The following is a 54634-nucleotide window of genomic DNA, read 5'->3' as shown; positions in this document are numbered from 1 at the left end:
GGTCAAGCCGCAGGTCGGCCTGCGAGTGCGCCTGTCGTCCCTGGCCTCGAGCAAGTGGGCCGACACCGGTGGCGAGAAATCCAAGTTCGGCCTGTCGGCGGCGCAGCTGCTGGCGGTGGTGGAGCGTTTCCGCGATGCCGGCCTGGACCAGGGCATCCGCCTGCTGCACTTCCACATGGGTTCGCAGATCGCCAACCTGGCCGACTACCAGCACGGTTTCAAGGAAGCCATCCGCTACTACGGCGAGCTGCGCAACCTCGGCCTGCCGGTCGACCATATCGACGTCGGCGGCGGCCTGGGCGTGGACTACGACGGTACCCACTCGCGCAACGCCAGTTCGATCAACTACGACATGGACGACTACGCCGGCGTGGTGGTGGGCATGCTCAAGGAATTCTGCGACGCGCAGAGCCTGCCGCATCCGAACATCTTCTCCGAGAGCGGTCGTTCCCTGACCGCGCACCACGCCATGCTGGTGGTGCAGGTTACCGACGTCGAGAAGCACAACGACGATGTGCCGGTCATCGAGAACAAGGAAGAGCTGCCCGAAACCGTGCAGTGGCTGGTGGACTTGCTGGGTCCTACCGACATCGAGATGGTCACCGAGACCTACTGGCGCGCCACCCACTACATGAGCGACGTGGCCGCGCAGTACGCCGACGGCAAGCTGACCCTGGCCGAGAAAGCCCTGGCCGAGCAGTGCTACTTCGCCGTGTGCCGGCGCCTGCACAACTCGCTGAAGGCTCGCCAGCGTTCCCATCGCCAGGTGCTGGACGAGCTCAACGACAAGCTTGCCGACAAGTACATCTGCAACTTCTCGGTGTTCCAGAGCCTGCCGGACACCTGGGCCATCGGCCAGGTGCTGCCGATCCTGCCGCTGCATCGCCTGGACGAGGAACCGCTGCGCCGCGCGGTGCTGCAAGACCTGACCTGCGACTCCGATGGCAAGATCAAGCAGTACGTCGACGAGCAGAGCATCGAGACCAGCCTGCCGGTGCATTCGGTCAACGAGGGCGAGGACTACCTGCTGGGCATCTTCCTGGTGGGCGCCTACCAGGAAATCCTCGGTGACATGCACAACCTGTTCGGCGACACCGACTCGGTGAACATCTACCAGCGGGCCAACGGCAGCGTGTACCACGCCGGCATCGAGACCCACGACACCATCGAGGACATGCTGCGCTACGTGCACCTGTCGCCCGAAGAGCTGATGACCCACTACCGCGACAAGGTGGCCAGCGCCAGGATCAGCGCCGCCGAGCGCACCCAGTTCCTGGACGCCCTGCGCCTGGGCCTGACCCGCTCGTCCTACCTGTCGTCCTGACGCTTCGGGCACCCCTGGCGGTGCCCGCGGGCCAAGGCAAAACGCCGTTTCCCCGGTTGGGGAAACGGCGTTTTTCATTTCCGGCGCAAGCTGTGCTCAATGAGCCCTGGCGAACCAGCCATCGCTGCGCTCCAGGCGCCAGGCGAAGACACCCAGGGTCAGGCTGCGCAACAGCATGAACAGCAGGAAGCTCAGCCACAGGCCGTGATTGCCCAGGCCCTGCAAGGCCCAGGCGCAAGGCAGCAGCAGGAGCACGGTGAGCAGCATGCCGTTGCGCATTTCCCGGGCCCGGGTCGCACCGATGAACAGCCCGTCCAGCAAGTAGCTCCAGACCGCGATCAGCGGCAGTACGGCAAGGTAGGGCAGGTAGGTGAAGGCCGTCTGGCGCACGTCGGCAATGTCGGTCTGCATCTCGATGAACAGATGCCCTGCCAAGAGGAACAGCACCGTGAAGCCCAGGCTCGAAAGCAGCGACCAGCCTCCGGCGACCACCAGCGAGCGGCGCAGGGCCCGGTGGTCGCGGGCGCCGATGGCGTGGCCGCACAGGGCCTCTACCGCATGGGCCAGGCCATCCAGGGCGTGGGCCGTGAGCAAGAGGCCATTGAGCAGCAAGGCGTTGGCCGCCACCGTGGCGTCCCCCAGGCGGGCGCCTTGCACGGTGATCAGGAAAAATACCGATTGCAGGGCCAGGCTGCGGATGAAGATGTCGCGGTTCACCGCCAGCAGTGGGCGCCAGCTCTGCCAGCGGCGCAGGGCCGCCCAGGCGATCTGCCCCGGGTAGGCACGCAGGGCCGGGCGGGTCATGGCCATGCCCACCAGGGCCCCGGTCCACTCGGCGAGCACCGAGGCCCGGGCCGAACCCACCACGCCCCATTCCAGGCCAAGGACGAACCACAAGTTCAGGGCGATGTTCACCAGGTTGGTGCTGAGCAGGATGGCCAGTGGTGCCCGGGCGTTCTGGGTGCCGAGGAACCAGCCCACCAGGGCGAAGCTGGCCAGGGCTGCGGGCAGGCCCAGCAGGCGGGTATGGAAGAAGGCCCGGGTCATCTGGTCCAGGTCCGCCGAGGGCTGCATCAGGTGCAATGCGGCGCCGCTGAGGGGCACGCCGATGATCCCCAGCAGCAGGGCCAGGCCCAGCGCCAGCAACAAGCCCTGGAGCAGGATCTGCCGCAGCGCCGCACCGTCGCTGCGGCCGGCGGCCTGGGCGGCGAAGCCGGTGGAGCCCATGCGCAAGAAACCCATGGCCCAGGCGAGGAAGGTATAGAGGCTGGCGCCCACTGCCACTGCGCCCAGTTGATGGGCGTGGGGCAGGTGGCCCACCACCGTGCTGTCCACCAGGGCTACCAGGGGGACGGAAATGTTCGACAGGATCATCGGCGCGGCCAGGGCCCAGACGCGACGATGGGTGGGGCGGTGACGCCAATCGGTGATCAGGGGGGACATGCGGGCTCCTTGCGTGAGCCGGCATTGTAGCCGCGCAACCTGTTGGCGCCGAGGCCCGGCGCCGTCGGGTTCAGTGGATGATCCAGCTCAGCAGCCAGAGGCCGAGCACCAGCCAGATGATGCCCAGCAGGATCGAGGCGCGCATGAAGGCGCGGATCGCCCAGTAGAGGAACATCAGGCCGATGATCAGGCCGATGATGCTGACGATCGAGGTGTCCATGCCCAGTGCCCGGGCCAGGCCATCGACGAAGTTGCCGCCGGCATGGGTCAAGGTATTGAACAACCCGCCCAGCAGGTCGACGATGAAACGGATGGCCGAGCCGATGGCCTGGCCGAGCCATTCGAAGAAGCTTTCTACCTGCATGTGCATTTCCTGATCATAGAAGGGCGCGTCAGCCGAGCTCATGCTTGGGCCGCCAACGCTGGCGATGAGTTCCCCATCAGCATAGAAGCTGGCCGGTGGTGCGCATTCTGGAGCAGCACGCGGGCGGATGAAAGCGCGCTTGCGTCCGCTGCCCAACCCCCGGAAGCTATAGGCCTTCAGGAGACCCCGATGAACCTAGAGCAACTCACCCAACGCCTGCACGCCATCCGCGACCACAACGACTGGCGGCAATTCCACAGCCCGAAGAACCTGGCCATGGCCGCCAGCGTCGAGATGGCCGAACTGGTGGAGATCTTCCAGTGGCTGACCGAGGACCAGTCCCGCCAGTTGCCGGCGGACAAGCTGGCCCATGCCGGGCAGGAAGTCGGCGACATCGTCCTCTACCTGCTGTTGTTGTGCAGCGAACTGGGGCTGGACATGGACCAGGTGGTGCGCAGCAAGCTGGCGGACAGTGAACGGCGGTTCTGCCCATGAGCGATCGACATTTCGACCAGCTGGCCACACGCTTCGCCGAGAAGATCTATGGCGGCGCCAAGGGCGCGATCCGCCTGGCGGTGCTCCAGGCGGACCTCAAGGAAGCCTTGCCTGAGCGGCCGTTGCGGGTATTGGATATCGGTGCCGGTCTGGGCCACATGTCCCTGTGGCTGGCCCAGCACGGGCACCAGGTGACCCTGGCCGAGCCAGCTGCACCGATGCTCGAAGGGGCCCGACAGCGGTTCGCCGACGCCGGCCAGCAGGGCGCCTTCATCCAGGCGCCCTGGCAGGACCTGCTGGGGCAATTGACCGAGTCCTACGACCTGGTGCTGTGCCATGCGGTGCTGGAGTGGTTGGCCGAACCCCACGCGATCCTGCCGGTATTGCATCAGTTGACCGCCGCCGATGGCTGGCTGTCCCTGGCGTTCTACAACCGCGACGCGCTGGTCTATCGCAACCTGCTCAAGGGACATTTTCGCAAGTTGCGCAAGAATGACATGGCGGGTGAAAAACAGAGCCTGACCCCGCAACAACCGCTTGATCCTCGCGAGCTGGCGGCGCAACTTGATGGCAAGTGGCGAGTCGAAACCCAAAGCGGGGTGCGGGTATTCCACGACTACATGCCCGTGGAGTTCCAGTCCCGTGCCGAGCTGACGGATCTGCTGGAGATGGAGCTGGCTCATCGCCGACACCCAAGTTTCGCCGGGCTTGGGCGTTATCTGCATTGGCTGTGCCGGCCGGTCTGACGGAGTACTCGATGAAACGCCGCCTGGGTCTGCTGTTTTTGTGTTCGACCCTTGCCGCCTGCCAAGGCAGCAATCCCTATGTCGCCAGTTCCAGGCCGCTGCCGCCGGCGCCACCGCAGGCGGCCACGACCTTCGACCGTAGCGCCTATCCGGCTGCGCCCCGGGACTACGGGCGCTACCGTAGCTGGGCCTGGCTCAATGGTCGCTTGCCCGCGGGCACGGCCTGGGCCGATTCGGCGCAGGTCGCCGAGGCGGTCAGTGGCGCCCTGGACCAGCGAGGCCTGCGCCCATTGCATGGCAACCGCCCGGCGGACCTGTGGGTCAGCGCCGACCTGCGCCTGGAAAAACGCCTGCGCCAGGTCCAGGAGGACTACGGCTATGGCGGTTACGGCAGCTACGATCGATACGATCGTTATCACCGCTACGGACCGGGCTACGGCATGTACGGCAGCGTACCGGTGGTGCGTACCTACGAAGTGGAAGTGGTGGTGGTCAGGGTCGACCTGTACGACGCCGGTAATGGCCAGCCGGTATGGAGCGCCAGTGCCGAGACCAGCAGCAAAGGCTCCTTGGGCGAGCGCGCCGATGCACTGCGCGAAGCGGTGCAGAAGGCCATGGCGGCCTATCCTCCCAGCTAGGCCGGTGTCCTGATTTCAAGCGGAGATACGATATGTTCCATCGAATCGCATTACTGGCCTGTGCTGCCTTGCTCAGCGCCTGTGCCGCCAACCAGGTGAACCATGATTTCGACGCCAGCAGGGATTTTGGCGCCTATCGCAGCTGGAGCTGGAAGGAACCCGCGCTGCAGTACCGTCCCGATGATCCGCGGATCAGGAGCGATCTCACCGAGCAGCGCATCCGCCAGGCCGTGGCCGAGCAACTGGACCAGCGCGGCCTGCGTCCGGCTCGAGGTGGCGCCCGGGCTGACCTGGAGGTCCAGGCCTACCTGATCGTCGAGGATCGCCAGCAGCAGGTCACCACCAACTATGGCGGCGGTTGGGGCGGCCCGTGGAATGGCTACTGGGGTGGGCCTGCGTACAACGAGACCCGCAACATCACCTACAAGGTGGCGACCATCCAGGTGGATCTGCTCGATGGCAAGGACGGCAAGCTGGTATGGCGCGGCAGTGACGAGCAGTTGCTCAGCAGCTCGCCCAACCCCGCCGACCGGGCCTCGGCAGTGCGTGCCACGGTGACGCGCATCCTGCAGAACTACCCGCCCCGCTAGACCCATGGCGTCCTGGCGCCGCCCCGGGCGCCGGGGCGCGGCACCGTCAGTCAGCCGGGCTGGCACCTTGCCAGCGCTGGCGGTGGAGCTTGACTACACTGCTTGGCATCGATGGAGGCAGCCCCTGGGCTGAATGTCGGTAAAGGAGTGCCTCGATGTCTCCCCTCAAGCGGTTTTCCGGTCCTGCCCGCCAGCGTGGCGCCATCGGCCTGATGGCGGCGGTCACCTTCGGCCTGGCGTTGGTGTTCATGCTGCTGGTGGTGGACAGCGGCCGGTTGTACCTGGAACAACGCAAGCTGCAACGGGTCGCCGACAATGCCGCCCTGGAGGCGGTCAGTCGCGGTGGCACCTGCCAGGCCGGCCTGACGGCCGCCGCCTATGCCAACCAGAACGCCACTCGCAACGGCTTCACTCCTACTGCCGGCAGCAGCACCCTGGCCGCCAGCTGCGGCACCCTGGTCACCGGCGCCAACGGCCTGCGCAGTTTCACCGTCAATCCCACGCAAGCGGTGGCGGTACGAGTGATCGTCAGCAACACCGTGCCCATCAGCGTGGCCGCTGGAGTCGTCGCGCTGTTTTCTCCGGGCCCGATCAACCTCACCACCCAGCTCAGTGCCACGGCAGTGGCCGCGGCGCCGACGCCGCCGGTGGCGCAGTTGAGCATCCGCAGTACCCTGGGCACGGTCAGCACCGCGCAGTCGAGCATTCTCAATCCACTGGTGGGTGGCTTGCTGGGCGGCAGCCTGAACCTCACGGCCGTGGGCTGGAACGGCCTGCTCAATACCAACATCAACCTTTTGAGCTTCCTCGACCAGCTGGCGATCAATCTCGATGTAGCGGCAGGCAACTACACCCAGTTGCTCAATACCACCACCACCCTGACCAAGCTGATCCAGGCGGCGATCACCGTGGTCCAGGCCAACGGCGCGACGGCCGACATCCTCACCGCCCTGGGCAACCTGCAGATCGCCGCGCTCAATGCCGCACCGCTGAAGCTGGGGGATATCCTCAAGCTGCAGACCGGCCTGCCGAGCACGGCGCTCAATGCCAGTGTGCAGTTGTTCCAGCTGTTGCAGGCCTTTATCCAGCTATCCAACAGCAACAGCGCGGTGGCTGCGACAGTGCCGATCAACGTCCTGGGGCTGGCCAACATCAGCGTGCAGACCAAGGTCATCGAACCACCTCAATTGTCGGCCGTCGGCAATCCGGCCCTGGCCAAGGTCGACCCTACCGGACCCAACCGGATCTACGTGCGTACCGCCCAGATACGGACCCTGGTCCGGGTCAACCTGTCGCTGCCGCTGGTCTCGGGCTTGAATGCCGCGGTGGGTAACCTGGTGGCACCGCTGACGCCGGTACTCAACAGCCTGTTGAGCCTGAACCTGGTGCAGACCCTGGGCTCGGCACTGTGCCTGTTGGGGGCGGGGTGCCAGCAGTTGTATCCAGACCTGGCGCCGTCATCGGAGATCGACTTGAGCCTGGATGCCGGTGGGGCGGTCGCCTACGTCACCGATTACAGCTGTCCGGTCAATGGCAATAGCGGGACCAAGAGCCTGAGCGTGCACACCACCAGCTCCCTGGCCGACCTCAAGGTCGGGCTGATCGATCCCACCAATGCCTTTTCTTCTTCCGCCGAACCCACGGTGACACCACTGCCCCTGGTGGACCTGGGCATCCGCACCTGCTACCAGTTCCTGGTGCTGCCGGGGCATTGCGATCCGGTGGTGCACTACGCTGGCGGTGGGATCGCGATCATGGTCGATTCCAAGGTCGGGCAAAGTAGCCAGGACCTGGTGTACTCCAGTTCGACCTCGCCCTATCCGGTACCGCCCAATGTCAACCAGACCCCGAGCTACCAGACGGCGGCGCCCACCAGCAACGTGATCGGCAGCCTGGCCGGTACCCTGGCCGGCATCAACCTGGTGGTCTACAAACCGGTCAACGGAACCCCCCTGGGTTCCATAGTCACGGGGCTGGCGTCAGCCATCAACGGGGTCACCAACTTGCTGACGCCGGTGATCACCGGTCTGCTGAGCCCGCTGCTGGATCCCTTGCTGAACAACCTGCTGTCGGGCCTGGGGGTCAACCTCATGGATGTCGAGGTCGGCGCCAACCTGACCTGTGGCCAGACCGGCAAGGCCTACCTGGTGATCTGATCCGCCGGGACTATCGGCAGCTCGATGCAGAAGCGCGCGCCGTCCGGGCCGTTGGTCACGCTCAGGCGTCCGCCCATGTTCTCGATGATCCCGTAGCTCACCGACAAGCCCAGCCCGGTGCCCACGCCCACCGGCTTGGTGGTGAAGAAGGGTTCGAAGATCCGCTCCAGCAGGCGCGGGTCGATACCGCCGCCGTTGTCCTCGACCCACAACCGCACCCACTGCTCGTCGCGCTGGCCATGCACCGAGATCCACGGCTTGAAGTCGCCCTCGGCCTGGGGCCTGGATAGCAGGGCGTCCCGGGCGTTGACCAAGAGGTTGATCAGCACCTGCTCGAGCTGGTCGACGAACCCCATGACCTGGACCTCGAAGTCCAGCTCGCTGATCCGCAGGTCCAGGCCCTTGCCACGCATGCCTTCGGCCAGCAGCGACAGCGTGCCCTCGATGGCCTGGGACGGGTTGAAGGGCTGTTGCTCCACCTCCGAGCGCCGGCCGAACACCCGCATGTGATCCACCACCCGCGCCGCGCGCTGGACCTGGGCGTCGATGCGGTTGAGCTTGTCGGTCAGGTAGTCGATTTGCACGTCGCCGTTACCCAGGCGCTTGAGCACGTTGACGATGGCCATGCGCATCACGTTCAGCGGCTGGTTGATCTCGTGGGCGAGGCCGGTGGCCATTTCGCCGAGGGTGGCCATCTTCGCGCTTTGCGTCAGCTGTTGCTGCGAGCGCCGCACCTCGGTGTTGTCACGGCCCACGGCCTGGATCTCCAGCAGTTGGCCCTGGTCGTCGAACACCCCGCGATCGGACCACACCCACCAGGCATGCTCGCGGCCCGGCAGCTGCAAGTTGATCTCGGCGGTACTCACGGGGTATTCCGGGCTCAGCAGCTTGATCCGCCGCTCGAAGCCCTCGCGCTGCTCGGTGGATAGCCACTGGCCCAGGTTGCTGCCCGGCAGGTCCTGGGCGGCGCATTCCAGGTAGGCCGCCAGGGGCCGGTTGCCGAAGGTCAGGGTCAGGTCGGGACGGTAGCGGCAGATCATCGCCGGCGAGTCTTCCACCAGGATCCGGTAGCGCTCCTCGCTTTGGCGGACCTGCTCGGCGGCCAGGGTCGCCTCGGTGACGTCCAGCCACAGGCCCACGGCTTCCACCGGCAGGCCCAGGTCGTCGCGCAGCAGCCGGGCTTCGTCCAGCACCCAGTGGTAGGCGCCATGGCTGTCTTGCAGGCGGTAGCGGGTATGCACGTTGCCTTCACGCAGCAACTGCCGGCAGCGCTGGAAGTACAGGTCGTGGTCTTCGGGATGCACCCGTTCCACCAGCTTGCCGTCGTTGCAGTCCTCCAGGCCCCAGCCCAGCAGCGGTTGCAGGCTGGCACTGAAGAAACTGGGTTGCAGCGCGCCTTCGACATAACGCTGGACATAGATCACCGCTGGCGAGCTGGCGATCAGGTTGTCCAGCCGGGCGTGGGCTGCTGCGGCTTGTTGCTGCTGGTTCTTGATGTCGCTGATATCCAGCATGAAACCCACCAGCCGCTGGCTCTCCCCCCGACCCAGGACCTGGCCCTGGAGGCGATACCAGAGTGGCGCGCCGGCAGGATCGCCATGGTGCAGGCGTACGCTGAGCAGCAATGGCTTGCCCAATTGCAACGCTTGCAGGCGGCTGGCCAACTCGGCGCGATCGGCCGGGTGGAACAGCTCCAGCCAGGCCTCGAGGCCCAGGCGGCCGTGGCCCTCGGCCAAGTGCAGGCTGGCGGCCAGTTGGCTGGCCAGCTGCACCTCGGCGGTAGTCGGGAACAGCTCCCACCAGCCGGCACCCAGCAACCCCTGCAGGGCATCCAGGCGTTCCATCTGCAAATGATGGCGATGTTCGCGCAGGCGCCCGAGCAGTGGTCCGGCCAGGGCCGCGGTGAGCATCAGCCAGTCGCGCTCCAGCAGCTCCGGCGCCTGGCGCTGGACGGCGTAGCCGCCGCACAGCAGCCAGGCGGCTACGCCATGGTCGTCGCGGTAGGGCACCAGCCAGCCTTCGCGGTGGGCGAAGATGCCTTGCAGGCGTGGGTGTTCGTCCAGCCCGTGGATCTGGTTCAGGCGCAGTGGCGTGTTGCCGCTCAGGCTGTCCAGGCCGCTGCCCAGGGGCTGGCCGTCCTGCCACAGACGCGGGGCGTCGTGGGCGTGGTAGCAACTGTGGATCACCCAGCCCTGTTCCTGTTCGTCCAGCAAGGCCAGGCCCAGGCAGGGGATATGCCAGGCATGGGCCAGGTCGGCGAGCAGGTCGTGCAGTACTTCCGGCAGGCGCACCAAGCTGCATTGGCGGATCTGTTCGCTGCTCTGGGCGGCGAAGATCTGGCTGCGCTCGCGGCACAATGCCTGTTGGCGTTGTTGGACCAGGTCGCCGATGTCCAGCAATTGCAGGTGCCAGTTTGCGCCTTGCTGCTGGACCCAACCGCGCAGGTACAGGATCTGGCCGGCGAGTCCGCGCAATTGCAGGTCCAGCACCTGGCCGCTCCAGTCGGCGGGACCGCCTTCGAGGGCCTGGGTGCTGGCGGGTACCACGTAGTCGACCAGTCGGGTCGGCTCGGCCCTGGGCGGCAACTGTGCCAGGGCGTGACGCAAAGGCCCGGCGATGCTCAGCACCCTTGCTGACGCATCGAGGACCAGCAGCAAGCCGCTGTTCTGGATAGGGGGCTCTGGCGCAGGGTCGCTGGCCGCTGGCGGGCGGCCGAGGAAACGCCCGAAGAGCTTGTCGCCGGGACTCAAAATTGCAAGCTCGATTGAACGGATAGGCTGCTGGGCAAGCTGGGCACCGGACCGATCAGCGGCAGCACCACCTGGGGCATCACCTGGTTCAGCTTGCTGATGGGATAGTTCACGCTGACAGTCAGTACGCCGCTGCTGTAGGTCGCGCTGTAGTCGTTGGCGCCGAAGTTGAAGGCCGACGGAATCCACCCGGTCTGGGCCTGCACCACGCCGAGAGCGAGGTTCTGCACCGTGGTGGCGTAGTTGGGCGTATTGGGGTCGACCTTGACGGCCTGGCGCAGTGCCTCGGCGGTGGCCTGGTGGAAGGATTGCATCATCAACAGCGGCACGCTGTAGCTGACCAGGCCGTAGAACACCGCGAAAAAGATCACGAAAACCGCCGCGAACTCGATTGCCGCAGCGCCTTTCTGTTTTCTAGGGAGGCCCGGTTTCATGAGTGCGTCTACCCTGACAACCACTATGTCCATTGAGCATAGGATCAAACCGCCGAAAGGGACTGTTCTGGCCGATGCATTTCTTGGTTTTGTGGAGCTGGTTGGCACTCTGTGCGCTGCAGGACCTGCGCCAACGGCGGATCGCCAACATCCTGACCCTGGGCGCTGCGCTGCTGGCGGCGCTGTACCTGGCGTGGGCCGGCAGCACCTGGCTGGGAGCATCGCCCGCCGAAGGGGGCTGGGCCCTGGCGGTGGCCCTGGCGCTGACCCTGCCCGGCTATGCCATGGGCAAGATGGGGGCGGCGGATGTGAAGCTCATGGCGGCCCTGGGCCTGGCCTCCGATCTCCAGCATGTGCTGGGCGCGTTCATCGGCGCCGGGCTATGCAGTGGGCTCTGGTGGTTGTTTGTCCGGCTTTGCAGCTCGGCCAGACAGGCACTTGGGCCATCTGTCCGGGAGGAGCCTTCGCGGCCGTCAAAAAAATATCCCTTCGCGCCTTTTGTCCTGGCTGGAATGGTCTTAACTGTGATGGTGGCCCATTAGTCGCCGGGCCGTTTAACGCTATGTACATAGTCGGAAAGTAGGTCTAGGTTCTAGTTCAGCGGCCTGGATCATGCGAGGCACACAGGAGTGGCCGGTCGGCGCCGGGCCCGCACGGAGTAACACGTGAACAAGCTCACTTCACAGATGAAAGTGCTGGTGGTGGACGATCAACCCCTGATCGTCGAGGAACTCTGCGAGTTCCTGGAGGGCAGCGGCTATCGCTGCGTGCCTTGCCAATCCAGTCGCGATGCGGTGGACAGCTTCGCCAGGGATCCGGAGATCGCCCTGGTGCTGTTCGACCTGCACATGCCCGACCTGGACGGCATCGAGCTGGTGCAGGAACTGCAACGCATCGCCGGCAAGCACCGGGTGTTCGAGGCCATCATGCTCACTGGTCAATCCGATAAGCAGGATGTGATCAAGGCCTTGCGGGTAGGGGTAGCCGACTACTACCAGAAACCCATCGACCTGGCAGAGCTGCTCGAAGGCTTGCGGCGCCAGGAGGCTGCCTTGCAGGAGCGACAGAAGAACCTGCACCTGGGGCAGCTCAACCAGAAGCTGCAGTTTCTTTCGGAGTCCATCGACGATCTCTACCAGGACCTGGACAAGGTCCGTCGCAGCCCCGCCGACCCTGGAGCCCAGGCTGAGCCAGGGGCCGATGCCGATACCGTCGAGATCCCGACGATCTTCAACCAGCTCTCGCCCCGCCAGCTGGACGTGGCTCGCCTGGTGGGCAAGGGCCAGACCAACTACCAGATCGCCTGCGAGCTGGGTATCACCGAGAACACCGTCAAGCTCTATGTTTCCCAGGTCTTGCGCCTGACCCACATGCACAACCGCACGCAGCTGGCCCTGGCCCTGTCGCCGAGCAATTCGGGCCTGCGCCAGCGCGTCACCGAGCACTGATCCCTGGCGCCTGTGCGGCCCCAGGCGACGCCTTGCCAGTTACTTGGTATCGATCTTCCCGCCGGCATCCGGATCGTAGAAGTCCGGGATCTCGTACTGGTATTTCTTCAGCCAGCGTTGCAGCGCCAGTTCCTGTTCGCGGGCGGTGGCGGTCTGTGGTTGTGGCGAGGCTTGCAGGTTGCGGCTTTGCAGCAGCAGCCAGCCTTCGGTCTCCTGCTGCTGGGGCGAGGCCGGGCCGGGGTCGATGGCCTGGGCCGCCAGGGGCAGGGCCAGTAGCAGGGGGCAGCAGAGCATGGACAGTTTCATCTTCAGCGCTCCTTGGCAGGTATGGCGTCGGGTTGCAGGCTGGCCGCGCCACTGGCCACCTGGGTCACCTTGGCGACGGGTTTTGCGGAGGTCTTGAGTTCTTCGGCGCGGGCCTGGGCCTGGGCGAACTGCTGTGGGTTCAGGCGTGCGCGGCTGACCACTTGCGAGGCCTGCTGCCAGTTGTCCTGGTAGAGCAACAGAGTCACCAGGTTGATGGCCGCCAAGGGATCGGACTGCTGGAGCTCGATGGCGGTCAGGAACTCGAAGCGGGCGTCTTCGAGTCGTAGCTGGTTGAGGTAGACCACACCCAGGTCGTTGCGGATCTTCTCGTTGGTCGGCGCCAGGCTGGCGGCCCGTTGCAGGTGCGCCTGGGCCTGGCCGTTGTCGCCCCGGGCAGCGGCCAGCTGGCCCAGGCCGTGTTCGCCTTCGGCGGCCAGGCATGACCCCAGCAGGCTGCGGTACAGCGGCTCGGCTTCGCTGCGGCCCAGCAAGCGATAGACCCGGGCCTTGCGCACCCGGACCTCGGCCAGGTTGTCCGGCAGGCTCTGCAGGTTGGCCAGGCCGGCGTACAGCTTGCCATCGTTGGTCATGTCGTCGGCCAGGTTCACCGTCAGTTCCTGTTCGGAGCTGAGCTTGGCGCAACTGCTGGAGCTGGTCAGGGCCGCCCAGGGCGCCTGGCCGTTACTGGCGCAACCGCCCAGCAGTGCCAGGCAAGCGATGGCGATCAGTGGTTTCATCAGGTTTCCTCTAGGACGCGAAGGCCCGGGCGATGGCGGTGAAGCCTGGCCCGGCCAGGACGATCAACAGGGCGGGGAAGAGAAACAGCATCATCACCACCGACATTTTGGCCGACATTTTCGAGATGTATTCCTGCAGGCGGGTCAGGCGCCGGTCATCCAGCAACTGCTTGAGTGCTTGCAGCGACTTCATCGCGCCGCCGCCTTGCAGGATCAGTTGCTGGAGGATCACGCAGGTGTCGGTGAACTCATCCACCGCCAGCAGCATTGCGGTCTGGTTCAGTTCGTGGCCCAGCTCCAGGCCCGAGTCGACCCGTGCCAGGACCAGGCGCAGCTCATGGGTCAGCTCCGGCAGCAGTTTCTGCGCCTCGGTACTCAGCACCCGCAGCGCCTGTTCCACGGCCATGCCCGATTCGAACAGGATGCGCAGCAGTGGAATGAAGGTGGAGATCTCCAGGGCGAGGTGTTTCTGCCGGCGCTGGGCGAAGTAGGCCAGGGCGCGCTTGGGCAGCAGGTAGCCGGCACCGGCGGAGAGCATCGGCAGCAGCCACTTGTTGGTGGCGTTAGGGTAGGCCACTTCCTGGATGAACAGGGTCAGGCAAACCACCACCAGCGGCGTGGCCAGTTGCAGGGCGGCGAACAGCGAGCGCTGGTTGGCGCGGCGCCAGCCCAGGCGGTTGAGCAGGGTCTGGGTCTCGCTGTCCATGCTCACCGCGCGTTGGCCGAAGCGGCTTTCGCCAAGCAGGCGCAGCCAGCTGCCCAGGCGACTGTCGCGGGTCATGTGACCCTGCAGCCGTTGGGCGATCTGGCGCTCGCGCCGGCGTTGCTCCAGCACGATGTTGCCAAGCAACAACGCGGCTCCGAGGAACAGCAGCAGCGCCGCTAGCAGCAACACTTCAGATACTCCTCAGCATGCGCCACAGCGCGAGGCAGCCGACGATCTGCAGGCACACGGCGGTGATCAGCATCTTCTGCCCGGAGGGGTCATGCCACATGCCGAGCATGTAGCCGGGATTGGTGAACATGAAGTAACCCACCAACAGCAATGGCAAGGCGCCCAGGACCCAGGCGGTCATGCGGGTTTCCCCGGTCATCGCGCTCAGTTGCCGGGCTCCTTGCTCGCGCTCGCGGATCAACTTGATCAGGTTTTCCAGCAGCTCGCTGGCATTGCCGCCGTAGCGATGGTTGACCTTCAGGCCCAGGGCGAACATGCGCAGTTCGTCCTGATCGTAGAACTCGGCGAAGTCGCTGAGCGCTTCCGGCAGGTTGACCCCCAGCTGCACGTTGCGCTGCACCCGGCCCATGGCTTGCTTGAGCGGGTCGTTGCTCGACTCGATGGCCCCCAGGATCGCATCCGCCAGGGTCCGCCCAGACTTCAGGCTGCGCACGCTGTGGTCCAGCAAGGGCGGCAGCTGTTCGATCATGCGCCTGATCCGCCGCTGGTAGCGCCAGCTGACGTACAGGCGCAGCAGTATGGGTGGCCCCAGGACACCGCCCAGCAGGCCAAGCCAGTCGGCCAGCAGATAGCCCAGCAGCATGCACAGGGCCCAGGCTGCCAGCCACAATCCCAGGCGCTCTCCTGGCTGGCCCAGACCGGCGCGGACGAAGGTGCGTTCCAGGCCGGTCCAGGAGCTGGGGGGTGGTGCCTGGTCGGGCTGTCCTTCGGCCAGGCGGCTGAGCACCCGCTCGCGCTCGGTCTTGCGTACGCCGTGATAGAACATCCAGCCGGACAGTCCCAGCAAGAACAGGCAGATCAGGGTCAGCAGCAGCGCGATCATGGCTCACCCCCGGCGGTTCAGTTGAGGCCCAGCCCGATTTCCCGGCGCAGCTTGTCCCCGGCGGGGTTGAGCGCCTCGCGCAGGAAACCGAAGCCGGTGCGCCGATCCAGGCGGAACAGGGTATTGGTGACATAGATGTCGTCGCGGATGCCCACCACTTCCACCACCTCGCTGACGCAGCGGCGGCCGTCGGGCATGCGACTGAGCTGGATCACCACGTCCAGGGCCGCGCAGATCATCTGCCGCAGGGTGCGCTCGGCGACGTGGCGCCCAGTCAGGCCCACCAGGGTCTCCAGGCGCAGCAGGGCATCCTGGGCATTGTTGGCATGCACGGTGCTCATGGAGCCGTCGTGGCCAGTGTTCATCGCCGTCAGCACATCCAGCACCTCCACGCCGCGGATTTCGCCGAGGATGATGCGGTCCGGGCGCATCCGCAGGGCGTTGCGGATCAGGTCGCTGGCCTTGACCTCGCCATGGCCCTCGGCATTGGGCGGACGAGTTTCCAGGCGCACCACATGGGGGTGTCCCAGTTGCAGCTCGGCCACGTCCTCGATGGTCACCAGGCGTTCATGGGGATTGATCAACTGGCTGAGGATGTTCAGCAAGGTGGTCTTGCCGGTGCCGGTACCGCCGCTGATGAGGATGTTGCAGCGCTTGCCCACCGCGTCCTGGAGAAACTCGAAGATCGCCTGGTCGATGGTCTGCATGGCGATCAGGTCGCTGCTCTTGAGCATGTCCTTGCGAAACTTGCGGATCGACAGGCACGGGCCGTCCAGGGCGATCGGCGGAATGATCGCGTTGACCCGACTGCCGTCTGGCAGGCGTGCATCGACCATCGGCGAAGATTCGTCGAGGCGCCGGCCCAATGGCGCAAGGATCCGTTGCATCACGCGCTCCACGTGGTGCGCATCGATGAAGCGCAGGTCGCTCTGGTGCAGCACTCCGTCGCGTTCGACGAAGACCCGGTGCGGGCCGTTGACCAGGATCTCGGTCACCGCCGGATCGCGCAGCAGCACTTCCAGGGGGCCGAAGCCGGTCAGCTCATCGACGATCTCCTCCGCCAGGCGCTCCATTTCATAGCGGGAAATGGCCAGGTGCATGCGCGCGATGTATTCGGCCACCTTGTCGGTGACGAACTGCGAGAGGTTCTGCCGCGAGCTTTCCAGCAGGTTCTTTCCCGACTCCTCGATGGCATCGATGATGTAGCGATGCAGGACCAGCTTCAGGCCTTCGTGGTCGGCGTTGCCGCTGGCGCGGTTCGACGCGCCAAAGAGTTTTTCTCCGCTCATCGGCCCCCCATGATCCGGTTCAGCCAGCCGGCCTTGGGCTGGGGCAGGCCTTGGGAACGCTTGGCCAGGCGTTCACCCAGGGTCCGCAGGGCTTGTGTCAGTTGTTCGCGCGGGCCCAGTTCGAACAGGGTGACGCCCTGGTTCTTGGCGTTCAGGCGCAGCTCGGGGCTGAACGCCAGTACCGCGATCACTTCCAGGCCGAAGGTCTTGCCCAGGGTGTCGGAGTCCGGGGCGACCGAGCGCAGGTAGCGGTCCACCAACAGGCGCGCGTGCTCCAGCTTCATGCCTTTTTCCCGCCAGTGGTTGAGTACTTCCAGGTTGCGTCGGCAGTCGAGCACGTTCTGGTCGGTACACCACAGCAGCTTGTCGCAGTGGCTGACGAAGGTGCGCAGGGCCTCGCTGTCCGGTTGTCCCACCAGGTTCACCACGATGTGCTGGAAGTGCTGGCGCAGGGCGCTGAGCAGCATGTACAGCTCCGCCGCGCTGGTGTGTTCCAGGGGCTCGTCGTGGCTGGCGTAGGCGAGGATCCGCAACCCGGCCTCGGCGCTGGTGAAGGCGCTGTCGATCAGGGTGGTATCCAGGCGGCGCAGGTGGCGCAGGGCATCGCCGAAGTGGAACGAACTCTCCAGGCCCAGCAAGGCCAGGCTGTCGCCCCGGGGCAGTCCGAGATCCAGCAGCAGGGTCTGCTGGCCGCTCTTCTGCACCACCAATGCCAGATGCCCCGCCAGCAGCGCGCCGTCACCATCGCCCTGGGCGCCGTAGAGCACGGTCAGGCCGCCCAGCTGGGTGCTGGGGGTGACCGCCGGCAGGCGTTTGCTCAAGCGCCGAACCAGCCCGGCGACCTCGCTGGAGCGCGAGCCGTAGGCGACGAAATCGCGGGCCCCGGCGCGCATGGCGTTGAGCACCAGCTGGTTGTCCATGCCATCGCCCAGGGCGACGATCGCCAGCATCGGCTTGGCCTCCAGGGCGCCCTCGATCAGCGCCGCCTGGGCCACCACGTGCTCGCGGTCGAGGCCGACGAACACCAGGTTGGCGCAGGTCACGTCCACCAGCGCCAGCAACTCGTCCAGGCTGCCATCGGCGCCCACCACCTGGCCCAGGGGCGCCAGGGCGCCCTGCAGCCATTCCAGGTCGGTGCTGTTGCGGGTGATGGCGAGGAAGGTCTGGCTCAGGTTCTGGTTCTGGCTCATTGCGACAGCCCACTGCGTTTATCGAAGTTGCCGTTCTCGAGGAAGAACATGCGATAGAAATTCGGATCGTAGTTGCGCAAGCGTTCCCCTGGCAGGGCCGGCAGCTTGGCATCCACCGCCAGGGGTTGGACCAGATGCGGGGTGACCACCATCAGCAGTTCGCGTTCTTCGCGGCTGATGGAGTTGTCGCGAAAGAAGGCGCCGAGCACCGGCAGGTCGCCCAGCCCGGGAAACTTGTTGACCTGGGAGCTGTTGCGGGTGCTGATCAAGCCGCTGATGACGAAGCTCTCGCCGTCGGCCAGGGAGATGCTGGTATCGGTACGACGGATGGTCAGGGCCGGCACCCGAGTGCCGGCGATGGCCACGGAGTTGCTGTAGTCCAGCTCGCTGACCTCGGGGGCGACCTTCAGCGAGATGCGCCCGCGATCGACGATGGTGGGAGTCAGGGTCAGGCGGATGCCGAACTCCTTGTATTCGATGGTCACGCTGTTGCTGCCGGTGCTGGGTACCGGGATGGGGATTTCGCCCCCGGCGAGGAAACTCGCGCTCTGGCCATTGAGGGCCACCAGGCTCGGGCGGGCCAGGGTATAGGCGAAACCGCTGCCTTCCAGGGCGTTGATCAGGGTCAGCACCCGGCCGCCGCCGAAGCCGATGTTGAACGAGTCATTGTTCAGGGGAATGCTGCCGAAGACTGGCGTAGTGCTGCCGGAGGTGCCGCTGGTGACCGGGGCGGTGTTCGGCGAGCCGATCAGGAAATTGTGCCCGCGGCCGAACAGCGAGACGCTGGCCTCCTTGAGCTTGGTCCGGCTGACCTCGACGAAGCGGATATCGGTCTGCACCTGGCTGGGCAGCGGCGCATCAGCGCTGCTCGATACGCGGGCCGCCTGCATCTCGGCGCTGGCCCGGCCCTGGACGAACACCATGCTCTGGCGTGGAGTGCTGGAGCAGGCGGTCCAGACCATCAGGCTGGTGGCTCCAGGGCCCATGCCGGTGAGCAGAAAGGCCCGGTCGCCGGTGGCCTGGACGTCGGCGATCTTCGGGTCGCCCACTGCCAGCCGGGTGATCGCCACCGGCGATTGCAACTGCTGTTGCAGGCCTTCGCCGACTTCCAAGACCCCGGGCAACGGGGCCAGGCCCGAGCAGCCCGTTGCCGGAGCGGCCTGGACCGGATTCCAGAGCAGCTGGGCCAGGGCCAGCAGGGCGATGAAGGTGGGCGTGGAGCGACTGCGCATGTATTGCATCCTTGCTCGATCAGGGGGTCTGTTGGGTGACCTGGTTGCCACGGATCACCTCCACCGCCGGTCGTGGCGCGGTGCCTTGGGCGACCGGGCTGCGGGGAGCGCGGCCCAGGGCCAGTTGGGTGAACTGGAACAGGTTGCTGCTGGCGGCATCCAGATGCTCGACTGCCTCTTCGTTGCCGGCCCAGTAGTGGGCCAGGCGTTGCTCCTCGCTGCTGCGCACTGCCAGGCGCAGCACGCCGACCTGGGTGGCCAGCATCATCCGGCTCAGCAGTTGCTCGGGCACGGCCAGGACCACGGTGCGGGCGTTGATCCGGCGCTGATCCTGCTTGAGCCGTTCGTCGTTGCTCACGGCGCTGCCCGGTTGGCCGTCGTTGGTCAGCCCCAGTTGTTCGCCCACGGCCAACACGCGAATCGCCGGTACGGCGATCTGCGCCGACTGTTGCGGGTTGGCGCTGTCCTGGCGCAAGAACAGCAGGACGTCCACATAGTCGCCGGGGCTCATCTGGCCTGCTGCACCGATCACCTCGTCGACCGCTACCGCCAGTGCCCGCTCGTCGCTGTGGATCATCCGGGCCAGGGCGCCGCCGCTGGCGAAGCTCTGTTCGTTGAGCCAGGTGCCGGCGCTCAGCTGGCGCCATGGAGTACGGCCCACGGCCTGGTCGATGGCGCTCAGGCTGCCCGATGGGGCGGTGCGCAGTTTCTCCAGGGCCAGGTCGCTGGCGGCCAGGGGCACGAACGGCGGGACATCGTGTACCAGCACCACCACCGGCTGGCGCGTCTGGTCTTCGGCGGTGCTGGCAGTCTGCTCGACGACGGTGCTGGGAGTGGGTGGTTGCGCTGCGGCTGGAGCGGGTTCGGGTTGACGGCTGAGCACCAGGCCCCAGTACCCGAAAAACACCGCACCGACCAAAAGAAGTCCTGCCAGGCCCATAGTGACGCGACTGTTCATGAAGGCTCTCCCTTTCCTGCTGCACTACAGCCCGTGACAGCCCGTGATTCCAAACGAGTCGATTCGCAATCAGGCAGCTATGAACATGCAACTATTTCGCTATGTGAAGGTAGTTGAGCTAGGACGAAATGCCATTACCTGGTCAAAAAATAGCTGACAAAAGTACAACGCTCTCAACAGTGTCTGGGTTTCTGGCGTTTACTTTCCGATTAATACTTAGTGATTAATCCGTTCTTACAGTTGCTGGGCCCTGTTTTGTTGACAATGCTCAATTAGCACCGGGGAAATGGGTTCGGTGCGGTTCCATCGGCGCCGTCTGGCGCAAAGGAGAGCTAGGATGATCCTTCAATATTTGTTGCTCAGGGCGCGCCTGTTTTTTGACCGTACCGAAGGTGCCTCCGCCATTGAGTACGCAATCGTGGTGGCGATGGTCGCCGTGGTAGTGGTGGCATTCGTGACTCCGCTGGGTAACAAGGTACTCGCCATCTTCAACAACGTACTGACTACCCTCGGAGGCACTGCCGTTACCCGTCCCACACCGTGAGCCAGCGAGAATGCATGGCTGCGTTATGCAGCCGGGAGGTACCTGATGCTGCTTGAATATCTGCTGCTTCGCGCGCGACTGCTGCTGGCCCGTACCGAGGGCGCCTCGGCCATCGAATACGCGATCGTGGTGGCGATGGTCGCGGTGGTCGTGGTTGTATTCGTCACCCCAATGGGCGACCGGGTTCTGGCGATCTTCAACAACATCCTCACTGCCCTGGGAGGAACGGCGGTTACACGCCCCACACCTTGAGGCCTGCGACTGCAACAGCAGTGAAGGCCGTCGAACAGTCAGCTCAAGGCAGGATTCATGAACACTCCCTCCACCCCACGCCAGCAACTGCTTCTTGTGGATGACGAAGAAGACGCATTGATGGAACTCGCCGAGCTGCTGGAAGGCGAGGGTTTCACCTGCTTCACCGCCCTCTCGGTGAGGCTGGCCCTGGACCATCTCACCCGCCATCCGGACATCGCGCTGGTCATCACCGACCTGCGCATGCCCGAGGAGAGTGGCTTGTCGTTGATCAAGCGCTTGCGCGAGCACACCTCGCGCCAGCACCTGCCGGTCATCGTCATGTCGGGCCATGCCGACATGGACGATGTCAGCGACCTGCTGCGCCTGCAGGTCCTGGACCTGTTCCGCAAGCCGATCTACCACGTGCGCCTGCTGGAAACCCTCAACAACCTGTTTCCCGAGCCCCGACTGCACGTCGTCGGGCCCTGACTCCCTTGTCTCGCCAGGGGGCCCGGATTACCGGGGCCTTGGTGTGCTCGATATATGGCAAGGCGGCAAAAAAAGGCCCGCCGAAGCGGGCCACAAGTCACGCAACTGTTCGTTCAGAGCTGGTAGCTGAAGCTCAGGCTGTAGCGCGGCCGGCGGTTGTAGGTGTCCAGGGCTTCGTCGGACATGGGCTTGGCGGCTTCCACGGCGATGTTGTAGTGCTTGGTATCGCCAAAGCGCAGGCCCACGGCGGCCGACGACAGGCTGCTGCCCCTGACTGGCAGTTCGTTGAACCAGGTCTTGGAGCGATCCAGCACTACGTAGGGCTGCAGCACCCGGACCCAGGTTCCTTCGCGGTTGAAGCTGTAGTTGACCTCATAGGCCACGCCCCAGCCCTTGTCGCCGGTGGTCTGGTCATCAGGGTAGCCCCGGGCGAAGTTCTGGCCGCCGAAGCTGGCCCGTTCGCTGTCCGGCAAGTTGTCCCGGCTCCAGTACAGGGCGCCGGACAGCACGCCCTGCCAGTTGTCGAGGAAGCGATTGCTCTGCACGCCGGCCAGGCGCACACGGAAGAAGTCCAGGTCGTAGAGGGTGTTGTTGGTCTTGGCGCCCATGCTGTCGAGGCCGCGGTACAGGCCGGCGCTGAGGATCCGTAGCTGGCGTTGGTCCGACTTGCTCCAGTCGCCTTCCAATGCCAGGGCGCGAATGTCGGTCTTTTCTTCCACTGACAAAGGCAGGCCATTCACCCGATAGCGGGTCTTGTCGTTCACCGCGTACAGGCGTGTACCGAGGGTGAGCATTTCGTTGGGCGAGGCGATGAAAGGGTGGCTGACACCAATGGAGAACCGGTCGTTCTCTCGATGGGGCTCCAGCACCAGGCCGTTGCTGAGCAGGATGTCGCTATGCGGATCGGCACGGTAGCGCGCACCGTACAGGCTCAGCTGGGTGCCCTCCGAGCCCAGGAGCTGGTTGTAGTCCAGGCGGTAGTAGTGCTCCTTGTCCTTGCCTGGCGGGAATAGCCCGCTGAGGGTCAGCTGCTCGCCCCAGGTGGTCTGCGAGTTGCTGGTGATGCCCACCAGGGCCTGCATGCCATTGCGGTTGTCCTGGTTGCTGTTGAGGGTAGTGGTGATGGGTTTGCGGCTGGCTACGGCCACCAACCCGGTCGCACCGTCGGTGGTGCCCGGTGGTGGCACCACGGCTTGCAACGTCACCCCGGGCACCCGGCTCATCAGCGTGGTGTAGCGTTCGAAGGTCTTGCGGGTCAGCGGGCGCTCGGCCTTGAGCTTGGCCACCAGCTTGTCCAGGTAGGCCGACACCGGGCCGATGTCGCCCTGCAACTGGTAATCGCGGATGTATCCCTCCACCAGCACGATCCGCAAGGTGCCCTGGTCGAAGCGTTGCTGTGGAATGAAAGCGTAGGACAGCAGGTAGCCGTCGTCCTGGTAGCGCTTGGTGATGCTGCGCGTAGCCTCGATCAGTTGGTTGAAGCTGACCTCATGGCCGATCAGCGGCCGGTAGATGGCCGCCAGCTCTTCCAGAGGATAGACAGTGCCACCTTCGATCTGTAGCTGGCGCACGGTGAGCTTGGTGCCCATCTGCAGCGGTTGCTGGCCCTTGGGTACCGAGGGTTCTTCGGGAAGCTGCAGTTTCGGGCTGGCCGGGCGGTAAGCGTCCACCGGCAGGTTGGGGGTCGGCAGGTTGTTGATACTGTCGTTGTTGTTGAGAAAGCGCGGCAGGGAGTCGGCATAGGCGCTGGAGCAGCACCCTAGTAACAACAAGCTGGCCAACGTACGCATAGGACACTCCATGGTCGAATTGCGGTGATGCCAAGGTGCTCATGCCTGGTGGCCGTCGGCTACAGGCTCGGGGCGGCTCAGGAATGTCGTGCCCAGGATGAACAAAAAGGCGAGAGACCCATTTGAATCTCTCGCCTTCAACCAAGCGTAGGCGCTGTAGGTGGGGCCGTCGAATCGGCCAGGTGCAAATTATCGAGTGCCGCCCAAGGCGCCGGTGAGGCCTCCTACCACGCCGCCCAGGCCGCCGCTGGTGGTTCCGGTGGAGGCGCCGCCACTGGCGGAAGCCCCTACATTCAAGCCACCCAGCAGGCCACCGCTGGGAGCGGTACCGCCGTTGACCAGGCCGCCTGCCGCGGCCACGGTGCCTCCCACTGCGTTCAAGGTGCCACCCAGTGCCGTACCGACCTGGCCGGTGCCGGTGCTGCCGGCGAGGCTGGTGCCGACGTTGCTTACCGCGCCGCCCACCTGGTTCAGCAGGCCGGCGACCGGGGCTCCGGTGCCGGTGGCTGCACCCACTTGCTGGGTCAGGCCGCTGGCCGCGCTGGTGACTGGATTGAGTGCCGAGCCGACGCTGGCCCCGACACTGGCCAGTGGTGCGGTGACCGTCAGGTTGGGAGTGCCGCTGCCACCCAGGGCACCACCGACCGAGGCCACCAGGCCACCGGCGGAGGCACCGGTGACGCCGCCGGCACTGACGGTACCGTTGGTGTTGCCGGCGTTCAGGCCGTTGCTCAGGTTGGCCACGGCGCCGCCCACGGTCTCCAGCAGGCCGTTGTTGGGCCCAGTGCCACCATTACCCGTACCGCTTCCGGAGCCGGAGCTGGCCAGGTAGCCGCCGGCGGTGCCCACGCTGGCGCCAGTGTTGTTCAGGGCGGTACCCAGCAGGTTGGTCACCGGACTGCCGTTGCCGGCGCCGCTGACCTTGTCGCCGGTGCCGTCCACTGCCTGGGCCACGCCGTTGAGCAAGCCCTTGACCGGAGTCCCGAGGCCTGTGGTGCTGCCCAGTTTGCCGGTCAGGCCTTCGGCCATGCTGACCACCGGCACCAGGGCCTGGTTACCCAGGTTATCGGTCAGGGTGCCCAATGGGCCGCTGCTGGTGGTGGTGCTCAGGGTATTGCCGAGCATCGTCACTCGGGCGCCGACACTGCCAAGCGTCGGGGCGACCCGAGTCACCACGCCGCCGACTACCGGCACGCTCTGGGTGCTGGTGGCCAGCTTGCCACTCAGATTGGTGACCCCGGTACCGACGTCGCTGACTACATTGCCGACGGTGGCGGTGGTCTTGCTCAGGGCCTTGGGATCGGTACCCAGCTTGCCCAGGCCATCGGTCAGGCCATCGCCCACGGTATCCACCACGTTGCCGGTGGTATTGACCGCACTTTGCACCACGCCGCCGACTACGGGGGTGCCGCTCAGCGAGTCGCCCAGGCCGCTGACTCCGGTGCCGACACCGCTGATGGTGGTGCCCAGGTCCGATACCAGGCTGCTGGTGGTCAGGGGGGTGCCGGTGCTGCCTGTTCCACCCGTCCCGCCTGTACCTCCGGTTCCACCGGTGCCGCCTGTTCCGCCAGTTCCACCGCCAGTGCCGCCGGTGCCACCACCAGTTCCACCGCCCGTTCCGCCGGTACCACCGGTTCCGCCACCAGTGCCACCGCCTGTTCCGCCGGTACCACCGGTTCCACCACCAGTGCCACCGCCTGTTCCGCCTGTACCACCGGTTCCACCGCCAGTGCCACCGCCCGTTCCGTCGGTGCCACCAGTGCCGCTGTCGGTACTGGCGGGCGATGAAGAACTGCTGCCACTCTTGTGGCCGCCACCACCACCGCTGCAGCCGGCCAGGCTGAGGGTCAGGATCATGGTCAGGGCCGTTAACGTCTTCCATCCGGATTGAGTGTTCATGAGAGTTGTTCCTTGCACCTGTTACAACGTCTGTTGTTTTCGATGGCTCGCCAGTTCTGCTGCTGGAGATGTCGTCGTCCGTTGTCCAGATGAAAGTCGCGAAGGGAACTTCGAACAATTATGAAGTTGGTATTAATGACTTATTTTTCGGCTGCCAGATGCTTATAAATGAATAGCCTGAAAGTATTGAAAGAGTCTGCGTGTATTTAAGAAAGGCTATCTAAAACAACAAGTAATGAGCTTGCCGGGTAGCGCCGCTGGTGGTCCTCGACCAAAGTTATATACATACAATTAATAGGGCGAAATGCTTGGCTGCAGCGTTGGCTGGCCCGTGTTGTCAGCCGAGGCACTGGCTTATACTGCGCGCCTTAATTTTTGCGGGAGCTTTTGATGCTGACTCCAGTCTGGTGGCTACTGTGCCTGCCGTTCGTTGCCGGTGCCCTGATTGCCTTGCAAGCCGGGGTCAATGGCCAGTTGGCCAAGCAGGTCGGTAGTGTGTTCGTCGCGGCGATGATTTCCTTCTTCGTCGGCACCATGGCGTTGCTGCTCCTGGTGTTGATACAGCGCGAGACGCCATCGTTGAGCGCCCTCAAGGGGCTGACCTGGTGGCATTGGTGCGGGGGCTTGATGGGAGCGTTCTTCATCACCGTCGCAGCGTTCGCCGGGCCGCGCATTGGCGCCTTGCTGTTCATGACGCTGGTGCTGGCCGGCCAGTTGAGCATGGCCCTGGCCCTGGATCACTTCGGTTGGGCCGGGTTTCGCGAGGCGCCGATCAGCCTCGGCAAGATGGCCGGATTGCTGCTGATCATCCTTGGCGTCGTGCTGATTCGTCGAGGGTGACGACGCTCAGGGCAGTGGTTGCCAGTCTCCTTGCATATGTTGCAGTCCACCCTTGCCCAGCAGCTGCAAGTCGCCGCTGGAGCCGGCGGCGCTGGCCAGCAGGCGGACTTCGCCGGGTAGCAGCACCGGCTTGGCGAAGCGCACCGTGATCTGCACGCCCGCCGTGGGCAGGTGCTGCTCCAGCGCCGCCAGGGTCCGGGCCTTGCTCCACAGGCCATGGGCGATGGCCTGGGGAAAACCGAACAGTCGTGCGCTCCAGGCGCTCAGGTGGATCGGGTTGTAGTCGCCCGACACCTTGGCATAGCGCCGGCCGATATCGCTCTCTGCCCGCCAGTTGGCCACGGCCTCCAGGCCTGGGCCTGGCTCACGTTCGGCAGGGGTTGGCGCTGGCCCGGAAGCGGCCAGCTTGACCCCGCGACAAAGCATCTCGCTGCGGGCTTCCCAGAGCGGCCCCAGCAGGTCGTCGATGCTGGTCACCAGGTCGAAGGTCGCGCCCTTGGCGTGTGCGCGCAGGTTACCCACCCGGACCCCGACCCGCACGCTGCTGACGTTACCCATGGGTCGTAGCACGCGGATCCGGTTGCCCAGGTGCACCAGCCCCAGCAAGGGAAAGGGGAAGTCGCTGGCGGTCAGCAGTTGCATCTGCAGCGGGAACGCCAGCACATGGGGGTAGGTGACGGGCAGCAGGCCGTTGTCGGTAAACCCGCAGACCTTGCGGTAGGCCGCCAGTTGCCCGGGGTCGAGGCTGATCAAGCAACGCAGGCCCTGGTCGGGCAAGTGCGTGCCGCTGATCTTGCGCCGCAATGCGGCCTTGAGAAACAGCTTCGGCAGCGGCGCGGGGATGTTCAGCTCGTGCCAGTGTCCTGTCATCTTCACGCTCCCAGCACGCTTTGACCGCAGACCCGCAGGGCCTGCCCGCTGACCGCGCCGCTCCCGGGCTGGGCGAGCCAGGCCACGGCTTCGGCGACATCCTGGGGCAGGCCGCCCTGGCCCAGGGAACTCATGCGTCGCCCGGCTTCGCGCAAGGCGAAGGGTACGCTGGCGGTCATCCTGGTCTCGATGAACCCCGGGGCCACGGCATTGATGCTGATGTCCCGGGCCTTGAGCCGTGGCGCCCAGGCCTGGGCCAGGCCGATCAGCCCCGCCTTGCTGGCGGCGTAGTTGGTCTGGCCGCGGTTGCCGGCGATACCACTGATGGAGGCCAGCAGGATCACCCGGCCGTGCTCGTGCAGGCACTGGCTGTCCAGCAGCGCCTGGGTCAGTACCTGCGGTGCTCCGAGATTGACCGCCAGCACCGCATCCCAGTATTCCGGGGTCATGTTGGCCAGGGTCTTGTCCCGGGTGATGCCGGCGTTATGCACCAGGATGTCGAGGCCCCGGGGCAACTGTTCGAGCAACCTTGGCGCTGCGTCTTCGGCGCAGATATCCAGGCTGATGGCCTGCCCGCCAAGGCGTGCGGCCAAGGCCTCGAGGTCGGCCTGGGCCTGGGGAACGTCGAGCAACAGCACCTGGGCGCCATCCCGGGCCAGGGTCTCGGCGATGGCCGCGCCGATGCCCCGTGCCGCTCCGGTGACCAGGGCCTTGCGCCCGGCCAGGGGCCGGCTCCAGTCCCGGACCTGGGCGGTGCAGGGCTGCAGGTGCAGCACCTGGCCGGAAACGAAGGCGCTCTTGGGCGAGAGGAAGAAGCGCAATGCGCCTTCCAGCTGGTCTTCGGCCCCGGCCTCCACATACAGCAGTTGCAGGGTGGCGCCGTTGCGCAACTCCTTGGCCAGGGAACGGCTGAAGCCTTCCAGGGCTCGCTGGGCACTGGCGGCGAAGGGCGCGTCGAGGCTTTGCGGCGGACGTCCGAGCAGCACCAGGTGAGCACTGGGCGCCAGGTTGCGCAGCAGCGGCTGGAAGAATTCGCGCAATTGCTTGAGCTGGTCGATCTGCAGTAGTTCGCTGGCGTCGAACACCACGGCCTTGAGCCTGGGGCCATGTCCGGGAATCCAGGGGCTGGCCAGGGCCGGGTCGCTGCCATAGCTGTAGATCGCATCGGTCAGGCGTGGCGCGAGGTCCGCCACCTGTCGCGCCAGGGGGCCGCCGCCGATCAGCAAGGCACCTTCGATGGGCCGCAAGCGGCCAGCCTGCCAGCGCTCCAGGCGCGTCGGCGAGGGCAGGCCAAGGGCCCCGACCAGGCGCTGGCCGATGCCCGAGTTGGCGAAGTCGATATAACGGTCGGACATGGAACGCACTCCGCAGGTTGGGGTTCAAAGTGTGGACCACGAATGGCTTCGGGTCGTTCGATCAGGGGTTCTCCTTGCAGGGCCGAGCAGGCGCCGGATGAGAACCTACGCTGGTGGAGGAGATACCCACCGCAGTCGCATTCACCGAACAGGGAGCTTTCCATGACACAACTGCGTCGCGTCGCGATCATCGGCGGCAACCGTATCCCCTTCGCCCGTTCCAACGGCGCCTACGCCACCGCCAGCAACCAGGCCATGCTCACCGCTGCCCTCGAGGGCCTGATCGAGCGCTACAACCTGCATGGGTTGCGCATCGGCGAGGTGGCGGCCGGAGCGGTGCTCAAGCAGTCCCGGGATTTCAACCTGACCCGTGAATGCGTGCTGGGCTCGCGGCTGTCGCCCGCCACCCCGGCCTATGACATCCAGCAGGCCTGCGGCACGGGCCTGGAAGCGGTGCTGCTGGTGGCCAACAAGATCGCCCTGGGGCAGATCGACTGCGGCATCGCCGGTGGTGTCGACACCACTTCGGATGCGCCGATCGGGGTCAACGAAGGGCTGCGCAAGATCCTGCTCCAGGCCAACCGGGCCAAGGGCCTGGGTGACAAGCTCAAGGTCTTGTCCCAGGTGCGCCCGCGCCACCTCAAGCCGGAGCTGCCGCGCAACGGCGAGCCGCGTACCGGCTTGTCCATGGGCGAGCATTGCGAGCAGATGGCCAAGACCTGGGACATTCCCCGGGACGCGCAAGACCAGCTGGCCCTGGACAGCCACCTGCACATGGCCGCCGCCTATGCCGAGGGCTGGCACGATGACCTGCTGACGCCATTCCTCGGCCTGACCCGGGACAACAACCTGCGCCCGGACCTGACCCTGGACAAGCTCGCCGGACTCAAGCCGGCGTTCGACCGCGGCGGCCAGGGCACCCTCACTGCCGGCAACTCGACGCCCCTGACCGATGGCGCCTCCCTGGTGTTGCTGGGCAGCGAGCAATGGGCCCGGGAGCGTGGCCTGCCGATCCTGGCCTACCTGCGTGACGGCGAGGCGGCGGCGGTGGACTTCGTCCATGGCGCCGAAGGCTTGCTGATGGCTCCGGTGTATGCCGTGCCACGCCTTCTGGCGCGCAACGGCTTGAGCCTGCAGGACTTCGACTACTACGAGATCCACGAAGCCTTCGCCGCCCAGGTGCTGTGCACCCTCAAGGCCTGGCAAGACCCGCAGTACTGCAAGTCGCGCCTGGGCCTGGAGGCGCCCCTGGGGGCGATCGATCGTTCGCGACTCAATATCAAGGGCAGTTCACTGGCGGCGGGACATCCTTTCGCCGCCACCGGCGGGCGCATAGTCGCCAACCTGGCCAAGCTGTTGAGCGTGGCCGGGCAGGGGCGTGGGTTGATCTCGATCTGTGCCGCGGGCGGGCAGGGCGTGACGGCCATCGTCGAGCGCTGACGGCTCCGGCCAGGCGAGGGGCATTCCCCTCGCCGCCACGGGTCAGGTCTTGAAGCGCCGGACCAGGCCGTCCAGTTCGTTGGACAGGTCCGCCAGGCTCTGGGAGTCCAGGCGCGCCGAGTTGGCCAGTTCCGCCACCAGTTGCGCGTCGCCATGGATCTGGCTGATGTGCCGGTTGATGTCTTCGGCCACTTGATGCTGTTCTTCGGCGGCGGTGGCGATCTGGGTGTTCATGTCGCGGATCACATCCACCGATTCGCGGATCTGCCCGAAGCTGTTGCGCGCCAGGCCAATGCGCTCCACCGATTGCTGGGACACTTCCAGGCTGGCATGCATCTGCTGGGTCACCGCGCTGGTGCGCTTGGCCAGGTTGCCCAGCAGGCCGTCGATCTCGGCGGTGGAGTCGGCGGTGCGCTTGGCCAGCGCCCTGACCTCATCGGCCACCACGGCAAAACCACGGCCCTGTTCGCCGGCGCGCGCGGCCTCGATGGCCGCGTTGAGGGCCAGCAGGTTGGTCTGCTCGGCGATGGAGCGAATGGTGCCGAGGATCGACTGGATATCGTTGCTGTCGCGCTCCAGTTGCTGCATCGATTGCGCCGATTGTTCGATCTCCTGGCTCAGGCGATCGACGCTGTGCACCGCCGCGTCGATCTGCTGCTGGCCTTCGCGGGCCTGGCGCTGGCCGCTGTCGGCGGATTCGGCGGCCTGGCTGCAGGAGCGCGCCACTTCGTTGGCCGTGGCGACCATTTCATGGAACGCGGTGGACACCATGTCCACGGCTTCGCGCTGGCGTCCGGCGGCCTCGGCCATGTCGCTGGAGACCTGGGTCGAGGAGTGGGAGGTGGCGAGGATCTTCTGGGCGGCCTGGCCGATGTTCTGGATCAGCTTGCGGATCGCCGCGAGGAACTGGTTGAACCAGTTGGCCAGTTGCGCGGTTTCATCGCGGCCGCGGATGTCCAGGCTGCGAGTCAGGTCGCCCTCGCCCTGGGCGATGCCTTCCAGGCCGCTGGCCACGCCCCGGATCGGACGCACGATGAGGCCGGCGAAGCTGGCGCCGAACACGGCGAACAACACCGCCAGGACCCCGGCGATGATGGCGATGATCCAGGTCAGCTGGGTCGCCTGGCCCATGACTTCGTCCTGCTGGATCAGGCCGATGAAGGTCCAGCCCAGTTGCTCGGAAGGCCAGATATTGGCCATGTAGCGCTTGCCACCCAGCTCCACCTGCACCAGGCCCTTGCCGGCCTTGGCCAGTTGCTCGTAGCCGCTGCCGAGGCTGCCCAGGGCCTTGAAGTTGTGTTCCGGCTGCTTGGGGTCCACCAGGATGGTGCCGCTGTTTTCCAGGAGCATCAGGTAGCCGGATTCGCCCAGCTTGATCTGCTTGACGATCTCGGTGAGCTGCTTGAGCGAGACGTCCACCGCGACCACGCCGCCTTGGGCGCCCAACTGGTTGCCCAGGGAGCGCACGGTGCTGACCAGCACCGCATCGTCGTTGGCCCAGTAGTAGGCCGCGGTGCGCAGGGTCTTGCCCGGGTTGGCCTGGGCGGTCTGGTACCAGGGGCGCACACGTGGGTCGTAGTTGCTCAGCTTCAGGTCGGCGGGCCAGGAGACGTAGCCGCCATTGCTCACGCCATAGGACACATAGGAATAAGCCGGATGGCTGGCGGCCATGGCGGCGAACAGTTCGAAGATGCGTTTGTCCTGTTCGCCTTCGGGGGCCTTGGCGGCTTCGGCGCTCATCCAGGTCTTGAGGTTGTCGCCGGCCTGGGTGAGCAGGGGTTGAGCCGCCAGGTAATCGATGTTCTGGCTGATGCCCTCGAAGAACAGCTGCATGGCGTTGGCCACTTGGCGGATTTCGCGATTGCTGCTGTCGACGAAGCCGTCCTCGGCATCGCTGCGCAGGTTCATCACCACCAGCGTGGCGACCAGCACCACGGGGAGGCAGGCGATGACGGCAAAGGCCCAGGTGAGTTTCTGTCTGATGTTCATCTGCGCTCCGGTTTTTCTTGTTGTGTTGTCAGTCCACGAAGTGCGGGCACCTCGCGAAACCCTGGGCAGCTTGGAATCTGTGCGGGTTGCCATCCCTGGAGCGAGTGCGGCAGGCGGCGATCGAACCTTGGCCGGATGCTGACGTCTTTATTGGATTGTCGGACAAACTCCCTTGTCTCTAAGGACTTCGGCCCAGGCCGTGGAAAATTGAGTCGGCAGGAAGAAAAATCCTCCTGTCGGGGGCGCCCGGCCAGCGTTGTCCCTTGGTGGACAAGGGCTGCAGCGGCATATTGCGAGCATTGCAGGGCAGGGGAGACCGGCAGCCCTTTCCCGTCGTGGGAGGATTGCCGTATAACGAGTGACTTTCGCGTGTTTGGTAACAAGGGAACCAGAATAAAAGCTGATGAAGACTCCAAAACGCATTGAGCCGCTGATCGAAGACGGTCTGGTAGATGAGGTGCTGCGTCCACTCATGAGTGGCAAAGAAGCAGCTGTGTATGTGGTGCGCTGCGGGAAGGAGATACGTTGCGCCAAGGTCTACAAGGAGGCCAACAAACGCAGTTTCCGCCAGGCGGCGGAGTATCAGGAGGGCCGCAAGGTCCGCAACAGCCGCCAGGCCCGGGCCATGGCCAAGGGCTCGAAGTTCGGGCGCAAGGAGGCCGAGGACGCTTGGCAGAACGCCGAGGTGGCCGCGTTGTTTCGCCTGGCCAATGCCGGGGTCCGGGTGCCCAAGCCGTTCGACTTCCTCGAAGGCGTGCTGCTCATGGAGCTGGTGGCCGACGAATACGGCGATGCCGCGCCGCGCCTGAACGATGTGGTGCTGGAGCCGGAGCAGGCGCGTGAGTATCACGCCTTCCTGATTTCCCAGATCGTGCTGATGCTGTGTACCGGCCTGGTGCACGGTGACCTGTCCGAGTTCAACGTGCTGCTGGGGCCGCAAGGGCCGGTGATCATCGACCTGCCCCAGGCGGTGGACGCGGCCGGTAACAACCATGCCTTCAGCATGCTCGAGCGCGATGTCGGCAACATGGCCGCCTACTTCGGGCGTTTCGCCCCGGAGCTCAAGCGCACCCGCTATGCCAAGGAAATGTGGGCCTTGTACGAGGCGGGCACCTTGCATCCGGGCAGCGTGCTGACCGGTGAGTTCGCCGACTCCCAGGAGCGGGCGGACGTGGGCAGCGTGATGCGCGAGATCGAAGCGGCGCGTTTCGACGAAGAGCGCCGCCGGGCTGCCCGTGCGGAGGACGAAAGACCGCCGGGCAAATCCGACGAGCCACCGCCTCCGCCCTGGATGCAGTGACCCATGAAAAATCCGGCCTCGGCCGGATTTTTCATTTCTGCAAGCTACCTGGCACTTCGATTCCCTGTAGCCGCTGTCGAGCCTGCGAGGCTGCGCCAAGGTCCGCGGGACCTTCAGGCCTCTAACTTGCGAGCGCTGCGCGCCCGTGCGCAGCCTGCGGCAGCGGCTACACCATCAAGACCCGCAGCAATTGCCGGAGGCCAGCTCCTTGAGGATCGGGCAGTCCGGGCGGTGGTCGCCGTGGCAGTGCTCCACCAAGTCCTGCAAGGTGTCGCGCAGGCCCGCTAGTTCGCGGATCTTCTGGTTCAGCTCGTCGATGTGCTGGCGTGCCAGGGCCTTCACGTCGGCGCTGGCTCGCTGGCGGTCCTGCCACAGGGTCAGCAGCTTGCCCACTTCTTCCAGGGAGAAGCCCAGGTCCCGGGAGCGCTTGATGAATGCCAGGCTGTGCAGGTCTTCGTTGCCGTACAGGCGATAGCCGCTGTCGCTGCGGTGGGCCGGCTTGAGCAGGCCGATGGACTCGTAGTAGCGGATCATCTTGGCGCTCAGGCCGCTCTTGCGCGCTGCTTGGCCGATGTTCATCCGGCATTCTCCAGGTCTTTGGGTTTCCAGGTTTTCAACAGTAGCGCATTGCTCACCACGCTGACGCTGGACAAGGCCATGGCGGCGCCGGCGAGCACCGGGTTGAGCAGGCCGAAGGCGGCCAGGGGAATGCCGATCAGGTTGTAGACGAAGGCCCAGAACAGGTTCTGGCGGATCTTGCCGTAGGTCTTGCGGCTGATCTCCAGGGCGGCCGGGATCAAGCGTGGCTCGCCGCGCATGAGGGTGATGCCGGCCGCGTGCATGGCCACGTCGGTACCGCCGCCCATGGCGATGCCGATGTCCGCGGCGGCCAGGGCCGGGGCGTCATTGATGCCGTCGCCGACCATGGCCACCACCCCGGTTTTCTTCAGTTCGGCCACGGTGGCGGCCTTGTCCGCGGGCAGCACTTCGGCATGGACGTCGGTGATGCCCAGGGCATCGGCTACCACCTTGGCGCTGCCACGGTTGTCACCGGTCAGCAGGTGGCTGCTGATGTGCCGCGCGCGCAGTTGCCGCACCGCCTGCAGGGCGCCGGGCTTGAGCGTGTCGCCGAAGGCGAACAGGCCCAGTACCCGGGATTGCGGGCTTTGCTCGATCAGCCAGGACAGGGTCCGGCCTTCGTGTTCCCAGTCCTTGGCGGCCTGGGCCAGGTCGCCCGGGTTCAGGCCGCTTTCTTCCAGCAGGCGACGGTTGCCCAGGGCCAGTTGCCGGCCCTGGAGGGTGCCGGCGATGCCGCGGCCGGTCAGGGACTGGCTGGCACTGACATCGGCGACCGCCAGCTGGCGCTCCTGGCACAGGTCCAGCACGGCTTTGGCCAATGGGTGTTCGCTGCCGCGCTGCAAGGCGCCGGCCAGTTGCAGGAGGCTGTCGTCATTGCCATCCACGGCTTGCATATGGGCGATGCGCGGGGTGCCCGAGGTGAGGGTGCCGGTCTTGTCGAACACCACCGAGCTGACCTCATGGGCCCGTTCCAGGGCTTCGGCGTCCTTGATCAGGATGCCGTGGCGCGCGGCGACGCCGGTACCGGCCATGATCGCGGTGGGGGTGGCCAGGCCCAGGGCACAGGGACAGGCGATCACCAGTACGGCCACGGCGTTGATCAGGGCGGTTTCCAGGGATGCGCCGGACAACCACCAGCCCACCAGGGTGATCAGCGCCAGCACCAGCACGGTGGGCACGAACACCTGGCTGACCTTGTCCACCAGTTTCTGGATCGGCGCCTTGCCGGCCTGGGCGTCTTCCACCAGGCGGATGATCCTTGCCAGCACGGTTTCCGCGCCCAGGGCCTGGGTGCGTACCAGCAGTCGGCCTTCGCCGTTGATGGCGCCGCCGGTGACCTTGTCGCCGGGCTGCTTGGGCACCGGCAGGCTTTCACCGCTGATCAGGGCTTCATCGGCATGGCTCTGGCCTTCGACGACCTCGCCGTCCACTGCGAAGCGCTCGCCGGGCTTGACCAGTACCAGGTCGCCCAGGCGCAGGGCGCTGATGGCCACTTCCTGTTCGCGGCCGTCGATCACCTGGATCGCCCGCTCCGGCCGCAGGGCCTCCAGGGCGCGGATGGCACTGGCGGTCTGGCGCTTGGCGCGACTTTCCAGGTACTTGCCCAGCAGCACCAGGGCGATGACCACCGCCGAGGCTTCGAAGTACAGATGCGGCATGCTGCCTGGCGCGGCCGTGGCCCACTCATAAAGGCTCAGGCCGTAGCCGGCACTGGTGCCCAGGGCCACCAGCAGGTCCATGTTGCCGCTGCCGGCGCGCACGGCTTTCCAGGCCGCCACGTAGAAGCGCGCACCGAAGATGAATTGCACGGGTGTGGCCAGGGCGAACTGGGCCCAGGCCGGGAGCATCCAGTGCAGGCCCAAGGGTTCCACCAGCATTGGCAGCACCAATGGCAGGGCCAGCAAGATGGCCAGTGCCAGGCTCCAGCGCTCGCGCCGCAGTTGGTGTTGGGGATCGGCGTCATGGCGTTGCTCGGCCTGCCACAGGCTGGCGCGATAGCCCGCCTTGGTCACGGCCTCGATCAACTGCGCCGGATCGACCTGGCCCAACAGCTCCAGGTGGGCACGCTCGGTGGCCAGGTTGACGCTGGCGCTGCGCACTCCCGCCACCTTGCTCAAGGCGCGCTCGACGCGGCCGGCGCAGGTGGCGCAGGTCATGCCGCCGATGCTCAGTTCCAGGCTCTGCACGGGCACGCTGTAGCCCGCGTTTTCCACGGCGGCCACCAAGGCTGGCAGGCTACCTCCCGGTGCCTCGACCCGGGCCTGTTCCGTGGCCAGGTTGACGCTCACCGCAGCGGCGCCGGCGACCTTGCCCAGGGCGCGTTCCACGCGTCCGGCGCAGCTGGCGCAGGTCATGCCGGCGATCGGCAGGTTGAAGGTGATTGAATCGGACATGGGGACCACTCCCTGTAGACGGTTGGCTACAGGATCAACCTTGCCACTCAGGCAAGGTCAAGGGGCATTGCGCGGGTGCTTCATTTTGTCCCAGGGACAAAATGCACCGGCCCGGCGTCGAGGGACGCCGGGCAACCGGTCAGTAGCCCAGGGAGGCGGGCTTGAGATACATGCCGGAGGGACTGGTGGCGATGCGGTACTTGAGCACTTCGCCAGCCCTGAGGCTGACCTCCTGGGCGTTGGGGGCCAGCATGCCGGCGTTGCAGCCTGGGGCCTGGCCCGGTAGCAGCTTCAGGCTCAGCGCCACCTTGCCTGCGGGCAGGTTGAAGGACGTACTCTGTTCCTGGAACAGCCGGCCGGCCAGCTGGTCCTGGATGTACAGGCCGATTTCACAGGAGGTGGCGACTTCCAGCCGCTCCCTGGAAATGATCAGTACGCCGTAATCCTCGCCGGCGGCCAGGGCCGGTGGCACTGCCGCGAACAGGCCCAGCAGGCCGACGAGGCTGAAAGTTGACCAGCGCATGGCTGAATCTCCCGCTTTGATGACATAAGGAGTGAAGCTTGGCCGAGCGCGGCGTCGATTTCCAGCCCGGCAGGTTGCGCTGGAACTTGACCTTGCCATGGTGGCAAGGACAAGACTCTGCCCAACTTCAACACAGGAGAAGTGCAATGCAAGTATTCAACGTTCAAGGCATGTCCTGCGGCCACTGCGTGCGAGCCATCACCCAGGCCTTGCAGAGCAAGGATCCGGCAGCCACCGTGCGGGTGGACCTGGCGGCCAAGGAAGTGGGGGTCGAGAGCCGGCTGTCCAACGATGAAGTGATCAGCCTGATCAGCGAAGAAGGCTATGCGGTGCAGGTTGCCTGATCGATCTGATCGTTAGCGACCTACCGGAATGTTCAAGGCGTCCAAGCACGGATAAACTATCGGGCCGCTGACCCGACGCTCGTTTGGATGCCATGAACCTACGCATTATCTTGATTCTCGGCGCCCTGAGCGCATTCGGCCCCTTGGCCATCGACTTCTACCTGCCAGCCTTCCCGGCAATGGCCCAGGCTTTCGCCACCGATGAAAAACACGTCCAGCTGACCCTGGCCTCCTACTTCCTGGGGTTGTCCATCGGGCAACTGCTCTATGGGCCATTGGCCGATCGCTTCGGCCGCCGACCGCCGCTGCTGGCCGGGGTTGGATTGTTCACCTTGGCGTCGGTGGCGTGCGCCTATGCGCCGAGCCTGGAATGGCTGATCGGTGCGCGCTTCGTCCAGGCCCTGGGCGGTTGCGCCGGGATGGTGATCTCCCGCGCGGTGGTCAGCGACAAATGCGATGCGGTGGGTTCGGCCAAGGTGTTCTCGCAACTGATGCTGGTGATGGGCCTGGCGCCAATCCTGGCCCCCATGCTCGGTGGCCTGCTGGTCAATCTGCATGGCTGGCAGTCGATCTTCATCATGCTCACGCTGTTCAGTGCCCTGTCCGGGCTGGCGGTGGCCCTGGGCTTGCCGGAAAGCATGCCGGCCGAGCAAGCGCGCCTGCCGTTGTCCGGGGCGCTGCACCAGTACGGCTTGCTGCTCAAGGACCGGGTGTACCTGGGGCATGCGCTGACCGGCGGGATCGCCATTGCCGGGATGTTCTCCTATATCGCCGGCTCGCCCTTCGTTCTCATCAAGCTCTATGGGGTGCCAGCGGAGCATTTCGGCTGGTTCTTCGGGATCAACGCCGGCGGTTTCATCCTGGTGGCCCAGGTCAACGCGCGGCTGTTAGCCAAGCGCGGGCCGGCCTTCCTGCTGGCCCGTACCGTGTGGATCTACCTGGCTGCGGGGCTGGCCCTGCTGGGCATCAGTACCTTGCATACCGCGGCGCTATGGCCGCTGCTGGTACCGCTGTTCGTATGCATCGCCAGCCTGGGATGCATCATCCCCAACGCCGCGGCCTGCGCCATGAATGGCCAGGGCGCACGGGCTGGCAGCGCCTCGGCGCTGCTGGGGTGCCTGCAGTTCAGTGTGGCCGCGGGCGCGGCCTACCTGGTGGGCGTGCTGCACGACGGCAGCGCCACGCCCATGGCGATGGTCATCTGCCTGTGCGGCGTGCTGGCGGTGAGCATGGCGGTCATGACCCGGCGCTTGCAGAACGCCCGGGCCCTGCAGGCCGCCCGCTGAGTCAACCGGCGGCGCGTTGTGGCTGGGGAATCGTATGCGGGGCTTGCAGCCGGCCCTGCAGGGTCTGGGTGAAGGCCCGGGCCTCGGCCTCGCTGCGGAATGTCACGGCGTGCTGGTCCAGGCGTACTTGCCATTGGGAGCCTTGAGGGGTTGCCAATTCTTTTATCAGGATCTTCATTGCTGACCTCCTAACGGTAAAAGACTGCACTGCAAGGGAGCCCCAGTGTAGACCTGAACGAGGTCAAAACCATGACCGGAATCAACTCTCTGACTGACGGCCGACACCACGCCGCTAGCGTGATATTGGCCGCCTGGCGTCGTCTCAGAAACCTTCCAGGACGATCTTGCCCTTGGCCTTGCCGCTCTCCAGCAGGGCGTGGGCGCGGCGCAGGTTGGCGGCGTCGATCCGGCCGAAGTGCTCGCCGACCGTGGTCTTGAGGGTGCCGGCGTCGATCAGCTCGGCGACCCGCGTCAGGATCACGTGTTGCTGTTGCATGTCGGGAGTCTCGAACAGCGAGCGGGTGTACATGAATTCCCAGTGCAGCGACAGGCTCTTGCGCTTGAGCTTGGTCACGTCGAAGCTTTGCGGATCGTCGATCAACCCCAGCTTGCCCTGGGGCGCCAGGGCTTCGACCAGTTGGTCCAGGTGAGTGTCGGTCTGGGTCAGGCTGGCCACGTGGGTCACCTGCTCGATGCCGATGCGCTTGAGCTCGGCGCTCAGTGGCTGGCTGTGATCCACCACTGCATGAGCGCCCAGCTCGCGCACCCAGGCCTGGGTCTGCTCGCGCGAGGCGGTGCCGATCACCTTGAGCCCGGTCAGTTGCCGCGCCAGTTGAGTGAGGATCGAACCGACGCCACCAGCGGCGCCGACGATCAACAAGCTCTGGTCTTTGTTCTGCGGGTCCTGGCTGACCTGCAAGCGATCGAACAGCAGTTCCCAGGCGGTGACCGCCGTCAGCGGCAGGGCGGCGGCTTCGGCAAAGCCCAGGCTCTTGGGCATGTGGCCGACGATGCGCTCATCCACCACGTGCACTTCGCTGTTGGCCCCGGCGCGGGCTATGGAGCCGGCGTAGAACACCTGGTCGCCAGCCTTGAACAGGCTGACCTCGCTGCCCACGGCCTTGACCACCCCGGCTACGTCCCACCCCAGGACTTTGGCGGCCCCGCCTTCGGGCTGGACGTTGCGGCGCACCTTGGTATCCACCGGGTTGACCGAGATGGCCTTGACTTCCACCAGCAGGTCGCGAGGGCCGGGGGTAGGCTCCGGCAGTTCGATATCTTGCAGGGCGCGAGGATCGTCGATCGGCAGCGATTGGTAATAGGCGATGGCTTTCATGATGGGTTCCTTTAAAGAGATTGAAGAGGGTCAGGCGATCAGTTGCAGGCGCTTGAGTTCGAAGTGTTCGAGGGCATCGCGGGTGTGTTCCAGGAAGGCCTGGAAATGTGCGGTGCCGTTGTGCAGGTCCAGGGCCGCCTGGTTATCCCAGCGCTCCAGGACGTAGAAGGTGCCCGGCTGCTCGGCATCCTGGTGCAGTTGGTAATACTGGCAACCGACTTCGGCGCGGCTGGGCGCCACCAGGGTACTGAGTTCGCGTTGCAACACGTGTTGCTGGCCTGGCCGGGCGACCAGGGTGGCAATGGCGGTGAAGGGATCGGACATCGGGGTATTCCTCGGCGGAATTGGACGATGGAGAGATGATTGGCTATTTCTTCACCGGGTAAAACCGGCTAAAAGAGCAGTCTCTTTCAATATTTTTTTGATAATCCGAGGCTGGCCGTGTTGCGATTCGATGACTTGCAGTTGTTCGTGCGTGCCGCCGACCTGGGCAGCCTGTCGGCGGCGGCCCGGGTCATGGACCTTTCGCCGGCGGTGGCCAGCGCCGCCCTCAAGCGCATCGAGCACCACCTCGGCGCACGCCTGCTGGCTCGTTCCACCCGCAGTCTGCGCCTGACCGCCGAGGGCGAGGGGTTTCTCGAGTACGCCCGCGCCGCCTTGGGCAACCTGGATGACGGCCGGCGCCTGCTGGCCAGCGGGCAGGACCAGGTCAGCGGCGTGTTGCAGCTTTCCGCTCCCTCGGACTTTGGGCGCAACCTGCTGCTGCCCTGGCTCGACGAGTTCCAGCGCGAGCATCCCAAGCTCAGCGTGCGCCTGTTGCTGGGGGACAGGATCGCCGACCTGTTCCGCCAGCCGGTGGACATCGCCCTGCGCTACGGTGAACCGGAGGACTCGAGCCTGGTGGCCCTGCCGGTAGCCCCGGACAACCGCCGGGTGCTGTGCGCCGCTCCCGGCTACCTGGCGCGCCATGGCGAGCCACGCCAGCTGGAGCAACTGGCCCAGCACAACTGCCTGTTGTACATGCTCGACAGCCGGGCCCACGATCTCTGGAGCTTTCATGACGGCAAGCGCGAGGTGAGCCTCAGCGTCGGTGGCGACCGCCTGAGCGACGATGCCGATGTGGTCCGGCGCTGGGCCCTGGCCGGGGCCGGGATCGTCTACAAGTCCTGGCTGGATGTGGCCGCCGATGTGCTGGAGGGGCGCCTGCAAGTGCTGCTGCCGGAGCTGACCTGCGAGCGGGCGTCGCTGAACCTGCTCTGCACCCACCGGGCGCACCTGAGCAAACCGGTGAAGCTGTTGCGCGATCTGTTGCAAAGACGCTGCGCCGAGATCAGCGCTCGCCGCCCGGCATGAGCTTCCTGTGGCGTAGCCCCGCCACGACATAGCACTCCCAGGACATGCTCCGCGTCGACCGCCTGCGGGCGTTGCGACCCTGGACGTCGCTGGTGGACGTGGACAGGTCGCCCTCGGCAATCAGCCCCGGTCTCGATCCCGCACACTCCGACGGTCAAGCATTCGAGTGGGGGGCGGGGCATGGGCATACAGGGATACAGCGCTGCGGAGCGCCTGGAGCGGTTACCCATCAGCGGCTATCACCGGCTGATCTTCATCATCATCGCCTTGGCGTTCTTCTTCGACTCCATGGACCTGGCGATGATGACCTTCCTCCTGGGCTCGATCAAAGCCGAGTTCGGCTTGAGTTCGGCCCAGGCCGGCCTGCTGGCCAGCTCCAGCTTCTTCGGCATGGTGCTGGGGGCATCGCTATCGGGAATGCTCGCCGACCGTTTCGGTCGCAAGCCGGTGTTCCAGTGGAGCATCGTGCTCTGGGGCGTGGCCAGCTACCTGTGCTCCACGGCCCAGGACGTGGACAGCCTGACCCTGTTCCGGGTGCTGCTGGGAATCGGCATGGGCATGGAGTTTCCCATCGCCCAGTCGATGCTCTCGGAGATGATCCCGGCGCAACGACGCGGGCGCTACATCGCCTTGATGGATGGTTTCTGGCCCCTGGGTTTCGTCGCCGCCGGGGTGCTGTCGTACTTCCTGCTGCCGTTGATTGGCTGGCGCGACATCTTCCTGGTGTTGGCGATCCCGGCGCTGTTCGTGCTGGCGATCCGCTTCTTCATCCCCGAGTCGCCGCGCTGGCTGGAGCAGGCCGGGCGCCATGCCGATGCCGATCGGGTGCTGCAAGGCATCGAGGACAAGGTGCGGGCATCCCTGGGCACCAGCCAGTTGCCCGAGCCCGTGCGCCTGCCGCGCATGGACAGCGCGCCTGGGCAGTTTTTCTCTGCGTTGCGCCAGATCTGGTCGCCGCAGTATCGCCAGCGCACGGTGATGATCTGGAGCCTGTGGTTCTTCGCCCTGCTGGGGTTCTATGGCCTGACCTCCTGGCTCAGCGCGTTGCTCCAGCAGTCCGGTTTCGCGGTGACCCAGTCGGTGTACTACACGGTGCTGATTTCCCTGGGCGGGATCCCGGGGTTCCTCATGGCCGCCTGGCTGGTGGAGCGCTGGGGACGCAAGCCGGTGTGCATCGTCACCTTGCTCGGTGGCGGGATCATGTCCTTCTTCTACGGGCAGAGCGCGGTGTTCGGCGGCAATGCGAGCCTGCTGATCGGCACCGGGTTGCTGATGCAGTTCTTCCTGTTCGGCATGTGGGCGGTGCTCTACACCTACACCCCGGAGCTGTATCCGACCTCGGCCCGGGCCACGGGCTCGGGGTTCGCTTCGGCGGTTGGCCGCATCGGTTCGTTACTGGGGCCCTTGGTGACGGGGCTGGTGTTGCCGGTCGCCGGGCAGGGGGGCGTGTTCGCCCTGGGGGCGGCGTGCTTCGTGGTCGCGGCGGCGGTGGTCTGGCGCTTCGGGATGGAGACCCGGGGCCGGACCCTGGAGGAATTGAGCGAAGTGTAGAGGGCAGTTCCGTGGCCCCAGGCGCCCTTGCAAGAGGGCGCCTGGGGAAGGTGCCGGCTGTGGCAGCGACTCCGACAGGCTGGCCTTACGGCTTGACCAGGCGGGCGTCCAGGCTGTTCTGGGCCAGGCGCTGGGCTTGTTCCCGGGTCATGCCCAGGTCGGTGTACAAGGCATGGAAGTTCTCGGTGACGTAGCCGCCGAAGTAGGCCGGGTCATCGGAATTGACCGTCACCTTCACGCCGCGCTCGAGCATTTCCAGGATGTTGTGCTGGGACATGTGATCGAACACGCAGAGCTTGGTATTGGACAGCGGGCAGACGGTCAGCGGAATCTGCTCGTCGATGATCCGCTGCATCAGCCGCTCGTCCTCGAAGGCCCGGACGCCATGATCGATGCGCTGGATCTTGAGCAGGTCCAGGGCTTCCCAGATGTACTCCGGCGGACCTTCTTCGCCAGCGTGGGCCACGGTCAGGAAACCCTCGGCGCGGGCCCGGTCGAACACCCGCTGGAACTTGCTCGGCGGATGCCCCATCTCGGAGCTGTCCAGGCCCACGGCGACGAAGGCTTCGCGAAACGGCAGGGCCTGGTCGAGAGTCTTCTGCGCTTCTTCTTCGCTCAGGTGGCGCAGGAAGCTGAGGATCAGGCCACTGGTGATGCCCAGTTGCTGCTCGCCATCCTTCAGGGCACTGGCGATGCCATTGAGCACCACTTCGAAAGGCACGCCACGGTCGGTATGGGTCTGCGGGTCGAAGAAGGGTTCGGTGTGGATCACGTTCTGCTCTTTGCAGCGCAGCAGGTAGGCCCAGGTCAGGTCGTAGAAGTCCTGGGAGGTGCGCAGCACGTCGGCGCCCTGGTAGTACAGGTCGAGGAACTCTTGCAGGTTGTTGAAGGCGTAGGCCTTGCGCAGGGTCTCGACGTCGCTCCAGGGCAGGGCGATCTTGTTGCGCTCGGCCAGGGCGAACAGCAGCTCGGGCTCCAGGGAACCTTCCAGGTGCAGGTGCAGTTCAGCCTTGGGCAAGGCGTTCAGCCAGTCATACATGGTGTTGTCTCATCAGGTGCGGGGGGCTGCGAGGAGGGGCGACACCTGGGCTTCCCCTTCTCTGGGGGCTGGCCGACGGTTGCGCTCCTCGCCGGTTTTCACCGGGTCCGAAAAAGCCGCCATTCTACAGCGGGCGCGACGAATGTCCGGTAAAACCTGACCGAGGGGGCGTGCGACCAGGCCCCTGGAAGTCGATTCTTCTAAGATGTAACGAAACATTAGTGACTCGATGCAGTCTCCAGGTCATCTCCTGTGTCCGTTTTTCCATTCCGTCAAAGGACTGCAATGCTCACTTCCCTCAAGCAAGAAAAGCTCCTGCTGCTTGCGCTACTGGCTGCGTTGGCCGCCTATCCCCTGGAACACCTCTTGCTCAACAGCGGCCAGGGCATCGCCCTGCTCGCCGGGCTGGTGCTCATCGGCTTCATCGTAGTGGCTTCGATGCGAGTGGCCCATCACGCCGAACTGCTGGCGGAAAAGGTCGGCGACCCCTACGGCACCATGATCCTGACCCTGGCTGCGGTGCTGGTGGAGGTGGTGATCCTGGCGATCATGATGAGCAACGAGGCTTCGCCGACCCTGGTGCGCGACACCATCTATTCGGCGGTGATGCTGGATATCAACGGCATCCTCGGCCTGGCCGCGCTGATGGGCGGCATCAAGCATGGCGAGCAGCCCTACAACGACGATTCGGCGCGGACCTACAGCGTGATGATCCTCACCGCCATGGGCGTGTCGATGGTGGTGCCGGAGTTCATTCCCGAAAGCGACTGGAAGGTCTACTCGGCCTTCACCATCGGCGCGATGGTGGTGCTCTACACCCTGTTCCTGCGCATGCAGGTCGGGCCACACAGCTACTTCTTCAGCTACAGCTATCCGGAAAAACGCCGCCATAAAGAGGCGCAGGCACAGCCCGCTACCGTCAACCTGGCCTGGAGCATCGGCATCCTGGTGTTTGGCGTGGTGGTGATCGGCGCCCTGGCCGAGGTGATGTCCAAGACCCTGGACCTGGGCCTGGAAGGCACCGGCGCACCACCGGTGATCACGGCGATCCTGGTGGCGGCGATTTCCGCTGCACCGGAGATCCTCACCGCGTTGCGCGCAGCCCTGGCCAACCGCATGCAGTCGGTGGTCAACGTGGCCCTGGGGGCGTCCTTGTCGACGGTGATCCTGACGGTGCCGGTGATGGAGGCCATGGCCCTGTACACCGGCCAACCGTTCCAGATGGCCATGACGCCGGTGCAGACGGTGATGGTGTTCATCACCCTGATCGTCAGCGCGATCAACCTCAACGATGGCGAAACCAACGCCATCGAAGGCATGACTCACTTCGTGCTGTTCGCCACCTTCATCATGCTCTCGCTGCTCGGGCTTTAAAGCGGCTGTGCCGACTGGATGGCGCAGCGAAAGCTGACACCGGGGGCATTCCAGGCCGCGAGTGCCCCCCAACGCCAGCGACGCACGGTGCTGGCCGAAGGCGAGAAGGTCGGGTCGTTGGCAAACTCGTTGTTCGCTCCACGTTGCGCCCGATAAATGCCGGTTTGCGGCCCCTGCGGGTTCTCCACGGGAGACTCGCGATAGTAGTGTTTATCGTACCAATCGTTGACCCATTCGCTGGCATTGCCGGTGAGGTTGTAGAGGCCCAGGGGGTTGGGCACGAACCGATCCACGGCGAAGGTCTGGTTGTCGTCGGGCGCCGGAAAGTTACGACCGTAGTCCAGGTTGCCGTTGTCGGTGGCGAACATCACCGGCTGGCCACGGTTGCGCGCTGCATATTCCCACTGGGCCTCGGTCGGAAGATCGACCGGATAACCACTGAGTTCTGCTAGCCAGCTGCAGTAATCCTTGGCTTCTTGCCAGTCTCGAGACGCCGGGGCGGGCAGGTTCTCTTGGTAGAGGTGCTGCATGTCGGCGCGGTTACGCAGGGCCGCGTCGAATGGCGGCTTGCCTTGCGCGAGGAAGAACAGATCGAAATCGCCCAGGGTGGTTTGCAGCGAGGACAGGTAATAGCTGCTCAGTTTGACGGGGTGAACGAAATCATCATCGATGTCTAGGCTGATCCGCTCCATTTTCGCCGGGTCTACGCCGCAGGGCCATTGGCACAGGGCCTGTGGGTCGAAGCCAGGGGGCCAACCGAAATCGCCCATCTGGAATTCGCCACCTTCAATCAACACCATGTTGTCCAGCGAGCGGACGACCGTGCTCAGCACGGCGGCGCGGTTTTGCGGGGAGAGGTCCGGGTACTTGCGGTTGATGGTGGAAGCTATTTCGGCAACCTTTGCAGGTGGCAGTACTTTGCTGGCGGGACCTGCAACTTCCTGTTTACCACAGCCTGAAATCAGCAGCGCGACGCAAAGCGCCAGTCCGTGCTTGTGTCTCACGTAATGTCCCTGTGACAGCTATTTTGAGGACGCAAAACTACCATGTTTCACCAGGCTGATCCGGCTTGGAACGCAGGCGAGGGATGTGCTCCCTCGCCGCAGGAGGCATGGGTCAGGTATTGGCGATCAGTTGCCGGGCCGCCTGGCTGTGATCGGCGATCAGGCCTTTGAGGTCCAGCCCTTCGACTTGGCCATCGAGTACCCGCCACTTGCCGCCAATCATCACCCGGTCCGCCCGATCCGCACCGCACAACAACAGTGCCGAAACCGGATCGTGGCTACCCGAGAAGCGCAGTTCATCGAGCTTGAACAAGGCCAGGTCTGCCTGTTTGCCCACCGCCAGTTCACCGATGTCGGTGCGGCCCAGCAGGCTTGCCGAGCCTTGGGTCGCCCAGCCCAGTACACGCTCCGGGGTGATTTTCTCGGCGCCGTAGCGCAAGCGCTGGATATACAGCGCCTGGCGCGCTTCGAGGATCATGTTCGAGGCGTCATTGGACGCCGAACCGTCCACGCCCAGGCCGAACAGCGCCCCCGCGTCGGTCAGCTCGATACTGGGGCAGATGCCGGACGCCAGGCGCATGTTCGAACTCGGGCAATGGCAGATGCCGGTGCCGGCCTGCCCGAGGCGAGCGATTTCATCCGGGTTGAAGTGGATGCCGTGGGCCAGCCAGGTGCGCGGGCCGAGCCAGCCGACGCTGTCCAGGTAGTCCACGGTGCGCAGGCCGAAGCGCTGCAGGCAGAAGTCTTCTTCGTCGAGGGTCTCGGCCAGGTGGGTGTGCAGGCGTACGTCCAGGGCCTCGGCCATTTCGGCGCTGGCGGCCATGATCTGCGGGGTCACCGAGAACGGCGAGCAGGGTGCCAGGGCGATCTGGATCTGCGCGCCGTCACCACGCTCGTGGTACTGCTGAATCAGTCGTTGGCTGTCGTCGAGAATCACCTGGCCCTCCTGCACGGTCTGTTGCGGCGGCAGGCCACCGTCCTTTTCGCCAAGGCTCATCGAACCGCGGGTGAGCATGGCGCGCATGCCCAGTTCACGCACGGCTTCGACTTGCACGTCGATGGCGTTTTCCAGGCCGTCGGGGAACAGGTAGTGATGGTCGGCGGCGGTGGTGCAGCCGGAGAGCAGTAGTTCGGCCAGCGCCACCTTGGTGGCCAGGGCGAGTTTTTCCGGGGTCAGGCGGGCCCAGACCGGGTACAGGGTCTTGAGCCAGGGGAACAGCGGCTGGTTGACCACCGGGGCCCAGGCCCGGGTCAGGGTCTGGTAGAAGTGATGGTGAGTGTTGATCAGGCCCGGCAGCAGCACATGTTCGCGGGCATCGAAGACTTCCTGGCAGGGGCTTGCGGGCTGTTGGCCGAGGCCGAGGATCTCGACGATCAGGCCGTCTTGCAGCACCAGGCCGCCGCGTGCGTCCAGGGCGTTGCCGGTGAAAATGGCCAGGGGATTTTTTAACCAGGTACGGGTCGCAGGCATGGTGGCCGGCTCCTCTGAAAGTGGGTTCAGGTTAGCCAGCTCAGTGTTGCCCTGTCTGCTGATCCAGGGTCGCCGTGGGGCGAGTGGCGCAGTCTAGCGAAAGTTTTGCCGGGGGACAAAACCGCTGTCCGGGGCCTGGTTCCAGAGCCTTTGCCGAAGGTGGCCGCAGGTTGTGGCGGCCACCTGTTCCGGGGTTACCAGGGAATGGTCTCGCCCTTGTAGTTGATGAAGTGGTGGCCGCCCTTGCCGGTGTAGGCATTGACCTGGGCGATCAGGCCGCGAGTGCTGGTCAGCACGTCGATGTCGGCGCCTTCGCCGCCCATGTCGGTCTTGACCCAGCCCGGGTGCAGCGAGAGCACGGTCAATGGTTGTTCGAGCAGGCTGACGAAGCTGTTGGTCATGGAGTTCAGGGCCGCCTTGCTGGCCTTGTACAGCGCCAGCTCGGGAGCGTCGGGCATGGTCACGCTGCCCAGTACCGAGCTCATGAACGCCAGGACCCCGGTATTGGGGCGGATCTGCCCGACGAAACGCTGGGCCAGGTTGATCGGCGCCACGGCGTTGGTGAAGAACAGCTGGCCGACCTCGGCCTGGGTGGCCTGGCCCGGCAGCTGGTTGTCCGGGCCCTTGACCCCGGCGTTGACGAACAGCAGGTCGAACACCTGGCCCTTGAGCTTCTGGCTCAGGGCGAGCACGGCGTGCTGGTCGTCCATGTCCAGTTGTTCGATCTGCACCTTGCCCAGGGCTTGCAGGGCCTGGGCCTTGTGCGGGTTGCGTACGGTGGCGGTGACCTGCCAGCCGTCTTCGAGCAGGCGCTGGACCAGGCCGAGGCCCAGGCCCCGGGAGGCGCCGATGATCAGTGCGGTTTTTGTCGTGGACATAGTGAGGCTCCTTGATGAGTGAAAATCAGGGATTCAGTGGACAGGCTTGCCCGAGCCTTTGTTGCAGCTCGCGGCGCAGGAGGTCCAGTTCGTTGATGCGGGTTTCGATCAGCTCGAGCTTGTCTTGCAGCAATTGCGCAACGGCCTGGTCCGGCTTGGTGCTGCGCCACAGGGCGCCGACGCTGCTGCTGATTTCCCCGAGGCTGAAGCCCAGGCGTTGCGCAGTCTTGATGTAGAGCACCAGCTGGACCATGTCGGGAGGGTAGTCACGATAGCCGTTGGCGCTGCGCTTTGGGGCGATCAGCCCGCGCTGTTCATAGAAGCGCAGGGTATCGCGGCTGACGGCGCAGGCGCTGGCCAATTCTCCGATACGCATTAAGGGGGACTCGAAGGGGGTTGACCTTGGAGCATACTCCAGGCTTTAGCCTGCGCGCTCCTTGAATCCATGGAGCGATTGATGATGTGGACTAACGCGCAATACCGAAAATTGGTCCGGGCCAGCGGTTGGTACGACCTGTTGATGACCATGGCCTTTGTGACGCCCTGGAGCTTCCTGGCCTTGCATGGGCTGCTGGAGCAGTTGGCCCTGGCACTGAATCTGCCGGGGGACCTGCCGCCATTCGAGCCGATGCATATGCTATTGGCCAACTTGATGGGATCGATCGTCTGCGTGTGGTCGCTGTTGCGGATTCGCGATCCACAACCGGCATTCGGTCGTTATGACGCGCTGGGACGCTTCCTGTTCGCCACCTGGATGGCGTATGCCCTGGCCCAGGGAGGCACGATGCTGATCGGTGTGTTCCTGTTCTTCGAGCTGGCCTGGGGCGTGGCCCAGTGGTTACCGGTGCGCGCCGATAATCACGACGACGGGTTTGCGCCGGTACCTTCGCCGCAGTGAACCTGGGGCTGGACAAAAAGTGAGCAGCAGCGCCCAGGCCCTGTGCAACCTGCGGTACACGCAGCGTTGCACGGGTTATCCACAGCTTGCTCCACAGTATTTGTGTGCAAGCTCCAAACTTGGGCATAAAGCTGGCCGGCTTATCTTCCAAGCGCGATAAACCGAGCTAACTGGCTGTTTTGTGGTGCAAAAAACTCACGACGGAAGCTTTTGGACGAAAAATGATCAATGTCGGCGAAGCCACGTTGCAAAAGGGCTACAGCGCTATTTGCTCAGGTTATCCACAGTCGGGTGCACAGTAGATGTGGGCAATTGCCGTGGCCTGGCGCGGTTATGCACAGGCGCTAAGCCGGGGCTCAGCGTTGCAGCAGGATGCGTCCACGGCTCAGGTCGGACAATTGTTGCTGCAGGGTATCGATCTGTTCTTCGCCCAGGGCCAGTTGCAGTTCCACGCCGTTGGCAGTGAAGTCTTCCTGGACCAGCAGGCCGCCCAGATCGGCGACTCGCAGCTTGACCAGGGCCAGTTCGCTGAAGCTGCAAGCGCAGCGCAATGGCACCCGGTTGACCAGGGCGATGCGTTCGGCGCCTTGCAGGCATTTGTTGGCGCCGCCGCCATAGGCCCGGGCCAGGCCTCCAGTGCCCAGCTGGATACCGCCGTACCAGCGGATCACCAGGACCGCCACCTGGTCGCAGTCCTGGGCTTGGATGGCGGCCAGGATCGGTCGTCCGGCTGTGCCGCCGGGTTCGCCGTCGTCATTGCTGCGGTACTGGTCGGCCAGCTTCCAGGCCCAGCAGTTGTGCGAGGCGTTGGCGTCGCTGTAGGTCTGGATGAAGGCCTGGGCCTCGGCGGCACTAGTGATGGGTGCGGCGAAGGTGATGAAGCGGCTTTTACGAATTTCCTCGCGGTATTCGCAAAGGCCGGCCAGGGTAGAAGGCATGGGGTTCAGGCTTTTTCCACAGGTGACAGGCCGCAGCCCTTGAGAATGATGCGCAGCAGGTTGTTGGTAGCGGCTTCCATGTCTTGCTTGGTCAGGCGGCCGCGGCCGGTGACGCGGCAGATCTGGCTGGCGAAGTCGGCATAGTGCTGGGTGCTGCCCCACAGCAGGAAGATCAAGTGCATCGGGTCCACCGGGTCCATCTTGCCGGCGTCGATCCAGGCCTGGAACACGCTGGCCCGGCCCTGGAACCAGGTGCGGTAGTCCTGGCTGAAGTATTCGCTGAGGCATTCACCGCCGCTGATGATCTCCATGGCGAAGATGCGCGAGGCTTGTGGCTGGCGCCGGGAAAACTCCATCTTGGCGCGGATGTAGCGGGTCAGCGCCTCGGCCGGGTCGTCCGCGGCGGTGAGGCTGTTGAAGGTGCTGTCCCACTGCTCGAGGATGTTGCTCAGCACCGCGACGTACAACCCCAGCTTGTTGGTGAAGTAATAGTGCAGGTTGGCCTTGGGCAGCCCGGCGTTCTGCGCGATGGTGTTCATGCTGGTGCCTTTGAAGCCATGGCGGGCGAACTCGTCTTCGGCGGCCTGGATGATGGCTTGCTCGTTCTTCTGGCGGATGCGGCTGGCCGGTTTGCCTGGGTGGGCAGCACTGTGGGCAGGGACTTCAAGGTTCATGGAGGTTTCCGAGCGAGTCTGTGGGGGGACAGCCTGTGCGTTGATAGCCTACCCGGCTTGAACAGACAAGCCTTGGCGCGACAAAAGCCAGCGGCTCATCGGGTGGCCGCCAGGCTTTCCAGGAAGCTTTCCAGGACCAGGTGCGGGCGCCGGCCCTTGCGGGTGACCGTCGACAGGTTCAGGTCGTAGAACCTGGACCTGGGCTTGAGTGCCCGCAGCCGGCCTTGCTGTACCCACAGGCTGGCGTAGTGATCCGGCAGGTAGCCGATGTAGCGCCCGGTGAGGATCAGGAAGGCCATGCCCTCGCGGTCCGAGGCGCTGGCGGTGCAGTTCAGCGCCTGGTAGCGGGCCTGGATCTCGGCCGGCAGGCGGAAGGTCGGGGCAATCGCCTCCTGGGCATTGAGGCGCTGGTCGTCCAGCTGCTTGTCATCCACATAGAACAGCGGGTGGCCGACGGCGCAGTACAAGAGCGAGCGTTCGTCGTACAAGGGTTGGTATTCCAGGCCGGACAGGGCGCTGGCCTGGGGCACCACGCCGACGTGCAGGCGACCGTCGAGTACCCCTTGCTCGACCTCGCTGGGGGCGATCATGCGGATCTGGATCTGCACGTCCGGGCCGCGTTCCTTCAATTGCGCCAGGGCATGGGTGATGCGCATGTGGGGCAGGGTCACCAGGTTGTCGGTGAGGCCGATGATCAGCTCGCCGCGCAAATGGCGGTGCAAGCCGTTGACCTCGGTACGAAAGCTTTCCAGGGCGCTGAGCAGTTGCAGGGTCGACTGGTAGACCTCACGGCCTTCCTCGGTCAGGGAGAACCCGGCTCGCCCACGTTGGCACAGGCGCAGGCCGAGCCTTTGCTCCAGGTCGCTCATCTGCTGGCTGATGGCCGAGCGGCCGATGCCGAGGACCGTCTCGGCGGCGGAAAACCCGCCGCACTCCACCACGCTGCGAAAGATGCGCAAGAGACGGATGTCGAAGTCGCTGACTTGCGCCAGTGGGCCGGCTCGATGAAGGCTCATAGTTTAGTAGGCGGCTGACTGAAGGTTATTAAAGTTGGATTTCACCGACTTTATAGCCGTGGCAACTTAGCCGCAACAACGCTGCATCATTCCTACGCCTCTTCATTGCCTTGCGAGGTTTTGCCATGAACATGCCGGAAAACGCCCACCAGTCCCTGGCCAGTCAGCTCAAGCTCGACGCTCATTGGATGCCCTATACCGCCAATCGCAACTTCCAGCGCGATCCGCGCCTGATCGTTGGCGCCGAAGGCAGTTGGCTGGTGGATGACAAGGGGCGCAAGGTCTATGACTCGCTTTCCGGCCTGTGGACCTGTGGCGCCGGCCACTCACGCAAGGAAATTCAGGAAGCGGTGAGCAAGCAGTTGGGCACCCTGGATTACTCGCCGGGTTTCCAGTACGGCCACCCTCTGTCGTTCCAGCTGGCGGAGAGAATCACCGCCCTGACCCCGGGCAACCTGAACCATGTGTTCTTCACCGATTCCGGCTCCGAGTGTGCTGACACCGCGGTGAAGATGGTGCGGGCCTACTGGCGCCTTAAAGGCCAGCCGACCAAGACCAAGATGATCGGCCGGGCTCGTGGTTATCATGGCGTGAACATCGCCGGCACCAGCCTGGGCGGGGTCAATGGCAACCGTAAGCTGTTCGGCCAGGCCATGGCGGATGTCGACCACCTGCCGCATACCTTGCTGGCCAGCAACGCATTCTCCCGGGGCATGCCGGAGCAGGGCGGTATCGCCCTGGCCGAAGAGTTGCTGAAGTTGATCGAGTTGCATGACGCTTCCAACATCGCCGCGGTGTTCGTCGAGCCGTTGGCCGGCTCCGCTGGGGTACTGGTGCCGCCACAGGGCTACCTCAAGCGCCTGCGGGAAATCTGCGACCAGCACAGCATCCTGCTGGTGTTCGACGAGGTGATCACTGGCTTTGGACGTACTGGCGCGATGTTCGGCGCCGACAGCTTCGGTGTGACGCCGGACCTGATGTGCGTGGCCAAGCAGGTCACCAACGGCGCGATCCCCATGGGCGCGGTAATCGCCAGTTCCGAGATCTACCAGACCTTCATGAACCAGGCGACTCCCGAGTACGCGGTGGAATTCCCCCACGGCTACACCTATTCGGCGCACCCGGTGGCCTGTGCGGCCGGCCTGGCGGCCCTGGACCTGCTGCAAAAGGAAAACCTGGTGCAGAGCGTGGCCGAGGTCGCGCCGCATTTCGAGAAAGCCTTGCACGGTATCAAGGGTACGAAGAACGTGATCGACATCCGTAACTTCGGTCTGGCGGGGGCGATCCAGATCGCGCCTCGCGATGGCGATGCGATCGTGCGTCCATTCGAGGCCGGCATGGCCCTGTGGAAAACCGGGTTCTATGTACGCTTCGGCGGCGACACCCTGCAGTTCGGCCCAACCTTCAACAGCAAGCCGCAGGACCTCGACCGTCTGTTCGACGCAGTTGGCGAAGTGCTGAACAAGCTCGACTGATCCGATCCTTCTTATATAGCAGCAGGCGCGAAGTGGTTCGCGCCTGTGCCTTTCCTCTTTCCAGGAGTTTGCGCATGAGCCTGATTTCCCACCTGATCCATGGTGAGTTGGTAAGTGATAGCGGTCGCAGCAGCGATGTCTTCAACCCGTCCACTGGCCAGGCGATCCATAAAGTGCCGTTGGCCAGTCGCGAGACCATCCAGCAGGCCATCGATTCCGCCAAGTCGGCATTCCCGGCCTGGCGCAATACACCGGCGGCCAAGCGTGCCCAGGTGATGTTCCGCTTCAAGCAATTGCTGGAGCAGAACGAAGCGCGTATCGCCCAATTGATCAGCGAGGAACATGGCAAGACCCTGGAGGATGCCGTTGGCGAGTTGAAGCGTGGCATCGAGAACGTCGAGTACGCCTGTGCAGCGCCGGAAATCCTCAAGGGCGAGTTCAGCCGTAACGTCGGGCCGAACATCGATGCCTGGTCCGACTTCCAGCCGCTGGGGGTCGTGGCGGGTATCACGCCATTCAACTTCCCGGCCATGGTGCCGTTGTGGATGTACCCGCTGGCGATTGCCTGTGGCAACTGCTTCATCCTCAAGCCTTCCGAGCGTGATCCCAGCTCCACGCTGTTGATTGCCCAACTGCTGCATGAGGCCGGGCTGCCCAGGGGCGTGCTGAACGTGGTGCATGGCGACAAGACTGCGGTGGATGCGCTGATCGAGGCTCCGGAGGTCAAGGCCCTGAGTTTTGTCGGCTCGACGCCGATTGCCGAATACATCTATGCCGAAGGCACCAAGCGCGGCAAGCGCGTCCAGGCGCTGGGTGGAGCGAAGAACCATGCGGTGCTGATGCCGGATGCCGACCTGGATAATGCCGTCAGTGCATTGATGGGCGCGGCTTATGGTTCCTGCGGCGAGCGTTGCATGGCGATTTCGGTTGCTGTGTGTGTGGGAGACCAGGTGGCTGATGCCCTGGTGGCCAAGCTGGTGCCGCAGATCAAGGCGCTGAAGATCGGTGCCGGCACTTCCTGCGGTCTGGACATGGGGCCACTGGTCACCGCCCAGGCAAAGGACAAGGTCAGCGGTTATGTGGAAGACGGCGTGGCTGCCGGCGCACAGCTGGTGGTGGATGGCCGAGGCTTGAGTGTGGCGGGTCACGAGGAGGGCTTCTTCCTGGGTGGCTGCCTGTTCGATCGCGTGACTCCGCAGATGCGTATCTATAAAGAAGAGATCTTCGGGCCGGTGTTGTGCATCGTGCGGGTCAACAGCCTGGAAGAGGCCATGCAACTGATCAACGATCATGAGTATGGCAATGGCACGTGCATCTTTACCCGGGATGGTGAGGCGGCACGTTTGTTCTGCGACGAGATCGAAGTGGGCATGGTGGGGGTAAACGTACCGCTGCCGGTGCCAGTGGCCTACCACAGCTTTGGTGGCTGGAAGCGTTCGCTGTTCGGCGACTTGCATGCCTATGGTCCCGATGGTGTGCGTTTCTACACTCGCCGCAAGGCCATTACCCAGCGCTGGCCACAACGGGCTAGCCATGAGGCTTCGCAATTCGCTTTCCCTAGCCTTTAAGCAAGACGCTGTCCAAGGCCGGCCCGAGAGGGCCGGCCTTGGCATTTATGAGCTTTTTTGACCGATGTGACAGATTTATGAAAATAAGTGTTGACGGCAGATCCTACAGGTCTATAATTCGCCCCACTTCCGGCGCAGTCGAAACGGAAAACTCCTTGAGATTCAACGAGTTACGAAGATTTCGACAGCGGTCACGCTTCAGTCCATCGAAGCCCGAAAGGAGCTGATAAGGCAGCGAAAGTGGCCTTGTTAGCGTTTCGATCCTCTCGATCGAAAGCGGTTAAAAAGAGGTGTTGACAGCAGCGT

The 54634-nt window shown here is 64.9% G+C and carries 53 protein-coding genes and 1 pseudogene (1 of these 54 cut by a window edge); 22 read left to right on the top strand and 32 right to left on the bottom strand.

Going from position 1 to position 54634, the window contains the following annotated elements; all coding sequences use genetic code 11:
• Positions 1–1324: the 3' portion of an arginine decarboxylase gene (speA, locus tag CAG11_RS05855; RefSeq protein ID WP_085595364.1), read on the top strand. 590 nt of this gene lie to the left of the window's left edge; only the last 1324 of its 1914 coding nucleotides appear in the window; the start codon falls outside the window, past its left edge; the stop codon is at positions 1322–1324.
• A gap of 96 nt (positions 1325–1420) precedes the next feature.
• On the opposite strand, the gene CAG11_RS05850 is transcribed toward speA, so the two are convergent.
• Both CAG11_RS05850 and CAG11_RS05845 read right to left on the bottom strand, forming a co-directional pair.
• Complete coding sequence (locus CAG11_RS05850; protein ID WP_085595362.1) at positions 1421–2767, bottom strand: MATE family efflux transporter; 1347 nt, start codon at positions 2765–2767, stop codon at positions 1421–1423.
• Positions 2768–2837: 70 nt separating this feature from the next.
• Positions 2838–3131 carry a hypothetical protein gene (locus tag CAG11_RS05845; RefSeq protein ID WP_085595360.1) on the bottom strand — a complete coding sequence of 98 codons (294 nt, stop codon included), beginning with the start codon at positions 3129–3131 and terminating at the stop codon, positions 2838–2840.
• Between the two features lie 189 nt (positions 3132–3320).
• Between CAG11_RS05845 and CAG11_RS05840 the strand changes: the two genes are divergently transcribed.
• From CAG11_RS05840 to CAG11_RS05820, 5 genes are all read left to right on the top strand, one after another.
• The gene (locus tag CAG11_RS05840) at positions 3321–3626 is read left to right on the top strand and encodes a MazG-like family protein (RefSeq protein ID WP_022642072.1); all 306 of its coding nucleotides are present in this window, start codon (positions 3321–3323) and stop codon (positions 3624–3626) included.
• Positions 3623–4372, top strand: coding sequence for a methyltransferase (locus tag CAG11_RS05835; protein WP_085595358.1), 750 nt, complete (start codon positions 3623–3625; stop codon positions 4370–4372). Before CAG11_RS05840 ends, CAG11_RS05835 begins: the two co-directional genes overlap by 4 nt.
• Positions 4373–4383: 11 nt before the next feature.
• A complete protein-coding gene (locus CAG11_RS05830; RefSeq protein WP_085595356.1) occupies positions 4384–5010 on the top strand; it encodes a DUF4136 domain-containing protein in 627 nt (208 codons plus the stop codon).
• Positions 5011–5042: 32 nt separating this feature from the next.
• The gene (locus tag CAG11_RS05825) at positions 5043–5600 is read left to right on the top strand and encodes a DUF4136 domain-containing protein (RefSeq protein ID WP_085595354.1); all 558 of its coding nucleotides are present in this window, start codon (positions 5043–5045) and stop codon (positions 5598–5600) included.
• Positions 5601–5755: 155 nt separating this feature from the next.
• Positions 5756–7756, top strand: coding sequence for a pilus assembly protein TadG-related protein (locus CAG11_RS05820; protein ID WP_085595352.1), 2001 nt, complete (start codon positions 5756–5758; stop codon positions 7754–7756).
• Here the strand turns inward: CAG11_RS05820 and CAG11_RS05815 are convergent.
• Both CAG11_RS05815 and CAG11_RS05810 read right to left on the bottom strand, forming a co-directional pair.
• Complete coding sequence (locus CAG11_RS05815) at positions 7741–10506, bottom strand: ATP-binding protein (protein WP_085595350.1); 2766 nt, start codon at positions 10504–10506, stop codon at positions 7741–7743. The genes CAG11_RS05820 and CAG11_RS05815 overlap by 16 nt on opposite strands.
• A complete protein-coding gene (locus tag CAG11_RS05810; protein ID WP_085595348.1) occupies positions 10503–10940 on the bottom strand; it encodes a TadE/TadG family type IV pilus assembly protein in 438 nt (145 codons plus the stop codon). Before CAG11_RS05810 ends, CAG11_RS05815 begins: the two co-directional genes overlap by 4 nt.
• 74 nt (positions 10941–11014) lie before the next feature.
• Here CAG11_RS05810 and CAG11_RS05805 point away from each other — a divergent pair, with 74 nt between their 5' ends.
• Together CAG11_RS05805 and CAG11_RS05800 are read left to right on the top strand one after the other, a co-directional pair.
• Positions 11015–11482 (top strand): prepilin peptidase, encoded by a 468-nt coding sequence (locus tag CAG11_RS05805; protein WP_085595346.1) that lies wholly within the window; start codon positions 11015–11017, stop codon positions 11480–11482.
• Between the two features lie 123 nt (positions 11483–11605).
• Positions 11606–12388 (top strand): response regulator transcription factor, encoded by a 783-nt coding sequence (locus tag CAG11_RS05800; RefSeq protein WP_085595344.1) that lies wholly within the window; start codon positions 11606–11608, stop codon positions 12386–12388.
• Positions 12389–12427: 39 nt separating this feature from the next.
• On the opposite strand, the gene CAG11_RS05795 is transcribed toward CAG11_RS05800, so the two are convergent.
• Genes CAG11_RS05795 through cpaB form a run of 8 tightly spaced genes read right to left on the bottom strand, consistent with a single transcriptional unit; the run spans position 12428 to position 19878 of the window.
• Positions 12428–12694 carry a DUF3613 domain-containing protein gene (locus tag CAG11_RS05795; RefSeq protein WP_085595342.1) on the bottom strand — a complete coding sequence of 89 codons (267 nt, stop codon included), beginning with the start codon at positions 12692–12694 and terminating at the stop codon, positions 12428–12430.
• A 2-nt stretch (positions 12695–12696) separates the two neighbouring features.
• A complete protein-coding gene (locus CAG11_RS05790; RefSeq protein ID WP_085595340.1) occupies positions 12697–13431 on the bottom strand; it encodes a tetratricopeptide repeat protein in 735 nt (244 codons plus the stop codon).
• 10 nt (positions 13432–13441) lie between these two features.
• Positions 13442–14326: a type II secretion system F family protein gene (locus CAG11_RS05785; protein WP_085595338.1), complete on the bottom strand. Its 885-nt coding sequence runs from the start codon at positions 14324–14326 to the stop codon at positions 13442–13444.
• A gap of 1 nt (position 14327) precedes the next feature.
• Positions 14328–15209, bottom strand: a complete 882-nt coding sequence (locus tag CAG11_RS05780; protein ID WP_085595336.1) for a type II secretion system F family protein — start codon at positions 15207–15209, stop codon at positions 14328–14330.
• A gap of 17 nt (positions 15210–15226) precedes the next feature.
• Entirely contained in the window at positions 15227–16498 is a 1272-nt protein-coding gene (locus tag CAG11_RS05775; RefSeq protein ID WP_053132208.1) for a CpaF family protein, read from the bottom strand.
• Entirely contained in the window at positions 16495–17688 is a 1194-nt protein-coding gene (locus CAG11_RS05770; protein ID WP_022642087.1) for a protein TadZ, read from the bottom strand. The genes CAG11_RS05775 and CAG11_RS05770 overlap by 4 nt, the downstream gene beginning before the upstream one ends.
• Complete coding sequence (locus CAG11_RS05765; RefSeq protein ID WP_085595334.1) at positions 17685–18920, bottom strand: type II and III secretion system protein family protein; 1236 nt, start codon at positions 18918–18920, stop codon at positions 17685–17687. The genes CAG11_RS05770 and CAG11_RS05765 overlap by 4 nt, the downstream gene beginning before the upstream one ends.
• A 19-nt stretch (positions 18921–18939) precedes the next feature.
• Complete coding sequence (gene cpaB, locus CAG11_RS05760) at positions 18940–19878, bottom strand: Flp pilus assembly protein CpaB (RefSeq protein ID WP_085595332.1); 939 nt, start codon at positions 19876–19878, stop codon at positions 18940–18942.
• Positions 19879–20215: 337 nt separating this feature from the next.
• Here cpaB and CAG11_RS05755 point away from each other — a divergent pair, with 337 nt between their 5' ends.
• The 3 genes from CAG11_RS05755 to CAG11_RS05745 are packed head-to-tail and all read left to right on the top strand — an operon-like array spanning position 20216 to position 21145.
• Positions 20216–20422 carry a Flp family type IVb pilin gene (locus CAG11_RS05755; protein WP_085595330.1) on the top strand — a complete coding sequence of 69 codons (207 nt, stop codon included), beginning with the start codon at positions 20216–20218 and terminating at the stop codon, positions 20420–20422.
• 45 nt (positions 20423–20467) lie between these two features.
• Entirely contained in the window at positions 20468–20674 is a 207-nt protein-coding gene (locus CAG11_RS05750) for a Flp family type IVb pilin (protein WP_085595328.1), read from the top strand.
• Between the two features lie 57 nt (positions 20675–20731).
• Complete coding sequence (locus CAG11_RS05745; RefSeq protein ID WP_085595326.1) at positions 20732–21145, top strand: response regulator; 414 nt, start codon at positions 20732–20734, stop codon at positions 21143–21145.
• 113 nt (positions 21146–21258) lie between these two features.
• Here the strand turns inward: CAG11_RS05745 and CAG11_RS05740 are convergent, their stop codons facing one another.
• Positions 21259–22935 (bottom strand): ShlB/FhaC/HecB family hemolysin secretion/activation protein, encoded by a 1677-nt coding sequence (locus tag CAG11_RS05740; protein ID WP_085595324.1) that lies wholly within the window; start codon positions 22933–22935, stop codon positions 21259–21261.
• A gap of 189 nt (positions 22936–23124) precedes the next feature.
• Complete coding sequence (locus CAG11_RS05735) at positions 23125–24834, bottom strand: collagen-like triple helix repeat-containing protein (protein WP_085595322.1); 1710 nt, start codon at positions 24832–24834, stop codon at positions 23125–23127.
• A 390-nt stretch (positions 24835–25224) separates the two neighbouring features.
• Here CAG11_RS05735 and CAG11_RS05730 point away from each other — a divergent pair, with 390 nt between their 5' ends.
• Positions 25225–25674 (top strand): DMT family transporter, encoded by a 450-nt coding sequence (locus tag CAG11_RS05730; RefSeq protein ID WP_022642095.1) that lies wholly within the window; start codon positions 25225–25227, stop codon positions 25672–25674.
• A 6-nt stretch (positions 25675–25680) separates the two neighbouring features.
• Here CAG11_RS05730 and CAG11_RS05725 read toward each other — a convergent pair whose 3' ends face one another.
• Positions 25681–26544: a MaoC/PaaZ C-terminal domain-containing protein gene (locus CAG11_RS05725; RefSeq protein WP_085595320.1), complete on the bottom strand. Its 864-nt coding sequence runs from the start codon at positions 26542–26544 to the stop codon at positions 25681–25683.
• A gap of 2 nt (positions 26545–26546) precedes the next feature.
• Positions 26547–27899, bottom strand: coding sequence for a 3-oxoacyl-ACP reductase (locus tag CAG11_RS05720; protein ID WP_085595318.1), 1353 nt, complete (start codon positions 27897–27899; stop codon positions 26547–26549).
• A gap of 162 nt (positions 27900–28061) precedes the next feature.
• Between CAG11_RS05720 and CAG11_RS05715 the strand changes: the two genes are divergently transcribed.
• The gene (locus tag CAG11_RS05715; RefSeq protein WP_085595316.1) at positions 28062–29339 is read left to right on the top strand and encodes an acetyl-CoA C-acetyltransferase; all 1278 of its coding nucleotides are present in this window, start codon (positions 28062–28064) and stop codon (positions 29337–29339) included.
• 42 nt (positions 29340–29381) lie between these two features.
• Here the strand turns inward: CAG11_RS05715 and CAG11_RS34445 are convergent, their stop codons facing one another.
• Both CAG11_RS34445 and CAG11_RS34440 read right to left on the bottom strand, forming a co-directional pair.
• Entirely contained in the window at positions 29382–30110 is a 729-nt protein-coding gene (locus tag CAG11_RS34445) for a methyl-accepting chemotaxis protein (protein WP_371263444.1), read from the bottom strand.
• A gap of 129 nt (positions 30111–30239) precedes the next feature.
• Positions 30240–31172 (bottom strand): annotated as a pseudogene (locus tag CAG11_RS34440) (cache domain-containing protein); the annotation flags it as partial.
• A gap of 559 nt (positions 31173–31731) precedes the next feature.
• On the opposite strand from CAG11_RS34440, the gene CAG11_RS05705 reads away from it, so the two are divergent.
• The gene (locus tag CAG11_RS05705; protein ID WP_022642101.1) at positions 31732–32628 is read left to right on the top strand and encodes a PA4780 family RIO1-like protein kinase; all 897 of its coding nucleotides are present in this window, start codon (positions 31732–31734) and stop codon (positions 32626–32628) included.
• A 174-nt stretch (positions 32629–32802) separates the two neighbouring features.
• On the opposite strand, the gene cueR is transcribed toward CAG11_RS05705, so the two are convergent.
• The 3 genes from cueR to CAG11_RS05690 form a co-directional block, all read right to left on the bottom strand.
• Positions 32803–33207: a Cu(I)-responsive transcriptional regulator gene (cueR, locus tag CAG11_RS05700; protein WP_085595313.1), complete on the bottom strand. Its 405-nt coding sequence runs from the start codon at positions 33205–33207 to the stop codon at positions 32803–32805.
• Entirely contained in the window at positions 33204–35600 is a 2397-nt protein-coding gene (locus CAG11_RS05695) for a heavy metal translocating P-type ATPase (protein WP_085595311.1), read from the bottom strand. Before CAG11_RS05695 ends, cueR begins: the two co-directional genes overlap by 4 nt.
• A 139-nt stretch (positions 35601–35739) precedes the next feature.
• On the bottom strand, positions 35740–36123 hold the full coding sequence (locus tag CAG11_RS05690) for a hypothetical protein (protein WP_022642103.1): 384 nt from the start codon (positions 36121–36123) through the stop codon (positions 35740–35742).
• 146 nt (positions 36124–36269) lie between these two features.
• Here CAG11_RS05690 and CAG11_RS05685 point away from each other — a divergent pair, with 146 nt between their 5' ends.
• Positions 36270–36467, top strand: coding sequence for a heavy-metal-associated domain-containing protein (locus CAG11_RS05685; protein ID WP_022642104.1), 198 nt, complete (start codon positions 36270–36272; stop codon positions 36465–36467).
• A 92-nt stretch (positions 36468–36559) separates the two neighbouring features.
• Positions 36560–37753 (top strand): Bcr/CflA family multidrug efflux MFS transporter, encoded by a 1194-nt coding sequence (locus CAG11_RS05680; protein WP_085595309.1) that lies wholly within the window; start codon positions 36560–36562, stop codon positions 37751–37753.
• 1 nt (position 37754) lies between these two features.
• On the opposite strand, the gene CAG11_RS33770 is transcribed toward CAG11_RS05680, so the two are convergent.
• The 3 genes from CAG11_RS33770 to CAG11_RS05670 form a co-directional block, all read right to left on the bottom strand.
• Positions 37755–37931 (bottom strand): hypothetical protein, encoded by a 177-nt coding sequence (locus CAG11_RS33770; protein WP_022642106.1) that lies wholly within the window; start codon positions 37929–37931, stop codon positions 37755–37757.
• A gap of 144 nt (positions 37932–38075) precedes the next feature.
• Positions 38076–39089, bottom strand: coding sequence for a zinc-binding alcohol dehydrogenase family protein (locus tag CAG11_RS05675; protein WP_085595307.1), 1014 nt, complete (start codon positions 39087–39089; stop codon positions 38076–38078).
• Positions 39090–39119: 30 nt separating this feature from the next.
• A complete protein-coding gene (locus CAG11_RS05670; protein ID WP_085595304.1) occupies positions 39120–39413 on the bottom strand; it encodes a putative quinol monooxygenase in 294 nt (97 codons plus the stop codon).
• Between the two features lie 117 nt (positions 39414–39530).
• Between CAG11_RS05670 and CAG11_RS05665 the strand changes: the two genes are divergently transcribed.
• Together CAG11_RS05665 and CAG11_RS05660 are read left to right on the top strand one after the other, a co-directional pair.
• Positions 39531–40442 carry a LysR family transcriptional regulator gene (locus CAG11_RS05665; RefSeq protein ID WP_085595302.1) on the top strand — a complete coding sequence of 304 codons (912 nt, stop codon included), beginning with the start codon at positions 39531–39533 and terminating at the stop codon, positions 40440–40442.
• A 180-nt stretch (positions 40443–40622) separates the two neighbouring features.
• Positions 40623–41993: an MFS transporter gene (locus CAG11_RS05660; protein ID WP_085595300.1), complete on the top strand. Its 1371-nt coding sequence runs from the start codon at positions 40623–40625 to the stop codon at positions 41991–41993.
• 85 nt (positions 41994–42078) lie between these two features.
• Here the strand turns inward: CAG11_RS05660 and CAG11_RS05655 are convergent, their stop codons facing one another.
• A complete protein-coding gene (locus CAG11_RS05655) occupies positions 42079–43032 on the bottom strand; it encodes an adenosine deaminase (RefSeq protein WP_053132184.1) in 954 nt (317 codons plus the stop codon).
• Positions 43033–43317: 285 nt separating this feature from the next.
• Between CAG11_RS05655 and CAG11_RS05650 the strand changes: the two genes are divergently transcribed.
• Positions 43318–44406 carry a calcium:proton antiporter gene (locus CAG11_RS05650; RefSeq protein WP_085595298.1) on the top strand — a complete coding sequence of 363 codons (1089 nt, stop codon included), beginning with the start codon at positions 43318–43320 and terminating at the stop codon, positions 44404–44406.
• Here CAG11_RS05650 and CAG11_RS05645 read toward each other — a convergent pair.
• From CAG11_RS05645 to CAG11_RS05630, 4 genes are all read right to left on the bottom strand, one after another.
• The gene (locus CAG11_RS05645) at positions 44403–45410 is read right to left on the bottom strand and encodes an SUMF1/EgtB/PvdO family nonheme iron enzyme (protein WP_085595296.1); all 1008 of its coding nucleotides are present in this window, start codon (positions 45408–45410) and stop codon (positions 44403–44405) included. The genes CAG11_RS05650 and CAG11_RS05645 overlap by 4 nt on opposite strands.
• A 112-nt stretch (positions 45411–45522) precedes the next feature.
• Positions 45523–46881, bottom strand: coding sequence for an 8-oxoguanine deaminase (locus tag CAG11_RS05640; protein ID WP_085595294.1), 1359 nt, complete (start codon positions 46879–46881; stop codon positions 45523–45525).
• A 194-nt stretch (positions 46882–47075) separates the two neighbouring features.
• A complete protein-coding gene (locus CAG11_RS05635) occupies positions 47076–47759 on the bottom strand; it encodes an SDR family oxidoreductase (RefSeq protein WP_085595292.1) in 684 nt (227 codons plus the stop codon).
• 25 nt (positions 47760–47784) lie between these two features.
• The gene (locus tag CAG11_RS05630) at positions 47785–48135 is read right to left on the bottom strand and encodes a MerR family transcriptional regulator (protein WP_022642118.1); all 351 of its coding nucleotides are present in this window, start codon (positions 48133–48135) and stop codon (positions 47785–47787) included.
• Between the two features lie 84 nt (positions 48136–48219).
• On the opposite strand from CAG11_RS05630, the gene CAG11_RS05625 reads away from it, so the two are divergent.
• Positions 48220–48657, top strand: coding sequence for a hypothetical protein (locus CAG11_RS05625; RefSeq protein ID WP_085595768.1), 438 nt, complete (start codon positions 48220–48222; stop codon positions 48655–48657).
• A 356-nt stretch (positions 48658–49013) separates the two neighbouring features.
• On the opposite strand, the gene CAG11_RS05620 is transcribed toward CAG11_RS05625, so the two are convergent.
• The 3 genes from CAG11_RS05620 to CAG11_RS05610 all read right to left on the bottom strand — a co-directional run bounded on the left by CAG11_RS05620 (position 49014) and on the right by CAG11_RS05610 (position 51285).
• A complete protein-coding gene (locus CAG11_RS05620) occupies positions 49014–49595 on the bottom strand; it encodes a YigZ family protein (protein ID WP_085595290.1) in 582 nt (193 codons plus the stop codon).
• Between the two features lie 5 nt (positions 49596–49600).
• Positions 49601–50269, bottom strand: coding sequence for a TetR/AcrR family transcriptional regulator (locus tag CAG11_RS05615; RefSeq protein WP_085595288.1), 669 nt, complete (start codon positions 50267–50269; stop codon positions 49601–49603).
• Positions 50270–50364: 95 nt separating this feature from the next.
• Positions 50365–51285, bottom strand: a complete 921-nt coding sequence (locus tag CAG11_RS05610; RefSeq protein WP_085595286.1) for a LysR family transcriptional regulator — start codon at positions 51283–51285, stop codon at positions 50365–50367.
• Between the two features lie 125 nt (positions 51286–51410).
• Here CAG11_RS05610 and CAG11_RS05605 point away from each other — a divergent pair, with 125 nt between their 5' ends.
• Together CAG11_RS05605 and CAG11_RS05600 are read left to right on the top strand one after the other, a co-directional pair.
• On the top strand, positions 51411–52760 hold the full coding sequence (locus CAG11_RS05605; RefSeq protein WP_085595284.1) for an aspartate aminotransferase family protein: 1350 nt from the start codon (positions 51411–51413) through the stop codon (positions 52758–52760).
• A gap of 74 nt (positions 52761–52834) precedes the next feature.
• Positions 52835–54328: a CoA-acylating methylmalonate-semialdehyde dehydrogenase gene (locus CAG11_RS05600; RefSeq protein ID WP_085595282.1), complete on the top strand. Its 1494-nt coding sequence runs from the start codon at positions 52835–52837 to the stop codon at positions 54326–54328.
• Positions 54329–54634 lie beyond the last annotated feature (306 nt).

It is taken from the genome of Pseudomonas sp. B6(2017) (assembly GCF_002112765.1).
Classification (GTDB): Bacteria; Pseudomonadota; Gammaproteobacteria; order Pseudomonadales; family Pseudomonadaceae; genus Aquipseudomonas; species Aquipseudomonas piscis.
Note: the sequence above shows the minus strand (reverse complement) of the source record. Positions and strands in the feature narration are given on the sequence as shown.

What these genes read in the sequence shown, in the direction of transcription:
- CAG11_RS05770 (WP_022642087.1), bottom strand. Translation starts at nt 17,688, where the DNA reads ATGAGCCAGAACCAGAACCTGAGCCAGACCTTCCTCGCCATCACCCGC.
- CAG11_RS05630 (WP_022642118.1), bottom strand. Translation starts at nt 48,135, where the DNA reads ATGCGTATCGGAGAATTGGCCAGCGCCTGCGCCGTCAGCCGCGATACC.
- CAG11_RS05655 (WP_053132184.1), bottom strand. Translation starts at nt 43,032, where the DNA reads ATGTATGACTGGCTGAACGCCTTGCCCAAGGCTGAACTGCACCTGCAC.
- CAG11_RS05635 (WP_085595292.1), bottom strand. Translation starts at nt 47,759, where the DNA reads ATGTCCACGACAAAAACCGCACTGATCATCGGCGCCTCCCGGGGCCTG.
- CAG11_RS05750 (WP_085595328.1), top strand. Translation starts at nt 20,468, where the DNA reads ATGCTGCTTGAATATCTGCTGCTTCGCGCGCGACTGCTGCTGGCCCGT.
- CAG11_RS05610 (WP_085595286.1), bottom strand. Translation starts at nt 51,285, where the DNA reads ATGAGCCTTCATCGAGCCGGCCCACTGGCGCAAGTCAGCGACTTCGAC.
- CAG11_RS05730 (WP_022642095.1), top strand. Translation starts at nt 25,225, where the DNA reads ATGCTGACTCCAGTCTGGTGGCTACTGTGCCTGCCGTTCGTTGCCGGT.
- CAG11_RS05795 (WP_085595342.1), bottom strand. Translation starts at nt 12,694, where the DNA reads ATGAAACTGTCCATGCTCTGCTGCCCCCTGCTACTGGCCCTGCCCCTG.
- CAG11_RS05695 (WP_085595311.1), bottom strand. Translation starts at nt 35,600, where the DNA reads ATGTCCGATTCAATCACCTTCAACCTGCCGATCGCCGGCATGACCTGC.
- CAG11_RS05780 (WP_085595336.1), bottom strand. Translation starts at nt 15,209, where the DNA reads ATGATCGCGCTGCTGCTGACCCTGATCTGCCTGTTCTTGCTGGGACTG.
- CAG11_RS05790 (WP_085595340.1), bottom strand. Translation starts at nt 13,431, where the DNA reads ATGAAACCACTGATCGCCATCGCTTGCCTGGCACTGCTGGGCGGTTGC.
- CAG11_RS05775 (WP_053132208.1), bottom strand. Translation starts at nt 16,498, where the DNA reads ATGAGCGGAGAAAAACTCTTTGGCGCGTCGAACCGCGCCAGCGGCAAC.
- CAG11_RS05650 (WP_085595298.1), top strand. Translation starts at nt 43,318, where the DNA reads ATGCTCACTTCCCTCAAGCAAGAAAAGCTCCTGCTGCTTGCGCTACTG.
- CAG11_RS05835 (WP_085595358.1), top strand. Translation starts at nt 3,623, where the DNA reads ATGAGCGATCGACATTTCGACCAGCTGGCCACACGCTTCGCCGAGAAG.
- CAG11_RS05850 (WP_085595362.1), bottom strand. Translation starts at nt 2,767, where the DNA reads ATGTCCCCCCTGATCACCGATTGGCGTCACCGCCCCACCCATCGTCGC.
- CAG11_RS05685 (WP_022642104.1), top strand. Translation starts at nt 36,270, where the DNA reads ATGCAAGTATTCAACGTTCAAGGCATGTCCTGCGGCCACTGCGTGCGA.
- CAG11_RS05625 (WP_085595768.1), top strand. Translation starts at nt 48,220, where the DNA reads ATGTGGACTAACGCGCAATACCGAAAATTGGTCCGGGCCAGCGGTTGG.
- CAG11_RS05810 (WP_085595348.1), bottom strand. Translation starts at nt 10,940, where the DNA reads ATGAAACCGGGCCTCCCTAGAAAACAGAAAGGCGCTGCGGCAATCGAG.
- CAG11_RS05600 (WP_085595282.1), top strand. Translation starts at nt 52,835, where the DNA reads ATGAGCCTGATTTCCCACCTGATCCATGGTGAGTTGGTAAGTGATAGC.
- CAG11_RS05755 (WP_085595330.1), top strand. Translation starts at nt 20,216, where the DNA reads ATGATCCTTCAATATTTGTTGCTCAGGGCGCGCCTGTTTTTTGACCGT.
- CAG11_RS34445 (WP_371263444.1), bottom strand. Translation starts at nt 30,110, where the DNA reads ATGGTGTCCACCGCGTTCCATGAAATGGTCGCCACGGCCAACGAAGTG.
- CAG11_RS05805 (WP_085595346.1), top strand. Translation starts at nt 11,015, where the DNA reads ATGCATTTCTTGGTTTTGTGGAGCTGGTTGGCACTCTGTGCGCTGCAG.
- CAG11_RS05620 (WP_085595290.1), bottom strand. Translation starts at nt 49,595, where the DNA reads ATGCCTTCTACCCTGGCCGGCCTTTGCGAATACCGCGAGGAAATTCGT.
- CAG11_RS05675 (WP_085595307.1), bottom strand. Translation starts at nt 39,089, where the DNA reads ATGAAAGCCATCGCCTATTACCAATCGCTGCCGATCGACGATCCTCGC.
- CAG11_RS05845 (WP_085595360.1), bottom strand. Translation starts at nt 3,131, where the DNA reads ATGCAGGTAGAAAGCTTCTTCGAATGGCTCGGCCAGGCCATCGGCTCG.
- cueR (WP_085595313.1), bottom strand. Translation starts at nt 33,207, where the DNA reads ATGAACATCGGCCAAGCAGCGCGCAAGAGCGGCCTGAGCGCCAAGATG.
- CAG11_RS05840 (WP_022642072.1), top strand. Translation starts at nt 3,321, where the DNA reads ATGAACCTAGAGCAACTCACCCAACGCCTGCACGCCATCCGCGACCAC.
- CAG11_RS05680 (WP_085595309.1), top strand. Translation starts at nt 36,560, where the DNA reads ATGAACCTACGCATTATCTTGATTCTCGGCGCCCTGAGCGCATTCGGC.
- CAG11_RS05615 (WP_085595288.1), bottom strand. Translation starts at nt 50,269, where the DNA reads ATGAACCTTGAAGTCCCTGCCCACAGTGCTGCCCACCCAGGCAAACCG.
- CAG11_RS05735 (WP_085595322.1), bottom strand. Translation starts at nt 24,834, where the DNA reads ATGAACACTCAATCCGGATGGAAGACGTTAACGGCCCTGACCATGATC.
- CAG11_RS05640 (WP_085595294.1), bottom strand. Translation starts at nt 46,881, where the DNA reads ATGCCTGCGACCCGTACCTGGTTAAAAAATCCCCTGGCCATTTTCACC.
- CAG11_RS05720 (WP_085595318.1), bottom strand. Translation starts at nt 27,899, where the DNA reads ATGTCCGACCGTTATATCGACTTCGCCAACTCGGGCATCGGCCAGCGC.
- CAG11_RS05705 (WP_022642101.1), top strand. Translation starts at nt 31,732, where the DNA reads ATGAAGACTCCAAAACGCATTGAGCCGCTGATCGAAGACGGTCTGGTA.
- CAG11_RS05820 (WP_085595352.1), top strand. Translation starts at nt 5,756, where the DNA reads ATGTCTCCCCTCAAGCGGTTTTCCGGTCCTGCCCGCCAGCGTGGCGCC.
- CAG11_RS05825 (WP_085595354.1), top strand. Translation starts at nt 5,043, where the DNA reads ATGTTCCATCGAATCGCATTACTGGCCTGTGCTGCCTTGCTCAGCGCC.
- CAG11_RS33770 (WP_022642106.1), bottom strand. Translation starts at nt 37,931, where the DNA reads ATGAAGATCCTGATAAAAGAATTGGCAACCCCTCAAGGCTCCCAATGG.
- CAG11_RS05740 (WP_085595324.1), bottom strand. Translation starts at nt 22,935, where the DNA reads ATGCGTACGTTGGCCAGCTTGTTGTTACTAGGGTGCTGCTCCAGCGCC.
- CAG11_RS05765 (WP_085595334.1), bottom strand. Translation starts at nt 18,920, where the DNA reads ATGCGCAGTCGCTCCACGCCCACCTTCATCGCCCTGCTGGCCCTGGCC.
- CAG11_RS05725 (WP_085595320.1), bottom strand. Translation starts at nt 26,544, where the DNA reads ATGACAGGACACTGGCACGAGCTGAACATCCCCGCGCCGCTGCCGAAG.
- CAG11_RS05830 (WP_085595356.1), top strand. Translation starts at nt 4,384, where the DNA reads ATGAAACGCCGCCTGGGTCTGCTGTTTTTGTGTTCGACCCTTGCCGCC.
- CAG11_RS05670 (WP_085595304.1), bottom strand. Translation starts at nt 39,413, where the DNA reads ATGTCCGATCCCTTCACCGCCATTGCCACCCTGGTCGCCCGGCCAGGC.
- CAG11_RS05660 (WP_085595300.1), top strand. Translation starts at nt 40,623, where the DNA reads ATGGGCATACAGGGATACAGCGCTGCGGAGCGCCTGGAGCGGTTACCC.
- CAG11_RS05605 (WP_085595284.1), top strand. Translation starts at nt 51,411, where the DNA reads ATGAACATGCCGGAAAACGCCCACCAGTCCCTGGCCAGTCAGCTCAAG.
- cpaB (WP_085595332.1), bottom strand. Translation starts at nt 19,878, where the DNA reads ATGAACAGTCGCGTCACTATGGGCCTGGCAGGACTTCTTTTGGTCGGT.
- CAG11_RS05745 (WP_085595326.1), top strand. Translation starts at nt 20,732, where the DNA reads ATGAACACTCCCTCCACCCCACGCCAGCAACTGCTTCTTGTGGATGAC.
- CAG11_RS05715 (WP_085595316.1), top strand. Translation starts at nt 28,062, where the DNA reads ATGACACAACTGCGTCGCGTCGCGATCATCGGCGGCAACCGTATCCCC.
- CAG11_RS05690 (WP_022642103.1), bottom strand. Translation starts at nt 36,123, where the DNA reads ATGCGCTGGTCAACTTTCAGCCTCGTCGGCCTGCTGGGCCTGTTCGCG.